The organism is Segatella copri, assembly GCF_949820605.1.
Taxonomy (GTDB): domain Bacteria; phylum Bacteroidota; class Bacteroidia; order Bacteroidales; family Bacteroidaceae; genus Prevotella.
The window spans coordinates 634387-692057 of record NZ_CATKVU010000006.1 but is presented as its reverse complement, the minus strand read 5'-3'; the positions used below and the strand labels follow the sequence as shown (position 1 = coordinate 692057).

The window sequence follows — 57671 nt, the reverse complement described above, 5'->3', positions numbered from 1 at the left end:
ACGATGGAACCAGTCGAGGTGCGCATTGTAATAGAGCGGCATCGACTTCAGGTTGCTTGGCCAGTGACCATCATACTTCAAGACTATCAGTCGCGAAGGAATGTTCAGGGTCTGCAAGGCTGTGAAATACTGCAAACTCTGGGTATACGGTACACGATAGTCCAGCTCGCCCGTCATCACGAGGGTTGGTGTTGAGAAGTTCTTGATGTATGAGGATGGTGACCACTTCTTGTAGAGATCGGAATTATAAGGCTGTCCCTCTAACTCAAAGTTAGGAAACCATACTTCCTCAGTACTGCCCCACATAGAGCGCAAGTCATATACGCCCATCATGGAAGCCAGACACTTGAATCGCTTGGTATGTCCCTGCAGCCAGTTCATCATGTAACCGCCATACGACCATCCCATCGCCCCGTCCTGGTAGAATCAACATATTCCAGGGTTGCCAACTTATCGGTAACCTTCATTACATCCTCGAATACCTTTCCGCCCCAGTCGCCAGAGATGGCACGGGTGAAAGCCTGACCATATCCCGTAGAACCGTGAGGATTAGGATAAGCCACCACATAACCGGCAGCAGGATAAACCTGCCAGTCGCCACGGAAGGAATTCATCCACTGCATCTGTGGTCCGCCATGCACATTGATGATAAGCGGATATTTCTTGCTGGCATCAAAGTTGTGTGGCTTCACGATGAATACCTGTACCTTGTCACCACCAGCACCCTCTACCCAGATGCTCTCAGATGGACGGATATCCACTTCATCCTCCAACTGCTGGTTGAGGAAGGTTATCTGCTGTTCCTTGCCGCTTGCTACAGGAGTTCCATTCCACTTTTTCATCTGCTGGCGATAGAGGGCCGATGGCTTACCAGTCGTACTATAGGTATAATATACCATACCCTTATTATCGAAATCAAACTCCGAGATGGCCTTGCCCGTCAATACCGGCAAGATGGTTTTTCTGGCTATATCGAGCTTGTAGAGCGGCTCAGCGCCCTGTACCTGACCGAGGAAGAAGATACTCTTGCTGTCGGGAGCCCATTTGTAATCATCTACCCAGTTGTCAAACTTCTCTGTCAGGATGGTAGACTTCTTTGCAGCCCGGTCGTAGATAGCAAGACGGAAGCGATCAGACTCATAACCAGGTACTTGCTGCAAGCGGTAAGCGATATACTTGCCGTCAGGCGAATAGGCTGGAGTACCATCCCAAGCCTTGTTCTCCTTCGTGATGCAGACCGGTTCTCCCCCATTCACAGATACCGTCCACAGGTCGGCATTGGTGCTAGCCTCCTGATGCTCATCATGATTGGATACGAAACAGATCTCCTTGCTGTCAGGAGAGAATTGATAGGTGATTCCACCCCCAACCACGAATATAAGCGAATAATTGCCCGGAGTCAGATCCTTGTAAGTCTTCGTCTGTGTATCGAAAAGGATAAGGTGATTGCATCTGCCATCATTATAGCTCGTCCAATGACGGTAGAGCAACTTGTCGGCAATATGCGCCTGTACAGGTCCCTGCTCTTTTTTCTCCATCCGGGCCTTGTTAGCCTTGGCATCAGCCCCCAGGTCGGGATATACTTCTGCGGTAAAGGCAATGTATCGCTCATCCGGAGAGATGACAGGACTACCGATACCCAACTCATAATCAGTTACCTGTTCCGTCTCGCAGGTAGTCAGATCCATGCGAAAGATCTGAGCCGTCCCTTTCTCATAATTAGTAAAGAAGATACTCTTTCCATCCTTGCTCCATACGGCAGAACAGCTCTTTCCATCCTCGGTAAGAGCCTTGGCGTGAGAGCCATCCGCATTCATGATATAGATGTCGGAGCCAGACTTCTGGTTCTTCAGGTCAGAAGAACTGGCGGTATAGCAAACCGTCTTACCATCAGGCGAAAGGCTTACTGAAGATACGCCCTTCACCCTGTACAAATCTTCGATGGTAAACGCCCTTTTCTGAGCGTTTGCCGAAAGCAGCGCCATCACGAGTGCTGCCGAAAACATCAATCTCTTGTTCATATAACCTATTAATATTTATATTTACGATGCAAAAATAGCAATTATTTTTGGATTTCCTGCAACCTTTTCACTACTTTTATCGTCTAAGCTATGAATAACATTGATAATAACATAAAAAAGAAAGGAAAAGATTATGATTTTAAGTACCACTCCAACCATAGAAGGCCATCCTATCCGTGAATACCGTGGCGTAGTGACCGGCGAAACCATCATCGGTACCAACTTTGTAAAGGATTTCTTTGCCAGTGTCCGTGATGTAATCGGCGGCAGAAGCGGTTCTTACGAAAGCACCCTCCGCGAGGCTAAGGATACAGCCCTCAGAGAGATGGCCGACCGTGCCGCATCCCTGGGCTGTAACGCCATCGTGGGCATCGACCTGGATTACGAAACCGTGGGCAACAGCGGTTCCATGCTGATGGTAACATGCAGCGGAACGGCGGTGATTATCTAAGTTCTGCGACTGTACAAAAGAACAAAACATGCTTGAATTGGGGCGGTAACTACCTAAAAAATCGAGTTACCGCCCCTGTTCAGATATTTTTTTATCTATATAGTGGGTGACATACACCTGATGAATGTCACCAACTTTCTTCTATTTCATTTATTCTATCACCCAATCCTCTATACTTCGCTGGTTTTCCGAGAAGTTAATACCCACTTTCACAACCTTTCGCCCATCATCGGCAAAAGCCTTGGCATAGTTCTTATCGCAGATTTGCGCCATGGCGATGTCGGCAGACTTCTTATATTTCAACTCAAAGATAAAGATACTCTTATCCGTCTTGAGCACAAGGTCTATTCTTCCATCCGAAGTGGTATGCTCCACCTTCACATCTTCGCCAAGCATGGTGAAGATGGTGAATATCACGGCTTGATAGTGACGCTCATTATTGTTGATAATCGTATATGGGAACTTATCATAGAATGCCTTCAAATGAGGCATAAAGGCTTCCATGTCATCATTGATGAGCACATTCTTTTTATAAGCATATACGATAGCATCAAGTTCGCCTACCTCTGAAGGGGTATAATATTGGCAAAGGCTTTCCGAAAAACCTTGTCTAACTTCTTGATTAGGAAAACTGAGGTAATACATACCTAACTGCTTGTCATATCCCTTAATCGCAAGATACCCACTTTGGAAAAGGACTGGCACAGGGTCAGTAATCGTCTCAGTAGGAACATCGAAGCGTTTTGCTCTAGCCCAGATATCATTCAAGTCCATCATATCCAAATTCTTCTGCTGCATCAGTTCTATCAGGAACGTAGGCGTACCAGATGTAAACCAATAGCTATTAAACTCCTTATCGTCCAAAGCATTGATAATGCTGTAAGGATTGAAGATATCCTCGCTATTGATACTGAAGTGGTAGCCATCATAATGCTGCTTGAGTTGCTGCAAGGTCTCCTCATATGTGAGTCCATTATGCTCAGCCATCTCCTCGATTCCCTCACGGAAATACTGAGCCAATTCACTCTTGGTAATACCACAACAGCTACTGTATTCATCCTTCAACGTGAGAATCTTGAGATTGTTCAACTCGCTAAAGATGCTGAGCTGACTAAACTTGGAAATACCTGTGATGAATACAAAGCGGATGTTTCCCTCTTGCTGCTTCAAGGGGCTGAAGAAATCTCTCATGATGTTGCGGATGGTCTTCTGTAAATCTTCGTCACTTACAGAATCATGCATAGGTGCGTCATATTCGTCGATGAGAACGACTGCTTGTTTACCTGTTTGAGCAGCTGCTGCAAGCAAGATGTTCTTAAGACGACCTCCAAAAGACTTCTCATCTATTGGATTAACTTTTAAACCATATTTTTTCTCTTCTACTTCTAGTATTCCGTTTAGAATTGAATATGTATTCTCCAAACTATAATACTTACCACAGCTCAAATCCAAGTGGATGACAGGATATGTCGTCCACTCCTTCTCCATCTGTTCGATGGCAAGGCCCTTAAACAGTTCTTTCTTACCCTCGAAATAAGCCTGGAGGGTAGATACAAACAAGGATTTTCCGAATCGACGTGGGCGACTCAGAAAATGAAACTTGGCATAATGAGCCAACTGATAGACGATAGCCGTCTTGTCAGCATAGAAGTAATTCCCCTTCACGATTTCGGAGAACGTTTGTATTCCCAAAGGATATCTCTTTGAAGCCATAATCTTACTCTTAATAATTAATGTACAAAGATACAGATAATATTTCAGAAAACAAGCATTTTTCTGATTATTAACAATATATCACTGCAAAAATAGAACCGCAATTCAACAAAACATGCTTGAAACGGGGCGGTAACAGCCTTAAAAATCGAGTTACCGCCTCTGTTCAAGCATATTTTTATCTAAAATCCTTTGCGGTATTCAATATCTTTGTAGCCAATTATCAGATCCTTAGGGCTAATTGTTATCATAAAATAAGACTTTACAGACTAGACTACCAGAGTCTATTTCAAGAAAATAGGGAACGTTATGAAATATCAACGCTCCCTATTTTTGTATATCAATACCCTGGGTTTTGAGTCAAATTTGGATTCATATCTATTCCATTTTGAGGAATAGGTAAAAGCAACTGATATTTTTCTAATCCGAGTTCTTTCATCGCCAAACCATTCCTTTTCAAGAAAGCAAAATAGTCTTGCAATTTAAGAGACTTCCTCAGTTGCTTAATTCCCTCAACTGAAACATTTGTTCCGGAAATACCATTTATATTACCCACTTCTGAAATATATTTTGAAGCCTTTGCATTGTTACCCAAGTGAATTTGGCATTCAGCATATAAAAGCTTGACATCTGTAGTAGTCATGATAGGTACTACCTCTTCAGGACTTCCATCTACATTTACCCTAGAGGCTCTTGACTCAATACCCAACAACTTCAAAGCCAATATTAAATCTTTGTTTTCAGATGTATATTTTGTTGGAACTTTTTCCATAGAGTATATATTTTTGTCAACAACTTGTTGGAGAAGATTACTAGCTGCAGCCCATTTTTGCTGATACATATATACTTTCGCCAAAAGAATACGAGCCACATCCTTCGATACAAACAAAGCATCATTGGCGTTGGTTGCAAAAGCTACACATTTCTTTTCATCCAAATTTCTTATTGCTTCTACCAGTTCTTCTTCCAGCATTTGTAGAATACTAGATTCGGATGTTCTTGGAACATAAGAATCTGCATAACCTTCAAAACCTGCATTAGGCATCACAACTACACCACCCCACCAAATCAACATTTGATAGTAGCACAAATCTCGATAAACATTCAGATAAGGAGAATATACTGCCCTATACATGGCATCTGCTCTATACAACCTTGCAATCATATTCAGCGCTTGGTATGAATCATTCCAACACTTACGGATATTCGGTTCACTGCTACTAATAGGAGCAACAAAACGAAAATCATTTATTATCTTTGTATAACGAAAATTCATCTGAGCCTCAAGGGTTACAGCATTTGCCAAACTCTTCATAAATTCAGAAATCCAACTGATACCAACACTTCCGAGGCGAGGTACTATGATTTCTGCATTAGGATTAGCTTGCTGAGTTAAGTTCAAGCGAGCCACTACATTACCCATACCATCATATAAAGGAATTGAAACAGCTTGTTCCTTCCTAAAAAAGGCAGCCTTTACAACCACCTTTAAGATATTATTATTCAATTCTTTAGTATAGTTGATACAAGGTTCATTTCCACTTCCTGTTTCATAAATTTCCATTCCAGAGACAGATACTGACGGATAATTTTCTATTTCAGAAAAACTTGGTCGCTCTAAGTAAACAGGTACAGTTGTATTTACCTTTACCTCATAGCTTCCACCTTCCATAGGTACATTGATATTATTTGTTTCCAAACTGACAGGATGATTTTCAGGCGCAATTTCATTTCCTGCGGTTCCATCTCCATCCCAATCGAAATAATAGATAAGATTCTTAACGGCAACCTCTTTACCCATCTCTTGATAGCGTTTCTTGATATTCTCTGCTATTTGAGGCAATTTACTTTCCAAAGAGAACATATCTTTACGAATTTGAAGCTTGGTAGTTTCTGAGAAATTACCATCCTCAGCAAACTCTTCTGAAAGTTGAGATAAATACTCAGTAATTTGTGCTTCAGAACGATTGTACAGAATTAAAGATGATACGGCAATAAGAGCTGCAGCTTCATCAGTACCAGAAGTAATCGAGAAATGATTAACATCAGTCTTGGCATACTTTTCGAGACCAAAAGTCTTGAGGACTTCTTCTTGTGCCTGATTGTTGGCTTCCTTAAACGACTTACCATCCTTAGCTACCAAATCCATAACTCTCTGATACTTAAGATGTGAAAGAATATTCAAATTCACATCAGCTGCATTTTGAAGATTAGCAACAGCATTTAAAGCCAAGGTTCCTTTAGAAAGTTCGCCAGTTACTTCATTAAAATAATATCCAGAAGCAGACAGTTTTACATAGGGAGACTTTAACAATTTAGATCTAAAAGTAAAAGTACCCTCATTATCTGTAATCGTAGAAGTAAAAGACTCACCAGTTTCATCTAGGTCAGCATCTAAAGGCTGCATTTGGATGGCTGTACCTCTAACAAAAGGACCTTTTTCTACCTTACCACCTACATTAAAGTTAGTAGGAGTGTAACCATCCAGGTCGTCATTACTAGAACAAGACTGTAGCATTGCCATCATTCCTATGGTAACAACCACAACGGCTTTCTTTAAAATTACTTTCATAATCTCATTATTTATTAGTTAAACTTTCATATACAAGAAGCGTGGTCTACATATACCACACCTAACTTTGGAGGTCCTGAGAAAACCCTGAGATACAGATATAGTAATAGTAGCCCACGCTATGCGTGAGAACCACTATGCTATCATTGTATCTCTTTTTGAAAATTTCTCAGGTTTCCAAAGTTACAAGATAAGCATAACGCCTCTTTATATTCTAATATGTCTTGGAGATGGCATACACCAAATCCGCTTCAAAATTACAAAACTTTCCCGACATAGCCACAAGTTTTGGGGGAAAATTTGCATATAAGCCTCACTTTTCTTTCCTTTTTTCTATTTTTAATCACTTTTCTTCTATCTCACCAGATATTTTGCGACCAAATCTCTAAGCATCGACTCCGGAAGATTCGACAATCCCGTCTCTTGAATCGTAGCATATTCGAGCTTGTTCTTTCCGATAATAAACTTACACTCTCGCCCATCTATGCTTGCATACAAATGGAAGTTGCCTTTGTAAGCCTGCTCTATGCGAACATCAGTACAACTTTTGCCATCTATCTCAAAAGAAGCAGAACTGTTGTCTTTATCCTCCAACCCCCATGATACGAGATGAGCATTTATCGCTGACTCTATGGAACTGATCCATCTATCATCGTTTTGTATGACGTATTCTCTGCGCTTTCTTCTCATCCTTTCTCATCAGATAAGGTGATGGAGGAAGTTCGGGAAGCACATCATTTATAGCATCAATCTGCCCCACCACCTTCAGCAAGAGAAGAAAAGTGGCAAGCGAAAGATTGCCCCCTGTACCATTCTCAAACTTGTGGATGGTGGTCAAGCCAAGCCCAGTAAGCTCGGCAACCTCTTTCTAGGTGAGAGCCGCTTACAAATGCCGCAGATTCGCCCATCCCTTCATCACTCGCACATAGATGTTTTTCTTGAAAAAAGTCTCAATGTATCATTATTTGCAAATATATCACTGATACATAATGAATTACAAAATGATACTTCCAAATATATTTACAAAGAAGTATCATAGAAGTATCATGAATTCCATAGAAGTATCATTAAATCACCATGATGCATCATAAAAAAACACGAAATTATAGTCAACTAAATATAGAAAAACTACAATTTGCTTGCTCAAAATAGTGCCCAAAAATCACCCCATGAAATGGGCATTCAATGCCCGCAGTACGGGCAATGAGTACCCAACACTTGGTCTATCGATACCCGTCACTTGATCTCTTAGTGCCCGTGTGACGGGCACTAAGAGACCAACCTATGTGCTTATTCCTAACTACAGTTGTCTGTGTTTTCCATCTTATTCCTAGTTAATATTGGCATACTTTATAAACTAGAAAGGTAGACACTAGCAATTTTATAAAACTGAAATACTAGACATTTCTTAGTTTTTGTGCCTGTATTTCTAGACATAAATCCTCAAAAAAGGCTTTTTTGCAAGCAACTTACCTGAATTTTATGATACTTCTATTGAATTTATGATACTTCTATGATACTTCTTTGTAAAATAAACAGAAAAGTCTCATTTTTATAAACCATTATATACCAATCACATACATCGGTTTTAGCCACAAATAATGAGACTTTGAGACTTTTTTTCGAGAAAAAAAACTTTTATGTGCACGAAAGAAAAGGAAAGAAGAAAGCAGTAATTATAAAAGAAAAAGCAGCAATAGCTACTACTCCATTGCTGCTTATTTTATTTTACTGAACAATCTTGAAGCGGATACGCAAAGAATGCGCATGCTCATCCCAATTGGTACCAAGCAATACGAACTTGCCAATCTGGGCTGTAGAACGGACATGCTTGCCGATACATGGACAAACATCATAATCACCGATACGAACCAGACGCAAGGTCTCGCTCGCATCATCCGGCAGACGGTCTAACTTGACGTTAGCCGGAATGTGGTCACGATCCACAAACTCGTAAGTAACAGGCATATCAAGCTCTATCAGACGATTCATTTCCGTCTCAATCGCCTTTTCCTCCTGACGGGTAGGCTTATGATCGACTAAGAAAGTCATCTTACTCTTCTTTCGCTCAATATGAGCATTCTTGCTGCGATCGCAGCCAAACATGCGAACCATCAGCTGATTGAGCAAATGCTCTGCCGTATGAGCAGGAGGGAACTCCTCCTTATGATGCTCATTCAATATGATATCACTTTCCTCCATCTTGACATTGAATTTATAGATTCTTACTCCGTTAGCATCCATTGATATCGGGAACACGCCATCCTTCTTCAATTCAACCTTCTTCTTGCCACCCGAGAACAGTTCTGTTACCAGCAACTCCTCTTCAGCAATATGGAAGAAATCGAAAGCATGACCAGGGATGCAAACCTGCAACTGACGCGCCTCCTGAGCAAAATTAAGTACGATGAGCATGGCTTCATCATCCTTCTTGCGAAGGAAGGCGAAATTGGTACGGGGATCGAAATTCTCAGAACCCGGATTCACATACATCAAATCGAAGGTCTCACCCTCGCGGATGGCTTTCTCTTCATTGGCGAAGCGAAGAAGCTGGCGATAAGTGGCTGCCAGATATTTCTGCTCCTGACTCAATGCCGAGCCAGATGAATCCTGATAGGCATGTGTCAGAGTTTCAGGACTCCAATAGTCGAATATCGTGGTACGACCATCCGTGCCGCTGAATCCTTCCTTATCCATTCCCTTCTCGCCGAATTCCTGACCGCTGTAAAGCATGAAAGGATTCTTCTGGAAGAAGAGACTCATGGCTGCAGCAGGAATCGCCTTCATGGCTGAGCCACAGAAGAAATCGCTGGCGATGCGCTGCTCATCATGATTCTCAAGGAAATAGAGCATGTGATCGCGGATATCATCCACTACCTGCCACTCGTGAGTGATACTGGCTGCCGGACGCTCACCACGAAGCACACCACGCAGGCAATCATACATTCCTACCTTGTCATAAAGATAATCGAAACCAGCCTTTACAAAGTTGCGGTACTGGTTAGGATCGTATACCTCACCGATAACCACGATGTGAGGATACTTCGCCTTCAATATTCCGGTAGCGTATGACCAGAATGCCGTTGGCACCATTTCTGCCATATCACAGCGGAAGCCATCTACGCCCTTGCTTGCCCAGAAGAGGAGTATATCTGTCATCTTGCCCCATGTGTTTGGCACTGGTTCATAATGATAGCTTCTGCCTCCTGCATCACAGTAATCTACACCGTAATTGAGTTTCACGGTCTCATACCAGTCGTTACAGCCAGGATGGTTATCAAACCGGTCGTTTCCTGTAGCTCTGGCTGGGCTCTCGGTATAAGGTTCATAAATCTTGGCATCTTTCGCAGAAAAAGCCTTGAACTCTGGTTTGGATTGACGGATTTCATTCAAATCCAAATCGCCCCATGCATAATAGAAATTATTCCTAGTAGAGAAGTGCATGTTCGGATCATCATCTTCTCCCAAATCTCGTACACCTGTTGGTTTGCAAATGGAATGATACTCTCGGGCTACATGGTTTGGGACGAAATCCATGATTACTTTCATACCAGCCTTGTGAGTACGCTCTATCAGCTGCTCCCACTCTTTCATTCTCATACTGACATTCACAGCCAAGTCTGGATCGATATCATAGTAGTCGGTAATAGCATATGGCGAACCTGCTTTTCCCTTCACTACCTCTGCATGCTGAGTAGGAATTCCATAAGAAGAGTAGTTTGTCTGAGTGGCATGACGAATCACACCCGTATACCAAATATGTGTAAATCCCATATCGTGGATGCGAGCCAGAACTTCATCTGAGAAATTATTCAACTTTCCGCAACCATTTTCTTCGATGGTACCATTTTCCTTACAGGTTGTATTCTGGTTTCCGAAGAGTCGTGGGAGAACCTGGTATATAATAACTTTTTCCTTCATTTAGCGGCTTTACTAAAAAAATGAAACGTTTTACCTTTCCAACAACGCCTTTGCTGAAAAGATAAAACGTTGAATAGTGTTATTGTTGATTAAGCAATACCATGAGCGGCAACATTCTTGTCGATGCGGCCAATCATACCCTGCAATGCCTTGCCAGGACCACACTCTGTGAAGTCATCAGCACCATCAGCAATCATAGCCTGTACAGATGAAGTCCAACGTACAGAGCTTGTAAGCTGTGCGATGAGGTTCTGCTGAATCTCAGCTGGATCAGTATGAGGCTTACCGTCTACATTCTGGTAAACCGGACACTTAGGAGCAGAGAATGTAGTCTTCTCGATAGCAGCCTGAAGTTCATCCTTAGCTGGCTGCATCAATGGAGAGTGGAAAGCACCACCAACCTTCAAAGGCAATGCACGCTTAGCACCAGCAGCCTTCAGCTTCTCGCAAGCTGCATTGATAGCATCCACGTTACCAGAGATAACGAGCTGACCAGGGCAGTTGTAGTTAGCAGCAACTACCACGTTGCCTTCTGTACTTACCTCAGCGCAGATTTCCTCAACCTTCTCATCTGGCAAACCGATGATGGCAGCCATGGTACCAGGGTTAGCCTCGCAAGCCTTCTGCATAGCGTTGGCACGGGCAGCAACGAGTTTCAAACCATCCTCGAAAGCCATAGCACCGGCAGCAACCAATGCAGAGAACTCACCGAGAGAGTGACCTGCAACCATAGCTGGCTTGAACTCCTCACCCAGGCAAAGAGCAGAGATAACAGAATGGAGGAATACAGCAGGCTGGGTAACCTTGGTTTCCTTCAACTGATCGTCGGTACCGGCGAACATGATATCAGTAATCTTGAAGCCGAGAATCTCGTCGGCCTTATCAAAAAGTTCTTTTGCCAATGCGTTGTTATCGTAGAGATCCTTACCCATACCTACGAACTGAGAACCCTGTCCAGGGAAAACAAATGCTTTCATTTTATCCTTATATTTTTTAGTTTATAAATAATATTCTGTAATAAATATGAATTCTCTGAATTCGACTGCAAAGGTACAATAAAATTCTGAGAATCAGCAGAGAATATTAAAAAATAAAGTTATATATTCTAAATTACTACAAGAATGGTAAAAACTTTCCATTCTGAATGCGGAACAGGCATAAAAAAATCCCTAATGCCTTTCGGCAAAAGGGATCTTTATATTAATTTGCTTTACAGTGCGAAAAATATCGTACTTCATACAAATTGATTGAGCTAGGATTATTCAGCTGCTGGAGCCTCTTCCTCAGCTGCAGCCTCAGCAGGTGCCTCAACTGGAGCCTCCTCAGCAGCAGGAGCTGCAACAGGAGCGTTCTCAGCAACAACATTAACAGGAACCTTAACCTCAACCTCCTTGTGGTAGTGTACAGTAGCCTCGTACTCACCAACCTTCTTAGCATCCTTCATAGTGATGATCTTGCGATCAACCTCGATGCCCTTCTTAGCGAGTTCCTCAGCAACAGTTGCAGCGTTAACTGAGCCATAGAGCTGACCAGTAGCGCTCACCTTAGCAGCGATAGTAAGAACAATGCCCTCGAGAGCCTCGCCCTTCTTAACAGCCTCAGCCTTGATAGCCTCAAGCTTGTGAGCCTGCTGCTTCAAATCTTCAGCCAACTGCTTTTTTGCAGATGGAGATGCGATAACAGCCTTACCTGTAGGGATAAGGAAGTTACGACCATAACCACTCTTTACATTTACGATATCGTTCTTATATCCAAGACCGATAATATCTTGCTTCAAAATAATTTCCATTCTTCTTTATCCTCCTTAAATTACTTCATCAAATCGGTTACGTAAGGAAGCAAAGCGATCTGGCGAGCACGCTTTACAGCCTGTGCTACACGGCGCTGATACTTCAAAGATGTACCTGTGATACGACGTGGAAGGATTTTACCCTGCTCGTTCAAGAACTTCTTCAAGAACTCTGGATCCTTGTAGTCGATGTACTTAATACCGCTCTTCTTGAAACGGCAATACTTCTTCTTCTTTGTGTCGATAGAAGGAGCAGTCAAATAACGGATTTCTGATTTCTGATCTGCCATGATTAAGCCTCCTCTTTTTTACCAAGCTTTGCACGACGCTTCTCTGCGTAAGCGGCAGCATACTTGTCAAGTTTAACAGTCATGTAACGAATTACTTTCTCGTCGCGGCGATAAGCTGTTTCGAGCTTAGCGATAACAGTTGGCTCAGCCTTGAATTCAACCAAGCTGTAGAAGCCTGATGTCTTCTTCTCGATGTTGTAAGCCAACTTCTTCAAACCCCAAGTCTCTTTGTTCAGAATCTCAGCACCATTATCGGTGAGTACCTTCTCGAACTTAGCGACCGTTTCCTTCATCTGTTCATCAGACAAAACGGGAGTCAAAATGAAAACGGTTTCGTATTGATTCATACTACTTTAAATGATTAAATATTAATATAAAAATTCTCATGCAAACCGGAAAATGTGTGCGAAAACACAGCCTTTTCACGAATTGCGGTGCAAAATTACGACTTTTTCTTGAATTAACCAAATATTTTTCGTACTTTTGCACAAAATAATTGTTAATAGTATAAAAACAACCTCTAAATTGTAAAGAATATGGCAAAAATGAATAAGAAACTGATTACTCTGCTCCATACCCTACCATCTATGGGCATGGCTTTCATCGTTTTAGGCGTCCTGCTGATGGTTGCCAGTTTTGCGTTTTCTATCAAGGGAAACAGCGTACTCTTCGCTGGCCTCTTTTTCATCCTGGCAGGAATAGCAGGATTTGTATATTCATTAAAAAAAGGATAAGCCGGTCACCGACTTATCCTTTTTATATCTTTGAGAATCTTTTCCCTGTTACTGAAATATTTAATCCTCGTTAGGAACAATGAGTTTGTATCCCTTACCATGGATATTGATGATTTCAATCTGAGGATCGTCCTTCAAATGCTTACGGAGTTTAGTGATATAAACATCCATTGAGCGTGCATTGAAGTAATTGTCATCAATCCAGATGGTCTTCAGAGCAAAATCACGCTGCAGAATTTCATTAGAGTGAGCACAGAGCAAAGCAAGAAGTTCATTCTCCTTGGTGGTAAGCTTGGTCTGCTTTTCACCAATGGTAAGAAGCTGCTTCTGGGTATCGAAGGTAAAGTCACCAATGTGATACATGGTAGACTCCTTGCTCTTCTTGCCACGTACGCGGCGGAGAATAGCCTCTACACGGAACACCAATTCCTCCATAGAGAATGGCTTGGTGATATAATCATCAGCACCAATCTTGAAACCTTCAAGGATATCTTCCTTCAATGTCTTGGCAGTAAGGAAGATGATTGGGAGGTCGGCATTGGTCTGACGAATTTCCTGTGCCAGGGTAAAGCCGTCCTTCTTTGGCATCATCACGTCGAGTACTGCAATATCAAACTTATTTTTATTGAATTCCTTATAACCTACCTCGCCATCAGGGCACAGAACTGTGGTAAATCCCTTTGCCTGCAAATATTCGCGAAGCAACATACCTAAATTTTCATCGTCCTCGCAAAGCAAGATTTTAATTTTCTCTTCCATATCTTTATTCTTTAAAATTATTAATATTCTTTTAATTCTTTATTCTGTTTCTTCAAGCCTTAACTGTGAATCACCGGCAACTTGATGGTAAAGGTTGTACCCTTTCCCAATTCGCTATCTACCTTAATTTCACCATCATGAAGATCTACTATCTTCTTGACATAAGCCAGTCCCAATCCGAATCCCTTCACATCATGGACATTGCCCGTATGTACGCGGTAGAACTTGTCGAATATCTTCTTCAGATTCTCCTTCTTCATACCCAGACCGGTATCTGTAATCGAGAGATACAGATGTTCTTCATCATTCCAGGTCTTCATCGTAATGTTAAGCGGCTCGTCCGGCTTGCGGTATTTCACAGCATTGTCCATCAGATTGAAGATGACATTCTGGAAATGCACCTCGTCAACATATAGTCCCGAATCGATGGCTTCGATATCGGTATAGACCTTACCACCTGTATGCTCAACGCGGAGCGAGAAGGAATTGGCAATATTCTCAACCATCTCGTTCAGATCGAGTTCTTTCTTCTTGAACACCGCCTTCTTGCGGTCGAACATACTCATCTGTAATACCTTTTCTACCAGAAAACGAAGACGCTTCGATTCATCGTTGATCACGTTACCCAGATGTTTCTGCATCTGTTCACTCTTTGCTACCGAGGTATCATTGAGCATCTGCGCTGCCAGACTGATACTGGCAATCGGCGTCTTCAGTTCGTGGGTCATGTTATTGATGAAATCATTCTTTATTTCAGTATACCTCTTTTGTCTAAAGATGACCACGATGGTAAAGATGAAGGTAATCAGCAGTACCAGCGTAAAAATGACACTAGGAATCATGAAGCGCACACTGGAGAAGATATAGCTGTTCATATCCGGGAAATGTACCCTTACTACGCCCATCTTCGACTGTGGGTCGTTGCGGAAGAGTACCTGTGAGTAGCTGTATTCCTCACCCTCGTCCGTATAGTCAGGACAGCGGTAAACCTCTCGCCCATCCTGGGTAGTCACGGTGAAATGATAAGGTATGTTGATACCATTATTCATCATCTCAGCCTTGAGGTCCTGATCGAGCTGCTTGAAGTTGATTCTCTCCTTCAGCGGCTTGTCTGATGCCGAATAAAGGATAGAATATACCACCTCATCCAGCAACGCTTTCTGATAGACATAGCGGTTCTTCACGATTTCCTGAAGCGACTTCTGTGTTTCTGTCAGCGAATTCTTATCGCTACGCAGTATCATCGCCTTCGGCATATTGCCAGGATGTGTAGCATTTGTCTTCAGCTCGAAAGTTGAATAAACTGCCGTTCCCTTGTTCTTATCTTTATTGGCCTTACGTTCTGTCTCGTTGACATTCTTTTCGAGATAGCGCAGAGTTTCATTAAGCTCCAAATTTCTTGAAGCTTGATACAGGGCTCTATTGACCGACTCGTCAAACTGTTCCTTCTTCATGTTTACCATCTCCTGGATGTAACTGAGCTGCAAGTAAAGCAGCGCAAGGAACGAAAAGCCCATGATAATGGCTATGATCCAAATCGTTTTCTTCTTCATGGGGGCAAAGATAAGAAATTTCTTAATCAGTTAACTTAAAATCGTTAATTAATTATTTACTCTTTCTAGTTTTTAACATTTTTCTGTATTTTTAGTTTCATATATAAAACTAAAATTTTCATTTTCCATAAAAAAAGAGAGGAAGCATACATATCACATGCACACTTCCCCATATTGGTCATATCAACATAAAATTTTAATTTATATAAGAGAGATTTTTCTCTAACCTAACAATTGCTATTCAGCATCCTTCTCCAATTCTGCCTCATGATCCGCAATCAGCTTACTCTGAATGTCGGAAGGAACCAACTCGTAGCTGGCAAACTTGGTAGTGAATGAAGCACGTCCACCCGTCAATGAACTCAGAGAGATGGAATAGCTGGCAAGTTCCTTCAGAGGTATCTTGGCACTCAACTTCTGGTAACCGGCCTCGCTGTCCATACCCATAATGAGAGCACGACGTCCCTGGAGATCACTCATCACATCACCCATGAAATCAGCAGGCACATAAACCTCAAGATCATAGATAGGCTCCAGAATCTTCGGACCAGCCTGTTTGAAGGCATCGCTGAACGCATGGCGGGCAGCAAGCATGAACGAAAGTTCATTACTATCTACTGGGTGCATCTTACCATCATAAACGATGACACGTACATCACGTGCATAACTGCCCGTCAACGGACCATGTTCCATACAGTCCATAACACCCTTCAGAATAGCTGGCATGAAGCGGGCATCAATGGCACCACCAACCACAGAGTTGAGGAATACCAGTTTACCACCCCATGGCAAACTAACCTCTTCACGGCTCTTGATATTCATCTTGAACTCCTGACCGTTGAAGGTAAATGACGTAGGATCAGGCATACCTTCTGCGTATGGTTCAACTATGAGATGCACCTCACCAAACTGACCAGAGCCACCACTCTGTTTCTTATGGCGGTAGTCAGCACGAGCCTTCTTGGTAATAGTCTCACGATAAGGTATACGTGGCTCTTCGAAAGTCACATTGAGTTTTTCGTTGTTTTCCAGACGCCACTTCAGCGTGCGGAGATGGAACTCACCCTGTCCTCTTACGATTACCTGGCGCAATTCCTTGCTCTGATCAACAATCCAAGTAGGGTCTTCCTGGCGCATCTTCAGGAGTGCAGCCATCAGTTTCTCTGTATCCTGAACATTGGCAGCCTTGATAGCACGTGAATACTTAGGGTTAGGATATTTAATGAAGTCGAAACGCCACTCAGCTCCCTTACCATTAAGGGTATTGCCTGTCTTCACGTCCTTCATCTTCACGGTACAGCCAATATCACCGGCATTCAACTGCTCTACAGGCACACGGTTGGCACCCGCACAGGCATAAATCTGTCCGATACGCTCCTTGGAGCCACGATCTGCATTAGTCAGGTCGTCACCATTTTTGATAGAGCCGCTCATCACCTTGAAGTAGCTTACCTCACCGATATGAGGTTCCATACCAGTCTTGAAGAAGTAAACACTCTCAGGACCATTGCTGTCTGGTGTAATTTCTTCACCACGTGTATTATGCAGTTTCGGCATCTCGCTTACGAAAGGAACCACATTGCCCAGGAACTCCATCAGGCGGTGAACGCCCATCGACTTACCTGCACAAACGCAGAACACAGGGAAGATGCTACGGGTAACTAATCCCTTGCGGATGCCCTCGCGAAGTTCATCTTCTGTCAGGCTCTCGCTCTCGAAGAACTTCTCCATCAGTCCCTCATCGTTCTCGGCTGCAGCCTCTACAAGAGCCGTATGAAGTTCCATGGCTTTCTCCATTTCCTCTTCTGGAATATCTTCAATAATAGGAGCACCGCCCTCAGGCTTCCAGGAATATTTTTTCATCAATAAGACGTCAATGAGAGCATTGAAGCCTGAGCCGGTCTCAATAGGATATTGTATCTGCACACACTTAGAACCGTAAATGTCCTTCATGGTGGCTATGATATTATCAAAGTCGCACTTGTCTGAGTCGAGCTGGTTTACCAGGAAGATGACAGGTTTACCCAACTTCTCTGTATAACGGAAGTTGTTCTGTGTACCTACTTCTGGACCATACTGACCATTAATAAGGATAACTGCCTGATCGGTAACATTGAGTGAAGTAATGGCGCCTCCCACGAAATCATCGCTACCTGGGCAATCTATAATGTTAAGCTTCTTGTTGTTCCACTCTACATGAAAAACTGTAGGGAACACAGAGTAGCCGTATTCCAACTCGACTGGGAAGTAGTCGCTCACCGTATTTTTCGCTTCTACAGAGCCTTTACGCTTGATAACGCCTGCTTCAAATAACATACTCTCGGCAAGTGTAGTCTTGCCGCTACCCGCACTGCCCAACAGCGCAATGTTTTTAATCTCATTTGTCTGATAAACTCTCATGACGCTTATAGATTTTTAAGGGTTATACTTAAATTTGCTAGTTGCAATCCACAGTCAAACCACCGGTTTTTCTGTTTCATGCTACTAAAGTACAAAAAAAATCGCACATTGCCAAAAGTTTTGGGCAAAAAACTTCTGTTTTTTAAAACATATTAGTACTTTTGCACTTTGTTTAGACATGTTTTTGTCTTTACACCTTATTATATATAGAAAAAGGAGTTCAGAAATATGGCAGGACTATACATACATATCCCCTTTTGTGAAAGCCGGTGCATCTACTGCGGTTTTTACAGTACCACCTCCCTCAAGTTAAGGGATGATTACACTGATGCTCTCTGCCGGGAGATGCAGATGCGCCCGGCAAAAGCCGCTCCCGGAAGCAATGAAACTATCGAAACCATCTATCTGGGCGGTGGAACCCCGAGTCAGCTCAACGGCTCCCAACTCAACCAGATTTTCTCTGCTATCAGAAAAAACTATACGCTGGCAGAGAATATGGAGATTACGATGGAATGCAATCCAGACGATGTAACCGGTGATTTCTGTGAGACGCTGAAGCAACTCCCCGTCAACAGAATCAGCATGGGAGCGCAGACCTTCAGCAATGAGCGCTTACACTTTCTGCATCGCCGTCATAATGCCGGAGAGGTAGAAGAAGCCGTCGACCGGCTCCGCAACATCGGCATCCGCAATATCAGTATCGACCTGATGTTCGGATTCCCCGAAGAATCTCTTTCCCAATGGATGAGCGATATCAGGCACGCCATACAGCTGGATGTGGAACACATATCTGCCTACAGTCTGATGTACGAAGAGGGAACGCCCCTCTACCATATGCTGAAACAGGGAAAGATTAGCGAAATAGATGAAGAAACCAGTCGCAAGATGTATGAAACCCTGATAGACCAGCTTACTGGAGCAGGCTACGAACATTATGAAATCAGCAATTTTGCCCGTCCGGGCTTCCGTTCACGTCACAACAGCAGTTACTGGCACGAGGTACCATATATCGGAATAGGAGCAGCCGCTCACTCTTACAATAGGAAGCAGCGCAGCTGGAATATCGAAAATATCCAGACTTATATTCGAAGTATCGGCGATGGCATTCTGCCTTCTGAGAGTGAACAGCTAGATATTTCCACCCGATACAACGATCTGATAACAACCGCCTTGCGAACAAGCGACGGAATAAACCTCATGAAGATGGAGCAGGAATTCGGAAAAGAACTGGCAGACAGACTGCTCCAGGAAGCCCAGTCGCATATCAGCCGTGGACTGATGAAAATAAAGAACGGCAGGCTCTCCCTCACTCGGGAAGGTCTTTACATATCGGATGATGTGATGAGTGATTTCATGATTATATAATGGTTTCAATAAACAAAAAAGCCTTGGAATCTAATTCCAAGGCTCTAATTTCTTTAAACCATTTTTCTTGTATACTTCATAATAAAAAGCTTTAATGCTCTTGACCACTTGTATGGTAGATTTCTTTTTCTGCAACATAGGCTTAACCAGCTGCATCACAGCAAAACAAACTACCACAATAAGCAATACTACTGCCCAAGAGAGAATCTCACTCTGAATATCCAAAATTGGCTGGAGGCCAATGCCCAAAGCCACAGGCAGGATAAAACAGACCCAATCTATCGGGCTGTCAAGCTTGGTTGATTCGATATATTCATCGCGTAGTGCTTTTGGAGCATTCAAGATTAATCTCTTCTGGTGCTTATTCCAGTAATCTTCAAATTCTTTTTCCATGCAATCCATTTACGGTTTTGTCTTAAAACTAGACGGTTAAAACTTCAATACTTATACTTTTCTTTATACTTTTCGGCTACAAAGATAAGAATAATTATTCATTTCTCCAAAATTACAACATACTACTTTGAATATTTAACGTATATTAGTTCTAATGGTCAAAACAAAAACTTCACTGCATCACTTGACAATAGCCTGCTTGTATATAGACTGAAAAAGGCAACACCCAACGACGGGCATTGCCTTTCTTGTATAATAACAAAGAGGAATTTTATCTCTCATTAAGTGGCTTATACTCCAGTTCGCCAAGAATATTCTTATATGCAGGACGGATAATACGACGGCCTTCGAAATTGAGTTCTTCAATACGATGGGCTGTCCAACCCACGATACGTGCCATGGCGAAAATAGGTGTATAGATTTCCTGTGGCAAACCAATCATTTCATAGATAAAGCCACTGTAGAAATCAAGATTTGCACACGCTGGCTTGCTGCCTCCACGGTGTTCCTGCAGACATTTGATACCTTCCTGCTCTATCAACTTCAGGAAATTATACTCGTCTTCTCTACCCTTTTCCTTGGCAAGTTCACCTGCCAGGCGCTTCAGTTCAACGGCACGTGGGTCACTCAAAGTATAGACTGCATGACCGATACCATAAATGAGACCTGTCTTGTCATAAGCCTCCTTGTTGAGCATTCGCTTAAGGTAAGTATCAAGTTCAGTTACATTACCCCAATCCTTGATAGCTTCTTTCAAGTGGTGGAACATATTGATAACCTTGATATTGGCACCACCATGCAAAGGACCCTTTAAACTACCGATACCAGCAGCAATGGAACTGTAAGTATCTGTACGGGTAGAAGATGTTACACGTACTGTAAAGGTTGAGTTGTTACCACCACCATGTTCTGCCTGGATAATCAGGAGAAGGTCGAGCATACGGGCATCCAATTCGGAATAGTTTTCATGCTTCATCATATAAAGAAAGTTCTCTGCAATAGAGAGATTCTCACGAGGATGACGAATATGTAGACTTCTACCCTGAACAGAGTGACGGTAGATGTTGTATGCATAAGCAATGATGGTTGGGAACTTGGCAATCAACTCAATACTCTGGCGCATCAGATTGTCACGGCTGATGTCATCCGGATTCGGATCGAAGGTGTACATTTCGAGCACACAACGGGCCAGGATGTTCATGATGTTGCTACCTTCCAGCTCGATAATATGGGTAATCGTACGATGATCAAGAGGCATATTATCGTTCAGAAGTTCCTTGAAAGCATCCAATTCCTCCTTATCAGGCAACTGGCCCGAGAGCAGCAGGAAGGCTACTTCCTCGAATCCGAAGCGCTTCTCTTTCAAGAGAGGAGTTACCAGGTCATCAAGTTCATAACCACGATAATAAAGTTTACCTTCTGTAGGGGTCAACTTACCTTCTGCATCGCGCTCATAACCCACTACATTACCGATATTAGTCAGTCCGACCAACACACCAGAGCCATCCTCATTACGAAGTCCACGCTTCACATTGAACTTCTTGAATGCATCCTTATCAATCTTGCATGAGTTTTTTACCTCATCGCTTAATTTATATATTAAATATTCTTTATTCATAACTGTTACTTTTTTAGCTGCATGGCTACTATTATTTCTTTGCAGCAAAGTTCAATGCAGAACCTGCCTTAAACCATGCAATCTGTGTATCATTATAAGTATGCTCAACCTCGAAACTATCCTCAGAACCATCCTTGTGCTTCAGGGTGACGGTGAGTTTAGAACCTGGAGCAAACTCCTTCAAACCTGTCAAAGAGATGCGGTCGTCCTCCTGCACCTTATTATAATCATCCTTGTTGCAGAATGTGAGGGCAAGCATACCCTGCTTCTTCAGGTTGGTTTCGTGGATGCGGGCGAAACTCTTGGCGAGAATCACCTTCACGTTGAGGAAACGAGGCTCCATAGCTGCATGCTCACGGGAAGAACCTTCACCATAATTATCCTCTGCCACCACGATGCTACTGATGCCTTTTGCCTTGTAAGCCTTGGCAGCGGTAGAAACCTCGACATAAGCACCATCCAACTGGTTCTTCACCTTATTGCTCTCACCGTTAAAGGCATTAACGGCACCCATTAAAAGGTTGTCGGAGATGTTCTGCAAATGTCCACGGAACTTCAGCCAAGGACCCGCCATAGAGATGTGGTCGGTGGTACATTTGCCCTCGGTTTTGATAAGAAGCGGCATATCTGTCAGGTCTTTTCCATCCCATGGAGCAAACGGAGCAAGTTTCTGGAGTCGGTTGCTGTCAGGCGCAATGACTACCTCTACATTGGCATTTTCTTCGCTTGGGGCAATGAATCCCTTATCCTCTACGGCAAAACCCTTAGGTGGGAAGGTGAAACCTGTAGGCGCATCGAGCATCACGCTGTTGCCATCCTTATCCAGCAAGGTATCTGTAGCCGGATTGAAGTCGAGACGGCCCGCAATGGTGAGAGCCACGGTGAGCTCTGGACTGCCGATGAAGGCAAACGTATTAGGGTTACCATCAGCACGGCGGCGGAAGTTTCGGTTGAAAGAGGTAACGATGGCATTCTTGCGCGTATTATCGTCGGTATGACGCTTCCACTGTCCGATGCAAGGACCGCAGGCATTGGTCATGATGAGGGCTCCAATCTTCTTGAAATCATCGAGGATGCCATCACGCTCGGCTGTATAGCGAATCTGCTCTGAACCCGGGTTGATGATAAGCTGTCCCTTCACCTCAATACCTTTCTCATAAGCCTGACGGGCAATGCTGGCAGCACGGGCCAAGTCCTGATAAGAAGAGTTGGTACAGCTACCTACCAATCCTACTTCTACTACCATCGGATAATCGTTGGCAGGACCTTTTGCCTTCATGTGAGAGATTGGTGTGGCTGCATCTGGAGTGAACGGACCGTTAAGATGAGGTTCAACCTTAGAAAGGTCGATTTCAACAATCTGGTCGTAGAAAGCAGACGGATCTGCCAACACCTCATCATCAGCACGGAGTTCGGCTGCATTCATCTGTGCGAGAGATGCAATTTCTTCACGGCCTGTCTTGCGGAGATACTCGCTGGCATTCTGGTCGAATGGGAAGATAGAGCATGTGGCACCCAATTCGGCTCCCATGTTACAGATGGTAGCCTTGCCGGTAGTAGAGATGCTGTTCAATCCCTCGCCGAAGTATTCGAGGATGGCATTGGTTCCGCCCTTTACGGTAAGGATGCCGAGGATTTCGAGAATCACATCCTTAGGAGTGGACCAGCCAGAGAGTTTACCTGTGAGATGCACACCAATGAGACGTGGCATCTTGAGTTCCCAAGGCTGACCGGTCAACACATCTACGGCATCAGCACCACCTACACCTACTGCCACCATGCCAAGACCGCCGGCATTAGGAGTATGAGAATCGGTACCCACCATCATACCTCCAGGAAATGCATAGTTTTCGAGCACTACCTGATGGATGATTCCGGCACCTGGTCCCCAAAAACCGATATGGTATTTCTGAGAAACAGACTTCAGGAAGTCGTAAACCTCCTTATTGGTCTTGCAAGCCTCAGGAAGATCTTGTGTTGCGCCCACATCGGCACGAATCAAGTGATCACAATGTACGGAAGCAGGTACGGCCACCTTGTCCTTACCCGCATTCATGAACTGCAAGAGCGCCATTTGCGCAGTCGCATCCTGCATCGCCACGCGATTAGGTCGGAAGTCAACATATTCCACACCTCTTTTATATGGTCGCAACTGTGTTGGGTCGAAAAGATGTGCAAAGAGCACCTTCTCGGCATAAGTAAGAGGTCGTTTCACCATAGCCTTAGCCTGGGCTACACTTTCCGAATACGAAGCGTAAAAGCTTCTCAGCATTTCAATGTCCAATATCATCTTGTTCACAATTTTAATTAATTATACACTCTTTCAAGCAATTCTATTTGCAAAAATACAACTTTTTCTACAGATAGTAGCATCTTTTATCGAAAATTTATCATTTTGATATGATTTTTCTGTTTTTTTGATAATTTTGTTGCATATTTATACATTAATCACTCTCTTTCTCCGGAAAAGCAGGATTATGATATGAAAAGACAAGAATGGCTACGGAAAGGCAGGAAAACAGAGAAAAAAGAAAGGAAAGTGAAGAAAAGAGGAGTTAAAATGAAAGAAAAAGCAAAATTTTTTGGTACTCTCCGCATTATTTATTATTTTTGCAGATGTTATGAGAATAGACATTATTACAGTATTACCAGAGATGCTGGAGGGATTCTTCAATGAGTCCATTCTGGCACGTGCGCAGAAGAAGGGTCTAGCGGAGATTCATCTGCACAACCTGCGTGACTACACATTAGATAAATGGAAGCGTGTGGACGACTATCCATACGGCGGAAGTGCCGGCATGGTGATGCAATGTGAACCAATAGACCGCTGCATTGCTGCGCTGAAGGCGGAGCGCGAGTATGATGACGTGATTTACGTTTCGCCAGATGGTGAAACTTTCAACCAGAAGATAGCCAACGAAATGTCGATGCAGGGTAACCTCATCATCCTCTGCGGTCACTACAAGGGTATTGACCAGCGTGTGCGCGACCATCTCATTACCCGAGAAATCAGTGTAGGTGATTATGTGCTAACGGGTGGCGAACTTGCTGCAGCCATCATCTCAGATGCCGTCATCCGACTGGTTCCGGGTGTTATCAGCGACGAACAGAGTGCACTTTCCGACTGTTTCCAGGACGACATTCTTGCCGCCCCTATCTACACCCGTCCTGCCGACTACAAGGGATGGAAGGTTCCGGAGATTCTGCTCAGTGGCAACGAAGCCAAGATTCGCCAGTGGGAATTCGACCAGGCCATGGAAAGAACCAAGCGCCTGCGCCCTGACCTGCTGAAATAAGAAGAAATCATTGCTGATTACTATCATACCCAGAACGGTGATTTTTAGGCACGGTGTAATCCGTTCCTAAAAACCACTATTCTACTCATTCTCAAGCCATATACTAAAACTCTACACCTTATTTATCAACTACACCTTATTAATATTATTCTTTTTCTACGCATTTTTCGCAGAAAGCCTCACCCAGCATGAAACCTTCTTCGTAGAGGCGTTCCAGTTTATCGGTATCCTTCTCTATTCTGCCAACTTCCAACGGACGGATTGGACGGATACAGGTAATCTTACCCGCAGCCTCCAGATCATCTACAAGCTGGATCTGTTCGTTATAAGCCCGATGACGGTGACTCAGAGCCACACGCAGGCGAGGATAGTTCTTATATAAATAAGGTATCTTACGGTCTTTGCCCATATCACGCCATCCTTTGTTGCGAGTCAGGACAACCACATTGTGTTGCCACCCCATGTCAATGGCGTGCTGTACCGGAATACTGTCCGCAATACCACCATCCAACATCGGAATGCCATCCACTTCCACAATCTTGCTCACATATGGCAAACTGCTGGAAGCACGCACAACATCCAGTGCACGCTGCCTGTCATGCTTCTCGGAAAGATACATAGCCTTGCCCGTAAGACAATTTGTAGTAACCATCTCGAAACCATCGGCATACTTAAAATAGGTATCAAAATCGAAGGGTAAGAGCTGGTTTGGAAACTTATCGTAGAGCAATTTGCGGTCGAAGATACACCCCTGGGTCACCAGATGGCGAATACCGATATACTGGTATCGGGCCAGATAATCGATGTTAGAGATACGGGCACGCCGAGGTTGGCGGCTCATATACGACATGCCATTACATGCCCCAGCCGATACAGCCACCGTATAAGGGAAATGAACATCATGCTTCATGAAGGCATCCAGTACCCCACTGGTGAAGACCCCTCGCATGCCTCCTCCCTCAAGAACCAAACCTGTTGTTTTTAAATTCAATTTCATAACACACTCTCTGCTTTTAAAATTCTGAAAATAATTATATTTTGCTCGCAGCATAGACAATTTTCTTACATTTTGTCTAGCAAAAAGCCGTTTTTATATTAATTATTTATAAATTTACGCGTTTTATTCAATTTTGCTTGCAAAGATACGTATTTTTTGGGAAATAATTGCTAACTTTGCAAGCAAAATAATGTAAAATACTAAAAATATGTTCAGCAAAGAGACTTACATCAGCCGCAGACAGGAGCTGAAGAAGCTTGTGAAAAGCGGCGTAATTATACTTTTCGGAAACAACAATTCACCATGTAATTTCCCTAATAACGGATATTACCCTTTCCGTCAGGACTCGACATTCCTCTATTATTTCGGATTGCAGCGCGACGGTCTGGTAGGTGTGATAGATATAGACAACGATATTGAAACCCTGATTGGCGACGACATCGACCTCGTAGACATCGTATGGTACGGAAGCGTTGACAATGTTCACGATCTTGCAGCGCAGGTAGGCGTTCACAACTCAGCACCTATGAAAACGCTCAAGACTATCTGCAACGACGCCATGTCAAAGAAGCGCAAGATTCATTTCCTGCCACCTTACCGCTACGACATCAAGCTGCAGGTATTCGACCTTCTGGGCATCCATCCTAACCAACAGAAAGAAGAGGCCAGCATGGACCTCATCAAGGCTGTTGTGAAGATGCGTTCAACTAAGACCCAGGAAGAAATCGAGGAATTGGAGCGTGCTGCTGTCATCGGATACAAGATGCATACCACAGCGATGAAGCTCGTACGTCCGGGTGTGACAGAAAAATATGTTGCAGGTCAGGTAAGCGGTATTGCCCACTCTTACGGAGCCATGGTCAGTTTCCCAACCATCTTCAGTCAGCACGGTGAAATTCAGCATGGTTATCCATCTATGAATGTACTGGAAGAAGGCAGACTGGCACTCTGTGATGCAGGTGCAGAAACTATGAACAACTACTGTTCAGACAACACCCGCACCATGCCGGTGAGCGGAAAGTTCAGCCAGCGCCAGTTGGAAATCTACTCTATTGTAGAAGAATGCCACGACCATGCACTGGATGTAGCCAAGCCAGGAGTAAAATGGGCAGACGTACACTTCTCTGTATGCCGCCTGCTCTTCAACCGCATGAAGGAGCTCGGACTTGCAAAGGGTGATACAGAAGAGGCTGTAAAGGCTGGAGCACACGCCATGTTCCTGCCTCATGGTTTGGGCCACATGATGGGAATGGATGTTCACGACATGGAGAACCTCGACCAGATTAACGTTGGTTTCGACGAAGAGGTACGCCCTAATCTGGAGCAATTCGGTACCAACTGCCTGCGTATGGGTCGCCGTCTGCAGGAAGGTTTCGTGATAACCGACGAGCCGGGAGTTTACTTCATCCCTTCCCTCATCGACGACTGGAAGGCATCCGGTCACTGTGCAGAATTCCTCAACTTCGACAAGATTGAGACCTATAAAGATTTCGGTGGTATCCGAATTGAGGACGATGTACTCATCACCAAAGATGGTTGCAGATTCCTGGGCAAAGACCGCATACCTTATCATCCAAAAGATGTTGAGGAGTTCATGGCAGCCAACAAGGAATAAAATTCCTGAAAGAGAAATCATTTCAGAAAAAGGAATCAGAGAGAAGATATAACAAGAACATTAATATAAAGAGAAAAGAATTCATGAAGAAAACTATGATTGTTGCAGCCTTGATGGCTTTGGTAGCCACAGGAGCAAATGCGAAGAAAGCTGCAGACTCTGCAGAAGTAGCAAAGAACAAACCTGTATTTACTGTAGTAAAGCAGAATCCTATCACTAGCATCAAGGACCAGAACCGCAGTGGTACGTGCTGGGCTTACTCTACCCTCAGCTACTTCGAGAGCGAAATCTTGAAGAAGACAGGCAAGACCTACGACCTCAGCGAAATGTTCGTAGCCAACAAGACTTATATGGACCGCGCCACAATGGCTGTAAGAATGCACGGCGACGTGAGCTTCTCTGAGGGTGGTAGCGCCTACGATGTACTCTATGCTTTGCAGCACTATGGTATTGTACCTGAGTCTGCCATGCCTGCACCAGGTTCATTGACAGGTGACTCTTTGGCTAACTTCGGTGAGTTCTTCAATGTAATGACTCCATACGTAGAGGCAGTAGCAAAGAGCACAGCTAAGAAGCTTTCTCCAGCCTGGAAGAGCGGTCTTCAGGGTATCATCGACTCTTACATCGGTAAGGCTCCTGAGAAGTTTACATACGAGGGCAAGCAGTATACTCCACAGAGCTTCTGCCAGAGCCTCGGTTTGAATCTTGATGATTATGTAACCATTACCAGCTACACCCACCACCCAATGTGGAGCAAGTTTGCTGTTGAGGTACAGGATAACTGGCGCTGGCCTTTGAGTTACAACGTTCCTATGGAAGACCTCTGCAAAATTATCGACAACGCTGTAAACAATGGTTATACAGTAGCATGGGGAGGTGACGTAACAGAAGACGGTTTCACTCGCAAGGGTCTCGGTATCGCTTACGACGTAAAGAAGGTTCGCTCTATGGCCGGTACAGATGCTGACCATTGGTTCAAGCTCTCTAAGGACGAGAAGAAGGAGAAGTTTGATTCTCTCGGCGTAAATGCTCCTGAGATTGTTCCTACACAGGCTATGCGTCAGGAAGCATTCGACAATTGGGAGACAACTGACGACCATGGTATGCACATCTACGGTATCGCTAAGGATCAGAACGGCAAGGAGTACTACATGGTTAAGAACTCTTGGGGCGAGTATGGTGACTACAAGGGAACCTGGTACATGACCAAGGCTTTCGTAGCTTACAAGACTATGGACTTCATGGTTAACAAGAACGCCCTTCCTAAGGACATCCGCAAGAAGCTCGGAATCTAGGAGAGTTTTAATAGTTAACAGCCTATAGGTTTTCTATGGACATTCTCCTAAACAAAAATATTCAAGGGGCAGCAAACCGATGAGTTTGCTGCCTTTTTTGTTGCCAAGAAAATCTCTTATTTACTTATTTTGGGTTGCCAACAAGTCTTATTTTTACTTATTTCTAGGTAATTTAGTAAAATTCCTCCCTAAACATTTCCTTTTGTCATTTTATTTTCGTAACTTTGGGGGCAGAAATAAAAAATAATTAAAATGCATTTTAAATGGAATTACGAATCACCAACACCTGAACAGCAAAAAGCAGCTGAAGAATTAGGCGCCAAGCTAAATATGAGCCCAGTTCTTGCCCATTTGCTCATCAAGCGCGAGATTACAACAGAGTCTGCAGCCAAACGGTTCTTCCGTCCACAACTCTCAGATCTCATCAATCCATTCCTGATGAAAGACATGGATATTGCCGTAGACCGCCTGAACGATGCTATGGGTAGAAAGGAACGTATCCTTGTTTACGGAGACTATGACGTAGACGGATGCACCGCCGTTGCCCTGGTGTACAAATTCTTGCAGCAATTCTATTCAAACATCGACTACTACATTCCCGACCGCTACGACGAAGGTTACGGAGTGAGTAAGAAAGGAATAGATTTTGCTCATCAGACTGGTGTAAAATTGATTATTATTCTAGACTGCGGAATCAAGGCTATTCAGGAGATAGAATATGCCAAGAGTCTGGGAATAGACTTCATCATCTGCGACCATCACGTTCCTGACGATGTGATGCCACCTGCTGTGGCCATACTCAATCCGAAGCGTCCTGACGATCCATTCCCATTCAAGCATCTCTGCGGATGCGGTGTAGGGTTCAAGTTTATGCAGGCTTTTGCCAAGAACAACAACATTCCGTTCTCCAGGCTCATTCCTCTGCTCGACTTCTGCGCCGTGAGTATTGCTGCCGACATTGTGCCGGTGGTAGATGAGAACAGAATACTCGCCTTCCATGGTCTTAAGTTGCTGAATACCAATCCAAGTATCGGTCTGAAATCCATCATTGACATCTGCGGACTGAACGGACGCGAGCTCTCTATGAGTGATATTGTGTTCAAGATTGGTCCCCGCATCAATGCTTCAGGCAGAATGGAGAACGGCAAGCTGAGCGTAGATCTGCTGGTAGAAAGAGACTATTCCTCAGCCCTGCGCATGGCCAGACACATCAATGAGTACAATGAGCAGCGCAAAGACATAGACAAGCAGATGACTGAAGAAGCCAACGGTATCGTATCGCGTCTGGAAAGCATGAAACACAACTCCAGCATCGTGCTCTATGATGAAGGCTGGAAAAAGGGAGTCATTGGCATTGTTGCTTCCCGACTCACCGAAATCTACTTCCGCCCTACCATTGTTCTGACCCGGGATGGTGATATGGCTACAGGTTCAGCACGTAGCGTAACGGGATTTGACATCTACTCAGCCATCAAGAGTTGCCGCGACCTCCTGCTCAATTTCGGTGGTCATACCTATGCTGCCGGACTTACCTTGAAATGGGATAAGGTTAGAGAGTTCAGAGACAGGTTCCAGCATTATGTAGAAGAGCATATTTCGCCTCAACAGACAGAACCGATGCTCAACATAGATGCTGAAATTGACTTTAAAGACATTACCAAGCATCTGCAGGCCGACTTGAAGCGCTTCTCTCCTTTCGGTCCATGTAACCAGAAACCTATTTTCTGCACCAACCGGGTATATGATTATGGTACCAGCAAGGTGGTGGGCAGAGAACAGGAACACATCAAGTTGGAACTGGTAGACTCAAAATCGAGCACGGTCTTAAACGGCATCGCTTTCGGTCAGAGTGCAGCTGCCCGCTACATTAAGAGTAAGCGAAGTTTCGACATAGCCTTCACCATAGAAGAGAATATTTTTAAGAAAAACCAAGTTCAACTTCAGATAGAAGACATCCGTCCAAACGAAGGATGAGGTACTTAGCCCTATGCATGGATTAGGCACTGATTACTCGGATTACACGGATTTGTAGAGCAAATCCGTCAGGACGCAAAAGCATCGAAATCTGCAAGGGCAAAAGTTTCAAAAAATGGCAGATAAATATCAAGAAATACTACGTACATATTGGGGGTATCCTGACTTTCGCGGCATACAACGAGACATCATTGAGAGTATAGCCCGAGGTGAGGATACCCTCGGTCTTATGCCTACAGGTGGCGGTAAATCCATCACCTTCCAGGTTCCAGCTCTTGCCCAAAAGGGCGTCTGCATTGTGGTAACTCCCCTCATTGCGCTGATGAAGGATCAGGTACAGCATCTCAAGGCCCGCAACATCCTGGCTGAAGCCATCTACACAGGATTGTCGCGCCAAGAGATTCTCCGAATATTGGAAAATTGTATTTTCGGTGAAATCAAGTTTCTGTATGTTTCACCAGAACGTCTTTCTTCAGAATTGTTCCAAACTAAACTGCGCCACATTCCGGTGAGTTTCATCACGGTAGATGAAGCTCACTGCATCAGCCAGTGGGGTTACGATTTCCGCCCGTCTTATCTCGAAATTGCAAAAATAAGAGATATGAAGCCCGGTGTACCAGTCCTTGCTCTTACGGCTACGGCCACTCCCGATGTAGTAGAAGATATCCAGAACCAGCTTCACTTCAAGAAGCAAAACGTATTTAAAATGAGTTTTGCCCGCAAGAATCTTGCCTATGTGGTGCGCACCACCAACGACAAGTTGACCGAAATGGTTCATATCCTGCAGTGTACCCAAGGCTCGGCAATCATTTATGCGAGAAGCCGAAAACGAACCAAGGAGATGGCAGAACTACTGAACAAACAAGGTATTTCTGCTACATTTTACCATGCCGGACTGGATTCCGACGTGAAGGATATCCGACAGAAAAACTGGCAAAATGACGAGATAAGGGTAATGGTAGCAACCAATGCTTTCGGCATGGGAATAGACAAGTCAGATGTGAGAATGGTAATTCATATAGATTGTCCAGACTCACTGGAAGCCTATTTTCAAGAGGCGGGACGAGGCGGAAGAGACGGCGAAAAGGCTTATGCTGTGCTGCTCTACAACCAGAGCGATGAAAACAAACTCATGAAACGCATAGACGAAACCTTCCCAGACAAAGAATTCATCAAAGACGTTTACGAGCATCTTGCTTACTTTTTTCAGGTGGCAGTTGGAAGCGGAATGGGACAGACTTTCATGTTCGAGATAGAGAAGTTCTGCTTCACCTACAAGTACTTCCCTACTCGCGTAGACTCGGCTCTGCGCATTCTGGAGCGCTCAGGCTATATCCACTACGAGGACAATCCTGACGGAAAAGCAAGAATCAGATTTAACATCAGCCGAAATGATCTCTATCTGCTAGAGAATGTTTCGGAGAAGGAAGAGTCTGTTATTACGGGGCTTCTGCGTAATTACGGCGGTCTGTTTACCGACTATGTTTACATTGATGAGTCGCTGATAGAGCGTGTAAGCGAACTAAACCGTCAGCAGGTATACATGATTCTGAAAAATCTGAGTGCCCGCCACATCATCGACTTCATTCCCCGCCGCAAGACACCTTATATCAGCTACACGCGTCCTAGGGAAGATGGTTTCAGAGTTATCATCCCTGAGGAGGTATGGGAAGTACGCAAGAAACAGTTTACTGCCCACATCAAGAGCATTATCAGTTATGCAAAGAATGACAGCATCTGCCGTTCGCGCCAGCTTCTGAGTTATTTTGGCGAAAAAACGAAAATGAAGGACGACTGCGGGATATGTGATGTCTGCATAGACCACAAAATACCCCAGAAGCAAACTATTATATCAGAAATTCTAGACTTGCTGAAAGACGGAAAGCCACATGACATTACAGAATTAAACCAACTGAAATATGATTCAGAAGATATGGCTGCAGTTCTTGAAGAAATGGTTGCAGAGAATATGTTTTATGTCGAGGGAGACAAAATCGTTCATGCCCCATAAATGAAATAGTAGAAAGGTGAATCATAAGTTATACTTTATGAGGCCGCTCCCAAATGAAATCACTAAAGCCCCTTATAAACAGAAAAAAGGGAACGACACCTCTCGGGCCATTCCCTTTTCAACATTATGTACGAGAAAAAAATTAGTTATTCTCAGGGCGAAGTTTACGAACTGTAACACCAGCCTGCCACATTTCCTTGTTGCGCATAGCCTCGAGTTCAGCGTTCAACTTCTCGCGGTAATCAGCCTGAGAGTTCTTGTCGATAGAAATCTGAGCCTCGTTACCTGTCTTTACAGAGTAGTACAACCACTCCATTACAGGCTTGATAGCCTCACGGAAACGAGGAGCCCAGTCAAGAGCACCACGCTGAGCTGTTGTTGAACAGTTAGCATACATCCAATCCATACCCTTAGCACCGAAGAGAGGGCCAAGGCTCTGTGTGAGCTCCTCAACAGTCTCGTTGAAAGCCTCAGATGGTGAGTGACCATTCTCGCGGAGCACGTCATACTGTGCCTCCAACAATCCCTCAATTGCACCCATCAATGAGCCACGCTCACCTGTGAGGTCAGAAGTAGCCTCACGCTGGAATGTTGTCTTGAACAAATAACCGGCACCGATACCGATACCGAAGGCAATAGTCTTATCCTCTGCCTTGCCAGATGCATCCTGGTATACAGCGTAAGAGCAGTTCAAACCACGCCCCTCACAGAACATAGTGCGGAGAGAAGTACCAGAACCCTTAGGAGCAACCATGATAACATCAATATCCTTTGGTGGAACAACGCCTGTACGGTCGCTCCAGTTGATAGCGAAACCATGTGAATAATACAAAGTCTTACCTGGTGTGAGGTATGGCTTAATCTTTGGCCAGCATGCAATCTGACCGGCATCAGAAAGCAACATACAGATGATAGTACCCTTTTCAGCAGCTTCCTCGATAGAGAACAGAGTCTTACCAGGAACCCAACCATCCTTCAGACACTTCTCGTAGGTCTTACCCTGACGCTGTCCGACGATGACGTTGAAACCATTATCGCGAAGGTTACAAGCCTGACCAGGACCCTGGATACCATAACCGATAACTGCGATTGTTTCGTTCTTCAATACTTCACGTGCTTTCTCCAATGAAAATTCATGACTGGTGACAACAGTTTCCATTACGCCACCGAAATTCATTTCTGCCATATTTTTTAATTTTTTGTGCGGCTTGCCGTTTGTGGAGCCGCGGGTTATACTTGTCCATACGGATGCGAGCTGAATTCTTATCCAAAGAGAGCCTGTTTGATCCGTCCACCCCCTATCCAAGAAGGCGGCTCTGGGTTTATTCTTATTTTCTGAGTGCAAAGATAAGCAAATAAAATGAAACTACCAAATTTTTCTTTCAATTTTTAATAAATTTAGCCTTACTTCTTACAACTTCCACCTCATTTGCGTCATTTTTGCTGGTTTTTGTTATCTTTATGCAGTATTCTTGCATTTTTTCTGCCTCACTTGTTTCTTCCAAATAGAAATGAAGTTGGTCTCCCTGGTGACTTTCTGCTACGTAAGCTATCTCAAATCTTTGCAAAAAGTGATTTTTGTAATAATCCAGATCAAAGAGGTCGAGGATATGTTCGATGTATTTTACCGAGTTGATGTGCCCGTTAACATCTACATCATGATAATAGGTGTCAATGGTTCTCACCAGCTTGGCATCCTTGCCCATTTTCACTCTCGAACTTGCCTGGATAGGACAAGGTTTGTCCGAATCAATATATTCTTTGATAAGCCCGTCGTGAATTTCAAAAATATCAACAGGCTGTCGGGTTTCCGTATCAATCATTGCCCACACGCTCTTGCCGTAACCGTAAACCTTGGCTTCTTCTGATGATGATGTCTTGCCGCAGATTTTGAAATCTCGGGATGTGAAATATTTCATGGCACTCTCGCACCAGGTTTCTATCACAAAGCGGTCGTAAGACTTCGGCATCTCTGCCATCTCAATGGCCAGTCGGCTGAGAACCCATGTCTTGTGTTGGGGCATGAGGTAGTTCATGCCGAACCCGCGGTCGTTGCTGTGAAAATCGGCAGCATTGAGCAGATGATTTCCGAGATGCCCCATAAAGAGGTGGCTGCTGAAATCGCAGTGGAAAGGCTCCGAAAGAAATTCGTAACGCCCTACCTTATCTAATATTTTCTGTTCCATAATATCTGTCTCGTCCTTTTATCTTGTTGTTTGTCTTGTTGTTTTAAACCGAAAAAGCCCCCTGCTCCGCTAGTTTGAAGCCAGAGGAACAAAGGGCATCAAAATATAAAAGAAATCTATTCTTCTGAATTCTGCTTGAGATAATCAGAGATGGGTTCGTCAAAACTTCTCGTAACAGCGATTCTGCCGCTTCGGGTATACTGAAGGAGGCAGTTGTAGCTGTTAAGCTGCTGGAAGAGGTCGGCGATGTCTTCGGTAAGTCCTGCCAGAAGCACGGTACTGTAGGTAGGATTCACCTCCATCATGCGGGCATCATGCTTGCGGATGGTGCGCGAAACCTCTGGATTTTCAAGCAATACCGGAGTGGAAATCTTGAAGAGAGCCACTTCATGGATGAAGATCTGGTCGTCGGTGTAGTAATCGCTCTTCACCACGTCAATCTTCTTCTCTATTGCCTTGTTGATTTTCTCAATCTGCTCTTCAACACTCCAAACCGTGATGGTATACTTGTGTATATTCTTGATACTGCTGGCCGAAACATTCAAGCTCTCAATGTTTACCTGTCTGCGAGTAAACACGGCAGTAATCTGATTCAGGATACCGGCAATGTTTTCTGAGTAAACAAGCAATGTATATAATTTCTTTTCGTTGTTATTCTCCATTTTTCCAAATTTTAAAAATAATCGGTTACTTTTCGGAGTCTTTCCTTTTCGGAGGATGCTCCCTCATGAAGGAATTTACACCTTATTATATATAGCCGAAAGCTTTTAATAATTCAACTCAAGTTGCATCTCATCTACACTCTTGCCCGGCAGCGTCATCGGAACGATGTCTTCATTCTCCTTGATGGCGCACTCCAACAGGTAAGGACCCTTGGTGCTGATCATCTTCTCCACCTTAGCCTGAAGGTCCTTGCGGTCTATTACCACATCGTATGGTATGCCGTAGGCCTTGGCAATCTCTGCATAATGAGGATTCATCATGTGGGTGAAAGAGTGACGGCCGCCGAACATCAGGTCTTGCCACTGGCGAACGTTGCCCAGATAGTTGTTGTTCAGCAGAATCATCTTTACCGGTGCCTGCTGCTCCATGATAGTGCCTAGTTCCTGGATGTTCATCTGGAAACCGCCGTCGCCGAAGAAACAGCAGATGATGCGGTCGGGAGCTCCGAAGGTGGCACCGATGGCTGCCGGAAGGCCGAAGCCCATGGTTCCGAAACCACCACTAGTTACGATGCTCAGCTTCTTGGTAAACTTAAAGTAGCGGCTACTGATCATCTGGTTCTGGCCTACGTCGTTTACAAGAACTGCTTCATTATGAGTAGCTTCCGTTACCACGTTGGTCACCTCGCCCATAAGCAGCGGTCCCTCTGTAGGATGGATATCTTTCTCTATTACCTTCTCCTGTTCCTGCTGGCGGTATTCCTCGAAGGAGTCTCTCCACTCGCGGTGAACATTCTTGTTCAGCAGGCGGGTAATGGCTGGCAGACTCTGCTTGCAGTCGCCCACAACAGCCACATCGGTCTTGATAACCTTATCAATCTCAGCCTTGTCAATGTCCAGGTGAATAATCTTGGCCTGAGGAGCATACTTAGAAGGCACGCCTGTGATACGGTCGCTGAAACGCATACCGATGGCGATGAGCACATCACACTCCTGGGTCTTCATGTTGGTAGCATAAGAACCATGCATGCCGAGCATACCCATGTTGAGCGGGTGGTTGCTAGGCAGGGCAGAAAGGCCGAGCAGGGTTCTGCCGGCAGGGATATCTGCCTTCTCGAGGAATTCGATGAGTTCATTATGTGCACCGCCAAGCTCTACTCCATGCCCCACGAGGGCGAATGGTTTCTTGGCATTGTTGATGAGTTCGGCAGCTTCAGCCACCGCCTTTTCATCTATCTTAGGATAAGGTTTATAAGATGTAACCTTCTCACATTTCACTGGTTCCCACTCGCATGTAGCCACCTGCGCATTCTTTGTAAAGTCGAGCACCACAGGTCCCGGACGTCCGCTGCGGGCGATGTAGAAAGCACGGCTCACAGCCCATGCCACATCCTCGGCACGGCGTATCTGGTAAGACCACTTGGAGATTGGCTGGGTAACACCCACGAGGTCTACCTCCTGGAAGGCATCGGTACCCAGGGCACCTACGCCTACCTGTCCGGCGATGACTACGATTGGTGTAGAATCCATCATGGCATCAGCGATGCCGGTCAATGTATTAGTAGCTCCAGGACCACTAGTGACAAGAGCGACGCCCACTTCGCCACTGACTCGGGCATAACCCTGTGCAGCGTGAGCAGCAGCCTGCTCGTGACGTACCAAAATGTGGTCAAACATCTTCTTTTCACCTCTCGTATAACCGTACAGTGCATCAAACACTGGCATGATGCTGCCGCCCGGATATCCGAAGATGGTTTTAACATCCTCGTTTTTCAGGGAGCGCATCAGTGCTTCGGCTCCTGTTATTACTTCTTTTGCCATTTATATGTTATTATTCTGAATAATTCAAAAATTTTTCTTTTCTCAAAGACTCTAAAACTGTCTTTTCAAAGACTCTCGAAGACTAGTCGATGATTCTCACACCGCCCTTATCTGCCGAACTTACGCTCTGGGCATAAGCGCGCAGTGCCTTGCTAACCACGCGGTTGCGCTTAAGCGGCTGCTGTGGGCGTGCTGCGAGTTCCTCGTCAGATAGCTTCACATTGATGGAGCGGCTAGGGATATCAATGACGATGATGTCTCCATCCTTAATCTTGCCGATGTTACCACCTGCTGCAGCCTCAGGACTGATGTGACCGATGCTCAAGCCTGATGTACCGCCTGAGAAGCGGCCGTCGGTAATGAGAGCACATTCCTTGCCCAGGTGACGGCTCTTGATGTAAGAGGTTGGGTAGAGCATCTCCTGCATACCAGGGCCACCCTTCGGACCCTCGTGGGTGATGACTACGCAGTCGCCTGAGTTAACCTTTCCGCCGAGGATGCCTTCGCATGCATCTTCCTGAGAATCAAAGCATACGGCTGGACCCTCAAAATGCCAGAGCACTGGGTCTACGCCGGCTGTCTTTACTACACAACCGTTCTGGGCGATGTTGCCGAAGAGCACAGCCAGTCCGCCATCCTTGGTGTAAGCATGCTCGAGGTCGCGGATACAACCCTCGGTGCGGTCGGTGTCAAGACTCTCCCACTGAGCATCCTGGCTACCCATCTGGGTAGAGAACTTTCTGCCCGGTGCTGAATGGTAGATTCTGTCAGCCTCGGCATCAATCTCTGTGCCGGTAATGTCATATTTCTTCATCTGCTCATCGAGTGTTTTGCCGTCAACACGCTTTACGGTGCCGTTGATCAGACCGCCCTTGTTCAGCTCGTTCAGGATACCGAGGATACCACCTGCGCGGTTGCACTCCTGTACACTGTATTTCTGGGTGTTAGGGCTCAACTTGCAGAGGCAAGGCACCTTGCGGCTCAATTGGTCGATGTCTTCCATCTTGAAGTCTGCGCCAGCTTCCTGAGCTACTGCCAGCAAGTGAAGCACGGTGTTGGTGCTTCCGCCCATGGCGATGTCCAGGGTCATGGCGTTGAGGAATGCGTCGCGGGTAGCTATATTGCGTGGCAATACGCTCTCGTCGCCGTCCTCATAATATGCATAAGCGTTCTTAACTATCTGGCGTGCTGCATCTTTAAAAAGTTGGATGCGGTTTTTGTGGGTAGCAAGAATGGTTCCGTTGCCTGGCAAACTCAGACCGATGGCCTCAGTGAGTGAGTTCATTGAGTTGGCGGTAAACATACCTGAGCAGCTACCGCAACCTGGGCAGGCGCACTGCTCAATCTGCGTCATCTCCTCGTCAGAAACGCTTGTATCAGCACCCTTAATCATAGCTGTAATCAAGTCGGCGTTCTCACCCTTCCAGCGTCCGGCTTCCATAGGTCCACCTGAGCAGAACACGGTAGGAATGTTCAGTCGCATAGATGCCATGAGCATACCTGGTGTTACCTTGTCGCAGTTTGAGATGCAGATCATGGCGTCGGCCTTGTGAGCATTGACCATGTATTCTACAGAGTCGGCAATGATGTCACGGCTTGGGAGGGAATAGAGCATTCCGTCGTGTCCCATTGCGATACCGTCGTCAACGGCGATGGTATTGAATTCGGCTGCGTAGCACCCCATAGCTTCGATTTCCTTCTTGACGATCTGACCGATTTCATGAAGATGGGTATGACCTGGCACAAACTGAGTAAAGCTGTTCACGATAGCAATGATTGGTTTACCAAACTGCTCGTGTTTCATACCTGCAGCTACCCAGAGTGCTCGGGCACCTGCCATTCTTCTGCCTTCAGTGCAGACGCTACTTCTTAATGGATGTTTCATATCTTTTTTCTTTTATTTCCTTGCTTAAAAGGACTCTTTCGAGCCCATTTGTTATAATTTGCCTGCAAAGATACAGAGAATTTATGTAATAGCCAACTAATTTCGTATAAAATTTCAGAAAACTTCGTTTTTTTGTTAGAAAAACAAATAAAATGCTTACAATTTATCACAATAGATACTCATTTCTGCTGATTTTGTGCAAAAAAAAAAACAAGAAAGAGCTTATTAACCACACTGAACTCTTATCTTATTAAGATTACCTGACGAAAAAGTATAAAGCGAGGCGGCCAGACATGTAAGAAAGGTAAGAAGAAAAAAAATCCTCCTAAACCGAAGTTTAGGAGGATCTGGTCACAAGACCAAATATCTGAAACTACTTATTTCTTTATTCAGCTGCATTGTTATCATTGAATGTAGCAACACGGTTGAACTCAACCTGCTTGAAGAGCTTGTCAGTAGCACCCATACCCTTAGCCTGAAGACGATTTGCGCTAATCTTGTAAGTCTTAACGAGAATGTTCTTTACAGCATTGGCACGAGCCTCAGAAAGTTTCTGGTTAAGTTCCTTAGAACCCTCTGGAGATGCATAACCCTTAATTTCAACCTTAGCATCTGGATGATTCTTCATATACTGAGCAATCATCTCGATGTTTGGCATCTGGCTACGCTCTACTTTTGACTTACCTACAGTAAACAATACTGTTGGCTGCAAATTGGTAGCAGTAGCTGGCTTTACATACTTAGGAGCCTTCTGGCACTCATTGAGCGCATTCTGGAGATCATTGATCTGCTTGTCCTTAGCTGCGAGTTCAGAATCCTTGCTATTCAAGTCGTTGCGGAGGTTGTTGATCTGACCATTCAAACCATCAATCTCGTTCTGGTCGCGTGGAGTTACGATAGTGAAGTTGTGAGAGTTGTTAGAACCCTTGAACTTGTAGTTAACACCCACCTTAACCTGGAAAGCAGACTTGTTAACATCAAACTGGCAACCATTGCAAGCACTCTTGTTGTCGTGAAGGAACCAATTCATAGATGGCTCTACATATACCTGCCAAGCCTTGTTTGCGCCAAGGTTGAATGCGAAGTCAACACCTGCGTTAGCTGTGAGGGCATTGAGGTTGCCATTATGAAGATTGAAAGAGTGGTAACCGCCGATGCCTGCCAATGGGATGATTTCGAATTTACGTGGCTCACCCTTGTAACCCAAGAAGAGGTTTGTTGCATTGATTGTACCGATGAACTTACCGCTTGCACCACGAACCAAAGTCTTATGTGTATAAGGCAGGTTGCGGTTACGAGCATAGAGGTCAGCCTCTACAGCAGCACCCCAAACTGGAGTAAACCACTTTCCGAGACGTACACCTACTGAAGGATTTACGTTCTTGAACCATGCATTGTGAGTAGTCTTTGTAGCAGCTCCAACGTTTACACCAAGATACCAATTGTCAAAGAACTTGCTCTCCTGTGTAGTCTGAGCAGATGCAGACACTGCCATTACGGCAGCAGCAAACATTAATACTAACTTTTTCATTTTCTCTCTAAAATTTGATTGTATATAAATTACTTAAAACTTCATTTTCAACATGCAAAATAATAAAAAAAATTATTAACTACCAAATTTTTGGCCATATTTTATGCTGTAAAACATAAAAAATGGAGAAAAAGAACATTTTAATATCCTATTTCTCCATTCTATTTTACTCAAAATGAATAATCTGAGCCATTATTGGTTCTATCCGTTTCTATCAGAAAACATCTTCTGAAGAAAGCTAAAGTTCGAAAACCTGAGCGCTTCTGCCTGTGATGGTTACCTGCTTGTTGCCCAAGCCAGAAACCGAGAGTTTCAGCGTGCGAGGCAAGGCATTTACCACTTTAAGCCAGGTTTTGCCCGATTTAGAATCCTTCACCACACTGGTACCCACATATTTCTTCAGCGCATCCGGCAGACTGAGCACGGATGAGATGTAAAGGTCACCGGCAGACTGACCGAACATCTTCTGCATCTTGTAGCTCTCGCTCGCGCGTACATTATTATTATCAAAGTAAATCATGTCCGGCTGCCAGTTGCTGTATCCGTCCTTACACAAGAGAGGAGCATAGGATGTCATTTCTACCACATCGCCGTTGCGCTCCACATTGCAGAGGTGAATGCCCTCAGCCAGCGCATTGTCTACCGCATTGGCACCGCGAGATGCATATTCGCCCAGATAAACCTTAGGAGCATTGCGGTCGTAATGGTCGTAATAATCCTGATGGTTCAGGAACCAGCCCGGCTGCTCATAATAATGCTCGTCTACGGCATCTATCCAGCGCTTGTTTTCGCGAGCAATCTTCCAACCCTCAATATAATCGGAAGACGGAAAGTGGAACGGACCTACAGTACCCACCACCTCTATCTGAGGATACTTCTGCTTCACTGCCTTGCAGATCATCAGGTAGCGCTGCTCGAAATCGGTAGAGATGAGGTCTTCATTGCCGATGCCTATCATCTTGAGGTTGAACGGAGCCGGATGCCCCGCATCGGCTCTCATCTTAGCCCACTTAGAGGTGGCAGGATCGCCATTCGCCCACTCTACCAAGTCCAGCACGTCCTGAATATACTGCGGCATCTCGCTCATCGGGATTCCTCCCTGCTGACCAGCCACTCCGCGCTCATCTGCCACAGAGTTCTGACAAGGAACACCTGCCGCCAATACAGGCAGCGGCTCGGCTCCCATATCCTCGCACCACTGGAAATACTCATAGAAACCCAGCTGGCGGGTCTGATGGTATCCCCAGATGTTGTAGGCTGGCTTGCGATCTTTCTGCGGACCCACGCTCTCCTTCCAGTGGTAAATGTTCTTGAGCCCCTGACCGTGGAGCATGCAGCCGCCCGGGAAGCGCACAAAGCGAGGCTTCAGGTCGGCAATGGACTCGGCAAGGTCTTTACGCAGTCCATGACCCTTGTAAGTATCTTGTGGTTTGAGACTTACCAAGTCTACCGCCACTTTCTGCTCGCCCTTAGGTAAGATGGCGAACCGGATGTTCTTGCCCAGCTTGCCCTCCTTGGTGGTGGCTTCACTGGCGAGTTCGCCCTCATATTTATCGGTCACGATGAGCTGCGCCTTATATTCCTTCCAGCCTGCGCCCTGCACCTTGATCTTGGTCTGGCATACCGGCAATCCTTCCTGGTTTACGAGCGCTAGGGTGAGGTCTTTCTTCTTGGCATCGATGCAGCGGGCGTGCAGGTTCACCTCGTAGATGGCCGGCTGATGCTTACCCTCCTTGCCCTCAACAGCAGCGCCGCGACGTATGGCGATGCCGTCCCAACCTATATTATAAATAGGTGTAGCGCCCAGAACGGCGTAATGGGGATTGTTCTGGCTCATCCCGTTTTCGGTGGCGATGCCCTCTTTCTTTACCCCCACCCATGCCGTGGTGGCATTCCACTGGTGGCGGTGGTCTTCCTTGTTATACTCAAAGTCGCCGTTCTGCAACATTTCTGCAGAGAGTCCTCCGTCGGCAGCGCGGCTGATGTCTTCGAAGAAGATACCCATCAGCTTATTGGAGATACGGTGGGATTTCTGTGGATTGATGCTGAGGTTGGCAGAGATTTCCGAATCTTTCGGCAGATCGATGTGGTTGTCCTTGGCATAAGCTGCGAGGTCAGCATCGGTCTTCGGCATCGGCTGGGCGTTGAGTTTTGCCTCTTCAGAAAGGGCGTGGAACCAGGAGCGAATGTAGTTGAGATGTACTGCCGGCACCTCGAAATCGCAGCCCTGGAAGAGTTTTCCGCCTATGGTTGCGGTGTCGCGCTGCCAGAGTATCTCATCGGCAGAAGCCTCCAGCGTATCTTCCTTGAAGGTACGGAAATCGTTGCTTGCCTGTACGTATCGCTTGCCCTTGGATGTCTTGAGATAGATGTCGAAGTTGCCGTCATCCATCTGATAGGCAGCCACATTCTTCACGCCCTTTTCGCGGATGATGGGATAATCCTGCGGGCGCCAGGTGATGAGGTCTTCTGAATAGGCTACGGCAAACTGCGGTGCATGCTGGTTCACGCTCCAGAGTGCGCGCCATGTGCCGTCGTTAGCTTTTACCACGAAGGGGTTATACATCTTCTTTTCAGCTCCCCACGGACCGTAGTCGCTGGCGCAGAGCTGTCCTACATCCACCCAACGCTCATCGTCGGTGAAATAAGCCAGATGCAACCCCTGGTTGGGTGCTGGCGAATAGATGAATATCTGACAGATGGAGTCCTTGCCCTGTATGGTGTATGCAGGGGCATCTTTGTCTACTTGCTTCTGCATCTGCTGTCTGCTGACAGCCTGACTGGCACTGGCAGCTGCCACGAGCAGCGCCGACGTAAATACGTACTTTAGTTTTATCATGTTTCTATATTTTTAGATTAATATTATTTGTGTCTGTTTTACACTCTTTCTCTCGGCTTGATAAAAAGGCAGAGTGCATCACTGCACCCTGCCCCCACAAATTAGAGAGTTATAAAAAATCAAGTATGCAGTGACTTAAGCACTGCTTCTTTCTGAAATAATTATCTTCTTTCTAGCTGTAATATTCCTTCTTGCCGGCAGCCAGCGTATTCTTCATCAGCGAGCAGATGGTCATCGGACCAACGCCTCCCGGAACAGGAGTGATGAAGGAACACTTCTCTGCCACCTCGTCGAATTTCACATCACCATTCAGGCGGAAACCGCTTTTCTTCGTAGCATCAGGCACGCGGGTGGTACCCACATCAATGACTACGGCTCCCGGCTTCACCATATCGGCAGTCACGAAATCAGGACGACCGATGGCTGCGATGATGATATCTGCCTCCTGACACTCCTTCTTCAAATTCTTGGAATGAGAGTGGCATACGGTGACGGTAGCATCGCCATACTGCTTCTGCATCATCAGCTGAGCCATTGGCTTGCCTACGATGTTGCTTCTGCCCAAAATGACGCATTTCTTGCCGCTTGTCTCAATATTGTAATGCTGCAGCAGGGTGAGGATACCGAGCGGAGTGGCAGAGATGAAACAAGGCATGCCGAGCGCCATTCTGCCCACGTTTACCGGGTGGAATCCGTCTACATCCTTGCGGTAATCTATTGCCATGGTTACCTTCTGCTCATCGATGTGCTTAGGCAGAGGAAGCTGAACGATAAATCCGTCAACATCATCATCCAGGTTCAGCTTGTCTACACACTGCAGGAGCTCTTCTTCGGTAACATCCTCCTCATAACGGATGAGGGTCGACTTGAATCCACACTTCTCGCAGGCCAGCACCTTGTTCTTCACATAGGTTTCACTGCCCCCGTCGTGCCCTACGAGCACAGCTACCAGGTGTGGCTGCTTGCCTCCGTCGGCAACAATCTGTGCCACCTCCTGGGCTATCTGTTCCTTGATGGCGGCTGCCGTCGTCTTTCCGTCGATTAACGTCATTTTTCCTTTAGTTTATAATTTATAATTTATAGTTTACAGGGCATTCTTGCTTTATGGGCATTCTTGTCTATCGCAAGTTTGCTATACGGCAAAGCCGCTATAAACTATTAACTATCAACTGATTTACATTCCCGGCATCTTAGGCATGCCTGGCATACCCTTCATGCGGCCCATCATCTGCGCCATCTTGTTGCCGGTCATCATCTGCATCATCTTTCGGGTCTGGTCAAACTGCTTGATGAGTTTGTTCACCTCCTGGATGTTGGTGCCCGAGCCCTTAGCAATTCGCTGGCGGCGTGATGTGTTGAGGATGGCTGGATTGGTGCGCTCCTTAGGAGTCATACTCTGGATGATGGCCTCTACGCCCTTGAATGCATCCTCTGGGATGTCTACGTCGCGGATAGCCTTACCAACACCCGGAATCATCGCTGCCAGATCCTTGATGTTACCCATCTTCTTAATCTGCTGGATCTGGTTGTAGAAATCGTTGAAGTCAAACTGGTTCTTTCTGATTTTCTTCTCCAGTTTCTTGGCCTCTTCCAGGTCGAACTGCTCCTGTGCGCGCTCTACGAGAGATACCACGTCACCCATGCCAAGGATTCGGTCTGCCATACGAGCTGGGTGGAACACGTCAATGGCGTCCATCTTCTCGCCGGTACCTATAAACTTGATTGGCTTGGTTACCACGGTACGGATACTGAGGGCAGCACCACCACGGGTATCACCATCGAGCTTGGTGAGAACAACGCCGTTGAAGTCGAGACGATCATTAAATTCCTTGGCTGTGTTTACGGCATCCTGACCGGTCATGGAGTCAACCACGAAGAGGGTTTCGTCTGGACGGAGATGATTCTTGAGATTGCTGATCTCGTTCATCATCTGCTCATCAATGGCGAGACGTCCGGCTGTATCGACGATTACCACATCGTTGCCGTTGGTCTTAGCCTGCTGGATAGCATGGTCGGCGATACTGAGCACATCCTTGTTCTCTGGCTCGCTGTATACCGGAACACCCACCTGCTCACCCACTACATGGAGCTGCTGGATAGCTGCCGGACGGTAAACGTCGCAGGCCACGAGCAATGGCTTCTTGCCTTTCTTGGTCTTGAGCATATTGGCAAGCTTTCCGCTGAAGGTAGTCTTACCCGAACCCTGCAGACCGCTCATGAGGATGACGGCCGGATGACTTTCGAGCTTCAATGGGGCTTCTTCGCCGCCCATAAGTTCTTCCAGTTCATCGTGCACCAACTTGATCATCAACTGTCCCGGCTTTACAGCAGTAAGTACATTCATGCCGAGTGCTTTCTCCTTCACCTTGTTGGTGAATTCCTTAGCCACTTTATAGTTTACGTCGGCGTCGAGGAGTGCACGGCGCACATCCTTCATGGTTTCCGCCACGTTGATTTCTGTAATTTTTCCCTCGCCCTTCAAGATTTTGAACGAGCGTTCCAGTCTATCACTTAAATTTTCAAACATTTTTCTTTCTTTATATTTTTGGCTACAAAGATACGACTTTTTTCGAGAAAGCCAACTTGTTTATGCTTTTTTTTATCCCGTCGGCTAAAATAGCTGTCGCTCTGCCTTTCCCGAGTTCATTTCTTCAGTTTTCTCTTGTGCTTATTTTTCAGGATTCTCCTTCTTTTTCGATTTTGATTCAGCATCAGAAGTTGCTTTTTTCTCTTCTGTAGCCATTTCAGAAGAAGGATCTTTCTTAAAAGCCGAGACATCATACGGATTAGTCAATTCATACTTTTTCCCCGTTGCTTTTTCATAAGCAGCTACCACAGGATCCTTATGTTCCATTTTTTCAAATACCTTTTTAGCCTGTTGCAGATGCTTCTTATCACGTTTTCCCTGTTTATCCATCCATCCGAAAGCATCAAACCCGATGCCAGCAGATGAAGTTGGCAAAGAGTTTATCTTCTCCTGAATATCCCCTTCCATGTTTTTGATGCCTTCCTGATTCTTGCCCCAAACTGTCACTTCTCCTAATTGTTTGGCATCCGGCAAGAGAAACAGAGTATCCGGCAGTTCCTTGTACCGGATAGTTGCCTTCATAAAACCTGGTTTCGATACAGTTGCTGAATCAAACAGATAGCGCATCGTCCAATAGCCCCGATAATCTGTTCTTGCCCAATGATTATTATTGGTATGAATAAGTGCTTCACGAATAGGCACATGATTTTCTGCCGATGCGATGACACACGTTTTCTGCGCATAGGCTACCTGCCCTAACATGGCAAGCAATACTGTTAAAATCAATATGATACGCTTCATGCTTTTTCTCTGATTTATATCTTTTCTTTGTACCAGACAAATTACTTCTTATTAATATGAATCTGATACAAAAGTAATGATTAAATCTGATATTTCATTAAATTCCCAAAGAAGTTTAAGTTCATTTAAAGAGTAATGTAAAAAAATTAAGCGTCTATAACAGTTGGCCTATTTATATAGCATCATTCAAAGATATATAGTATCATTCAAAGGAAAGATATGGTGTTTTCAATACTAAGAAATATTTTTATAAGTAAAAGCATATAGTTTTTAGAGTTCTTGCATATAGTATTTTTAGTCAAAACACATAGTTTCCCAGATATTACCACTAGGCTCAGCAGCTCTGCCGAGCCTAGTCAGCAGGTCTGCCGACTGCAGTCAGCACATCTGCCGAGCCTAGTGACAAATCCCAGTAAAAGCAGTTCCGTTACTGCAGAAATAATTCACTTAATTCTATTGAATTCATTTGATTATTCTACTATTCCACGTAGCTCGATTCTCTTAGCCTCTTCAAGAAGCTTGATAGCATCTACATACTGAGCGATGCCCTGAGCCACCTCCTTGGCAGCCTTCATTGCCAGGACTACAGTCTGCGGACGGTGTACCACATCACCTCCGGCAAACACACCGCGACGGGTGGTCATACCGAACGGACGTTCAACAACTTTTACATATCCCTTCTCATCCACCTCGATTCCGGCAGTGGTAGAAACGATACGGTTGGCTGGTCTTGAACCGATGGCGAGATAGATTCTGTCGAATTTTGCTACCCTTTCACCCTCAGGAGTGTTCAGCACACAACTTCCCAGACGGCCGTTTTTGCCCTTCAGAAAGGCCTCGACGGTAGTTTTCCACTCAAATTTCACGCCTTCCTTCACAGCATCTTCATATTCGCTCTTGATGGCAGGCATCTCTTCCTGGGTCTTGCGGTACAGCACAGTTACATCGGCACCAAGACGGATAGCAGTACGGGCAGCATCCATGGCCACGTTTCCGCCGCCAATGACACCCACCTTCTCGCCGTCGCGCAGCGGAACCATGTCGCGGGTCAAAGCGCCTTCGTTATAGGCATTCACGTTATGCAGAAAGTATGTACTCTGGCTCACACCGTGGAGCTTTGAGCCCGGTGTAGAGTCCATGTTCTGAGGCACGCTGGTACCTGTGCCCATAAAGATAGCGTCGTAGCCTGCACGGAACAGACTGTCGATGGTTACATTGTTCTCGCCCACCATGCAGTTGGTTATAAACTGCACGCCGAGGGCAGCAATCTTAGCCACCTCATCGCGCACTACCGACTTAGGCAAGCGATACTCAGGAATACCGTACATCAACACGCCCCCCGGCTCAGCCTGGCCCTCGAAAATGGTAACGTTGAAGCCCTGACGCGCCAGATCGCCGGCTACGGTCAAACCCGCTGGACCCGAACCGATGACAGCCACACGGCCACGTGTTTTCTGTGGCAACATCTCGCGCGAGAGGTTCATCTTGGTATCAAAATCGGCAATAAACTGCTCCAGTTTGCCGATCTGTACCGGTTTTCCTTTCTTTCCGAGCACGCAGTTGCCCTGACACTGTTTCTCATGAGGACACACACGGCCGCAGATGGCCGGCAGGTTGCTCTTGGCATTGATGATACTCATCGCCGCACCCATGTTACCCATAGAGAGTTCGTGTACGAAATCAGGTATGTCGTTGCCTATCGGGCATCCCTTCTTGCACTGCGGAATCTTACAGTGTAGGCAGCGTTTAGCCTCCTCAATGGCCTCGCGGGTAGAAAAGCCCTCGTTCACTACCTGGAAGGCAGCAGCATCTGTCTGCTGTTCTGTTGTATCAGCCTGCTTAGCATCCTCATTCTGCTTAGCTGCTGTTTCTGTTGTATTCTGCTCAGGGACCTGCGCCTCAGCAGCATTCTTCATATTCTTTGTTTCTTTCTGTTCGCTCATAATAGAACTGCTCTCTTTTTACTGATTCTACAATCTATCCTTTGATTTGTGGGTGCAAAGGTACAAATAATATTTCAGAAATCGCCCCTATCTCCTTACATATTTTCATTTTGCCCCCTTTTTTCCTTATTATCCACCTGCTGGCGCCTTACCGGGGACGCACACCTGCCTAATCACTAATCATTAATCACTAATCGGGGTGGTCATTAAGGTCATTGGTCATTAAGGTCATTAAGGTCATTAAGCTTTTCCGCTTCCGGCAGCACATAAAAAAAGACCCTACATTCACATGCAAGGCCTTTAAACAACTTAAAAGGTTCTGCATTCACATGCAAAACACCAACAACTGGAGGGGGAAATAATATAAGGGCTTCCCCTCAAATCAACAATTATTTTTCTTTAATCTCAATATCTTCCTTCACATGATTACGTATCTTGGTGAGGAAGAGTTTCATACGCTTCGCATCCTTGTGGTCGATGATGTCGATGAGCTCAGCAAGTTCCTCTCTGATCAGTGCCACCTGGCCCGATGTGTATGGGTTGAAGAGGATTTCCTGCAGCAGGTAATCATCTTCGTTGAGCACGCCCTTGGCTATCTGCATGTGGCGCTTGAAGGTGGTGCCCGGAGCATCCTGGTGCTTCATCACTGCCGCAAAGGCAAAGGTGCTCACGAAAGGAATACTCAGCGAGTAGGCCACCGTCTGGTCGTGCTCATCAAATGTATACTCATGCAGACTCAACCCCAACTTCTGGTAGAGGTCCTTGAAGAATATCTTGCCCATGTAGTCACCCTCCTTGATGATGACTGCATTCTCCTCTGAAAGCTGGTTCAGATTGGCAAAGGTCGGGCCAAACATAGGGTGCGTACTCACGAAGCGGAAACCGCTCTTCTCGTAAAACTCCTGCAGTCCGGTCTTTACCGAAGCTATGTCGCTGATAATGCAGTCGTGAGAGAGATGTGGCAACACCTCTTCGAAGGCTGGCAGCGTATATTTCACCGTCACCGCATTGATAACCAGTTCGGGACGGAACATCTCAATCTCTTCCATCTTGGTGAAGCGATAACAGTTGTAGGTGAAGCGCAGTCGCTTGGCATCTTTCTCGTAAACCGCCACCTCGTGGTCGAAACTGAGCAGGTCGATGAAGAAACTTCCCATCTTACCTGCTCCCATAATTAATATTCTCATATTTTTTCAAGTGAAGAGTGAAGAGTGAAGAGTGAAGAACGAAGAATTCTACAGCATCGTTTGTTTAAACGAAAAACTACAGCAAAGAACCCTAGCCTTCAAAGCATTTGAATTCTTCACTCTTCGTTCTTCACTCTTCACTTAATTTACTTCTGGTTTAGGATTTCCAACTGCTGGCGGACACTCTCCTCATGGATGTGCTCGAAAATCTGAGCGGCAAACTCAGGGCTCATGCCGCAGAGGGCTGCCTGGGCACCACGCTTGTCGAGAATCTCGTTGTAACGGCTGGTCTGAACGATGGTCATGTTATGCTCCTTCTTGTAGGTACCAATCTCGCGGCAAACGCGCATACGCTTAGCCAGGAGATCCATCAGCTGGTTGTCGCACTCGTCAATCTGACCGCGCAGCTGGTGCAGACCCTCTGTAGAATAATGCTCATCGCGCACTACGAGGAGGCTGAGGATGTAATCCAGCACCTCTGGGGTAACCTGCTGCTTTGCATCGCTCCATGCATCGTCTGGGCTGCAGTGGCTCTCAACGATGAGGCCGTCGAAACCTAAGTCCATTGCCTGCTGGCAGAGAGGGGCGATAAGGTCGCGTCGGCCACCGATGTGGCTAGGGTCGCAGATGATTGGCAACTGTGGTATGCGGCGGTGCAACTCGATAGGAATCTGCCACATAGGAAGGTTGCGGTAAATCTTTTTGTCGAAGCTGGAGAATCCGCGGTGGATGGCACCGAGTTTCTTGATGCCTGCCTGGTTGATGCGCTGCAGGGCACCGATCCAAAGCTCGAGGTCTGGGTTTACCGGGTTCTTAACAAGCACAGGCACGTCTACGCCCTGAAGACTGTCGGCAAGTGCCTGCATGGCGAATGGGTTGGCAGATGTACGTGCGCCTACCCACAGAATGTCGATTCCATATTTCAGTGCGAGCTCTACATGCTCTGGGGTAGCCACCTCAGTAGCTGTCAGCATGCCTGTTTCTTCCTTCACCTGCTTCATCCAAGGCAAGGCTGTTTCACCGTTACCCTCGAAGCCTCCCGGTTTGGTGCGTGGCTTCCACACACCTGCGCGGAACATGTGGCAACCTTTGGCAGCCAACTGCTTAGCGGTAGTCATAACCTGCTCTTCTGTCTCTGCCGAGCAAGGGCCGGCAATGACGCAAGGGCGTTCCTGATCACTAGGAAAATTCAATGGTTCTAATTCTAATTCCATAGTCGTATATTTTTATTTTTTTACTTTTTTTCTTTGGGGACCAGCGATGGAATCGCTGAGAACGGGGGCGGAAAGAGGAAAAGCTCTTTTTACCTTTCAAAGGCCTTTTGCCTTTCAAAAACCTTCTTGATTCTTTCCAGAGCCTCTTTCATCTTCTCATCCTTGGCACAGAGGCTGATACGGATGTAACGCTTGCCGTTGGTTCCGAAGATGAAGCCAGGGGTGATAAAGACGCGTGCCTCATGCAGCACCTTCTCTGTCAGGTCTTCTACATCGGCATATTTCTCAGGTATCTTGCCCCAAAGGAACATGCCCACCTGGTTAGGGTCAAACTGGCAGTCGAGCACCTTCATGATCTCCTCGGCAATGTCGCGGCGGCGGCGGTAGTTCTGGATGTTGTTCTCGCGATGCCACTCCTCCGTGTTGTTAAGCATCGCCTCGGCAGCTGCCAGCTGTATGCCTCGGAAGCTTCCGTTGTCAATGTTACTCTTCACCTTCAGAATCCATGAGATGAAAGTCTTGTTGCTCGAAATCATCGCCACACGCCAGCCTGGCATGTTGTGGCTCTTGCTCAGGGAATTGAACTCGATGCAGCAGTCCTTAGCTCCCGGCACCTGCATGATGCTCATAGGGTGCTCGTTGAGGATGAGCGAATATGGGTTGTCGTTCACCACCACGATGTTGTGCTTCTGGGCGAATGCCACCAGCTTTTCGTAGGTTTCGCGCTTTGCCACACCACCTGTAGGCATGTTAGGATAGTTGGTCCACATCAGTTTTACGTGGCTCAGGTCCATCTTCTCCAGGGCGTCGAAATCGGGCTGCCATCCGTTATCCTCTCTCAGGTCGTAATAGATAATCTTGGTGCCCAGAATCTTGTTGATGGCGGTGTAGGTAGGGTATCCAGGGTTCGGGATAAGCACCTCATCGCCAGGGTTGCAGAAGGCGAGCGTTACGTGCAGGATGCCTTCCTTGCTACCTATGAGGGGCTGGATTTCGGTAGCCCAGTCGAGGTCTACATCATACCAGCGCTTATAGAAACCAGCCATTGCTTTGCGCAACTCTGGTATGCCCACCGTAGGCTGATATCCGTGTGCGTTTGGATTGTTGGCTACCTCGCAGAGCTTGTCAATGGTCTGCTTAGAAGGCGGCATGTCTGGACTTCCGATGGCCAGACTGATAATGTCTTTGCCCTCGGCATTAAGCTTAGCCACTTCCTTCAGCTTTCGGCTGAAGTAGTATTCCTGTATTTCCGTTACTCTATTGGCTGGTTGTATCATAATTTTCAATGAATAATTTATAATTAATAATGTATAAATGGGCTTTCACCCTCCGAACTGGCGAATTCTTCACTCTTCGTTCTTCACTCTTCACTTAATTTACTCCTTCTCCTCATATTCTCCCAACACCTTAATTTTCTTCACGAGCGGCGTAATGGCATCGATGCTCTGGCGGTATCGGGTCAAGTTGTCGAAGGTGATGTCTACGTAGAAGAGGTATTCCCACTCATGTCCGATATTTGGCAGCGACTGGATCTTGGTGAGATTGATGTCGTAGAAACTCAGGATGGTGAGCACCTTGGAGAGCGATCCCTTATCGTGAGCCAGACTGAAGACGATGCTCGCCTTGTTGGCCTTTTCGATGGGACGGAGCAGGGCTGCCTTCTGCGGATTGCAGACCACGAGAAACCGGGTGTAGTTGTGCGGATTGTCGTGGATGTCTTCCTGCAGCACCTTCATGCCGTACATGTGGGCGGCGTAAGAAGAGCAGATGGCTGCCCATCCCCTTACCTTGTGCTGGGCGATGTAGGCTGCCGAGCCTGCGGTATCTTCTGCCTCCACCGCCTTGAGGTCGGGATGGTTGGCTAGGAACTTGCCGCACTGCATGAGGGCTACCGGATGGGAGTGAACCTCCTGCAGGGTGCTCCAGTCGTCTTCTGGCAGACAGCAGATGCTGTGCTCTATATGGAGCTTGTGTTCGCCTACCACGGTGGTTCCGCTCTGCCGGAGCAGTTCGTAATTGTGGAGCAGGCTGCCCGCGATGGTGTTTTCAATGGCGCAGATGCCTACTACAGTAGGGTCGCGCTTGATGTTTTCGAACACCTCTTCGAAGGTAGCACAACAGATGATTTCAATCTGTTCGCCCTCGAAATACTGGTGGGCGGTAATGTCGTGGAAAGATCCCAGCTCTCCTTGAATTGCTATTCTCTTCATGTTCTTTTATCTTGTCTAATGTTACGAAAAACGGTCCTACTCAATAAGAGCGGGACCGTTTCGATGATTTCAAGAATCTAATATCCTAAGTTGAAATTTACACGCAACTTCCCGCTTTACAATTATTTGCAAAGTAAAAGTAATAGCTAAAAAAGAATGCGTTAAACTTCTTCATTGTCTTTACATTTTATATGTTACTCACTTTTGTTCTTTCCGAGCCCGTTTCTCCTTTATTATATAAGGAGCTTATCTGTGCTCAGATTTTCCCGAGTTTTTTCCTACACATCTTCATTATATAAGGAGCAGGGAGTGCTCGGATTTCGAGTCTCGACTTGCAAAAATCTCAACTCGACTGCAAAAGTAATATTTTTCTTTGATATTGCCAAACAATTTGATATATTTTTCTTCATTTTCCTTATATTTTATGTTAAAAAACATGTTTTCACCCGTTTTTTATCATCAGAATGCGGGAAAATGCAGAAAATTGTACTCAAAAGCTAGGCGCTAGGGAGAGACGCAAAATACCGGAATCCGTGAGGCAAGCCCCTTCCTTTATCTGCAATGTTCTCTGCCTTCAGCCTTGAATTCTCCTGTCAGCTCCCCTACTTTCTCCGGGTTCAGCTCCAGGTAGCGCTTCATGTCCTTTCCGGCACCATCCTTGTCGCCCATCTGCATCAGCAGATTGCCGCGCTTCAGGAGATTCGCGCTCAGAGAGGCTTTTACAGACGAGTGTTCCGCAGAATCCTTCTGTTCTGCCAATTCTTTCTCCTGCTCTACAATCTGCTGCGTCAGCGTAGCAAGCAACAGAACAGGGTTTATCTGATTCAAATCCATAACCTTATATTTTTACGAAAAGTTATTCTGTTGTATATCACGGAGTTAACCCACTTGACACCCTAAAACAGGGTGTCAAGGTATGAGCCACACCTTATTATAATTAAGGTGTCATTTACTTGATGGCCCCGATAATCTCAGTCACACTCTTGCATCCGTGAGCATCAAGCCACTCGTTGATTCCATCCTTCACCTTCTTCGTAACCGCAGGATCAATGAAGTTGGCTGTACCAATCTCAATGGCCGTAGCACCGCACATCAGGAACTCAATGGCATCCTTGGCAGAAGAAATGCCGCCCAGACCAACAACCGGAATGTTTACGGCATGAGCCACATCCCAAACCATGCGCAGGGCAACAGGCTTAACGCAAGGACCACTCAAACCACCCGTGCGGATGCTCAAGAGAGGCTGGCGCTTCTCAATGTCCACCGCCATACCCATCAGCGTGTTGATGAGCGAAACAGAATCGGCACCCTCAGCCTCCACGGCACGGGCGATGTCGGCAATGCTGGTAACATTAGGCGAAAGCTTCACGATGAGGGTCTTCTTATAAACCTTTCTCACCGCCTTCACCACGCTGGCTGCACCCTCGCAGGTTACACCGAAGGCCATGCCGCCATCCTTCACGTTAGGACAGGAGATGTTCAGCTCTATGGCAGGAATCTTATCCAGCTCGTTGATGCGCGCCGCACACTCGGCATAACTCTCAGGCGAATGTCCGCTCACGTTGACAATCATATTGGTATCAATATCCTTGATCTGAGGATAAATGTGAGCGCAGAAATACTCCACACCCTTGTTCTGCAAACCTACGCAGTTGAGCATGCCCTGAGGCGTTTCAGCCATACGCGGATAGTCGTTTCCCTCGCGCGGTTCCAGGGTAGTGCCCTTCACGATAATACCGCCAATCTCCTCCAGAGGAACGAAATCAGCAAACTCCAATCCGTAGCCAAAAGTACCCGATGCAGTCATCACAGGGTTCTTCAACTCCAAATCCTTTATCTTTACACTTAAATCAGCCATAATCTTCTGTTTTACTTAAAAATGTTTTTACAAACAAAGACAAGAGAATTCTCCGTTCTTCACTCTTCGTTCTTCGTTTCCAACGAAATCTTCACTCTTCACTTAGATTTCCCAAGTAAGTTTCTTGATATTGATGACAGGTCCATCCTTGCAGACGCACTGGTTACCCTCGGTAGTTTTCTCTACGCAGCAGAGGCAAGCGCCCACACCGCACGCCATCTTGTTCTCAAGAGAAACCTCACACTCCACGCCAGCCTTCTTGGCAAAGCGAGCCACACTCACCATCATCGGCTTAGGTCCGCAGGTAGAAATCATATCAAACTTCTCGTTCTCCAAAACAGAGTGGTTGGTAACGAAACCTACCTCGCCAGCCGAGCCATCCTCGGTAGTGATGCATACTTTTCCGATCTTGGCAAACTCATCCAGTTCGAGCAGATCTGTAGCCTTGCGTGCACCCAGCAGGAAGGTAACTTCAGCCCCGAAATCCTTGATGAGTTTTCCGAAATAGAGGAGCGGAGCCACACCTACGCCACCACCTACGAGCAGATATTTCTGGCTCTTCCCGGTAGGCATGGTGAAGCCGTTGCCGAGAGGCAGCATACAGTTGAGCACATCGCCCGCCTTGAGCTGTCCGAGCTGACGGGTACCATCGCCCACCATTGCTACGAGCAACCAGAGCTGATTATTTTCACGATCCACGAAATTGATAGAGATAGGACGGCGAAGCATGGTAGTAGGCGAATGGTCTACTCTTACTTCTACGAATTGGCCAGGCAAGATTTCAGGCAAAGGTTTCTCATCGGTAAGCTTAATCAAAACGTGCTTATCGCTAAGCGCCTCTACAGAAACCACCTTCAGGTCGAGAACATATTTTTTCATCTTATTGCTAATTTTTAATATGCTTATTATACAATGTACGTATATTATAATAGGTACGCGTAGCTTCCAGTTACGCCCACTTACGTTTTCTACGATGCAAAGGTACATCAAAAATCCGAATTTACGAAAAGAAAAGAAATATTTTTTCTTTATCGCCGCTCCTATGTGTTTGTTTTAGGGTTCTCCAATCCCTACTTTATTTCTTAGGAACGAAGGTTTCCCAGGTCTGATCATCGTAGAAAATACGGATTTCAGTAATCTTTCTTTGCGGTTTGTCTACATATTTTACCGCCGCTTGGGCGATATTTTTAGGTGTACGATTTACACTTTGCATTTGAGGCTGGTCAAAGAGCGAAGGAGAAGTAGGGGAGGCCGCGGCTCCTTCGGCTCCAAAATCGAGCATAGGCTCGGCAGAGGCGGCTCCAGAAGGCTGACTGCCCTGCTTCATCCCCTCAGCACCACCGGCTGCTCCATCCGTAATGCCCTGATGCATGTCTGCAGCACCCTCTTCACTGACACCCTGGGAAGCCTGGTTCTGATACATAGGAGGAGTACCGTAGAGTACCCAATAAACGTTTACCTGAGGAAAACTCTTATGGATGCCATCCACAATGCTGAGCGATGGATTGGTCTTCCCATTGAAAATATTGCTCAGCGTAGCGGTCGAGATTCCGATCATCTGAGCGAAGTTTTGCTGAGTGAGGTGCTGGTCCTCCATCAGCTGTCTGATTCTATCTTTCATGCTCTAAAATTTTTAGCGTTCATTTTTCTACTGATACGATGTTTTATTTCCGAACAAGCCACTTTTGGGCCCTTTTTCGGTTGATTTTACAAAGATAAAGCAAAAATTTAGAATAACCAAATATTTCTGAATAAATTTAGATTTTTAAACTTTAGGTTTCTGTTTATAAATTTGAATTCTACTCACTCCAGTGTTCGGTTTTTAGGTTTAGCTTTATAAATGTAAACCCATCAATCAAAATATATGACGAACCTTTTCTTTATAGATTTAGGATAAATCACTGGTTATTCATACAATAAACCGACTAAATAAAGGCATATAGAGCGGTTTATGCAATGTTTACCACATACCTATGTAAAAATCTATGGTTTATAAAATAACTAAAATACATAACTAACTGAGTTTCCGCTATTTACAAATTCAAAATGCAGCATGAATATTTATTCATTCATAACCATAAATGCCCTGTTTTATCTTTATTTTTATAAATATAAAACATAAATTCGTGTATTTAGTTTTCTTGCATTTATGTTTATAAATCGAAATCACACATTTTGATTTATGAATTTAAAAACGTAAACTTAGGGAATATAAACCTTAACAAATGCTAACGACCGAT

Annotated in this window: 42 protein-coding genes and 2 pseudogenes (1 of these 44 running past the window's edge); 8 read left to right on the top strand and 36 right to left on the bottom strand. The window is 45.5% G+C overall.

Features of this window, described 5'->3' with window-relative positions:
* A pseudogene (locus tag RCO84_RS03855) lies at positions 1-1538 on the bottom strand (S9 family peptidase) (it extends 66 nt beyond the left edge of the window).
* A 616-nt stretch (positions 1539-2154) separates the two neighbouring features.
* Between RCO84_RS03855 and RCO84_RS03850 the strand changes: the two are divergent.
* Complete coding sequence (locus tag RCO84_RS03850) at positions 2155-2472, top strand: heavy metal-binding domain-containing protein (RefSeq protein ID WP_006847412.1); 318 nt, start codon at positions 2155-2157, stop codon at positions 2470-2472.
* 150 nt (positions 2473-2622) lie between these two features.
* Here RCO84_RS03850 and RCO84_RS03845 read toward each other — a convergent pair whose 3' ends face one another.
* From RCO84_RS03845 to rpsF, 9 genes and pseudogenes are all read right to left on the bottom strand, one after another.
* Positions 2623-4185, bottom strand: coding sequence for an ATP-binding protein (locus RCO84_RS03845; protein ID WP_317583982.1), 1563 nt, complete (start codon positions 4183-4185; stop codon positions 2623-2625).
* Between the two features lie 340 nt (positions 4186-4525).
* Positions 4526-6757 (bottom strand): RagB/SusD family nutrient uptake outer membrane protein, encoded by a 2232-nt coding sequence (locus RCO84_RS03840; protein WP_317583980.1) that lies wholly within the window; start codon positions 6755-6757, stop codon positions 4526-4528.
* 354 nt (positions 6758-7111) lie between these two features.
* Complete coding sequence (locus RCO84_RS03835) at positions 7112-7447, bottom strand: hypothetical protein (protein ID WP_317583978.1); 336 nt, start codon at positions 7445-7447, stop codon at positions 7112-7114.
* A pseudogene (locus tag RCO84_RS16920) lies at positions 7407-7625 on the bottom strand (helix-turn-helix domain-containing protein); the annotation flags it as partial. The gene RCO84_RS03835 and the pseudogene RCO84_RS16920, both read right to left, overlap by 41 nt.
* 860 nt (positions 7626-8485) lie before the next feature.
* Positions 8486-10678: an alpha-amylase family glycosyl hydrolase gene (locus tag RCO84_RS03830; protein ID WP_317583976.1), complete on the bottom strand. Its 2193-nt coding sequence runs from the start codon at positions 10676-10678 to the stop codon at positions 8486-8488.
* A gap of 89 nt (positions 10679-10767) precedes the next feature.
* Positions 10768-11655, bottom strand: a complete 888-nt coding sequence (fabD, locus tag RCO84_RS03825; protein WP_022121906.1) for an ACP S-malonyltransferase — start codon at positions 11653-11655, stop codon at positions 10768-10770.
* A 281-nt stretch (positions 11656-11936) separates the two neighbouring features.
* Positions 11937-12467, bottom strand: coding sequence for a 50S ribosomal protein L9 (gene rplI / locus RCO84_RS03820; protein WP_006847400.1), 531 nt, complete (start codon positions 12465-12467; stop codon positions 11937-11939).
* 20 nt (positions 12468-12487) lie between these two features.
* Complete coding sequence (gene rpsR, locus RCO84_RS03815; protein ID WP_006847399.1) at positions 12488-12757, bottom strand: 30S ribosomal protein S18; 270 nt, start codon at positions 12755-12757, stop codon at positions 12488-12490.
* A 2-nt stretch (positions 12758-12759) separates the two neighbouring features.
* The gene (rpsF, locus tag RCO84_RS03810; protein ID WP_144152289.1) at positions 12760-13104 is read right to left on the bottom strand and encodes a 30S ribosomal protein S6; all 345 of its coding nucleotides are present in this window, start codon (positions 13102-13104) and stop codon (positions 12760-12762) included.
* Positions 13105-13293: 189 nt separating this feature from the next.
* Between rpsF and RCO84_RS03805 the strand changes: the two genes are divergently transcribed.
* Entirely contained in the window at positions 13294-13491 is a 198-nt protein-coding gene (locus RCO84_RS03805; RefSeq protein ID WP_217314305.1) for a hypothetical protein, read from the top strand.
* Between the two features lie 60 nt (positions 13492-13551).
* Here RCO84_RS03805 and rprY read toward each other — a convergent pair whose 3' ends face one another.
* The 3 genes from rprY to RCO84_RS03790 form a co-directional block, all read right to left on the bottom strand.
* Positions 13552-14250 (bottom strand): response regulator transcription factor RprY, encoded by a 699-nt coding sequence (rprY, locus tag RCO84_RS03800; RefSeq protein ID WP_006847396.1) that lies wholly within the window; start codon positions 14248-14250, stop codon positions 13552-13554.
* Between the two features lie 59 nt (positions 14251-14309).
* Complete coding sequence (locus RCO84_RS03795; protein ID WP_144152287.1) at positions 14310-15803, bottom strand: sensor histidine kinase; 1494 nt, start codon at positions 15801-15803, stop codon at positions 14310-14312.
* Positions 15804-16040: 237 nt separating this feature from the next.
* Positions 16041-18203: an elongation factor G gene (locus RCO84_RS03790; RefSeq protein WP_006847394.1), complete on the bottom strand. Its 2163-nt coding sequence runs from the start codon at positions 18201-18203 to the stop codon at positions 16041-16043.
* 228 nt (positions 18204-18431) lie between these two features.
* Here RCO84_RS03790 and hemW point away from each other — a divergent pair, with 228 nt between their 5' ends.
* Positions 18432-19568, top strand: a complete 1137-nt coding sequence (hemW, locus tag RCO84_RS03785; RefSeq protein ID WP_317583973.1) for a radical SAM family heme chaperone HemW — start codon at positions 18432-18434, stop codon at positions 19566-19568.
* 30 nt (positions 19569-19598) lie between these two features.
* Here the strand turns inward: hemW and RCO84_RS03780 are convergent, their stop codons facing one another.
* The 3 genes from RCO84_RS03780 to RCO84_RS03770 all read right to left on the bottom strand — a co-directional run bounded on the left by RCO84_RS03780 (position 19599) and on the right by RCO84_RS03770 (position 23869).
* The gene (locus RCO84_RS03780; RefSeq protein WP_022121911.1) at positions 19599-19961 is read right to left on the bottom strand and encodes a hypothetical protein; all 363 of its coding nucleotides are present in this window, start codon (positions 19959-19961) and stop codon (positions 19599-19601) included.
* Positions 19962-20232: 271 nt separating this feature from the next.
* Complete coding sequence (locus RCO84_RS03775) at positions 20233-21579, bottom strand: citrate/2-methylcitrate synthase (protein WP_117692257.1); 1347 nt, start codon at positions 21577-21579, stop codon at positions 20233-20235.
* A 31-nt stretch (positions 21580-21610) separates the two neighbouring features.
* Positions 21611-23869, bottom strand: a complete 2259-nt coding sequence (locus RCO84_RS03770) for an aconitate hydratase (RefSeq protein ID WP_317585496.1) — start codon at positions 23867-23869, stop codon at positions 21611-21613.
* 331 nt (positions 23870-24200) lie between these two features.
* Between RCO84_RS03770 and trmD the strand changes: the two genes are divergently transcribed.
* Positions 24201-24875 (top strand): tRNA (guanosine(37)-N1)-methyltransferase TrmD, encoded by a 675-nt coding sequence (trmD, locus tag RCO84_RS03765; protein ID WP_006847387.1) that lies wholly within the window; start codon positions 24201-24203, stop codon positions 24873-24875.
* Between the two features lie 145 nt (positions 24876-25020).
* Here the strand turns inward: trmD and RCO84_RS03760 are convergent, their stop codons facing one another.
* The gene (locus tag RCO84_RS03760) at positions 25021-25872 is read right to left on the bottom strand and encodes a patatin-like phospholipase family protein (RefSeq protein WP_144152283.1); all 852 of its coding nucleotides are present in this window, start codon (positions 25870-25872) and stop codon (positions 25021-25023) included.
* Between the two features lie 208 nt (positions 25873-26080).
* Here RCO84_RS03760 and RCO84_RS03755 point away from each other — a divergent pair, with 208 nt between their 5' ends.
* The 4 genes from RCO84_RS03755 to RCO84_RS03740 all read left to right on the top strand — a co-directional run bounded on the left by RCO84_RS03755 (position 26081) and on the right by RCO84_RS03740 (position 32767).
* The gene (locus RCO84_RS03755) at positions 26081-27487 is read left to right on the top strand and encodes an aminopeptidase P family protein (protein ID WP_317583970.1); all 1407 of its coding nucleotides are present in this window, start codon (positions 26081-26083) and stop codon (positions 27485-27487) included.
* Between the two features lie 83 nt (positions 27488-27570).
* Positions 27571-28782, top strand: a complete 1212-nt coding sequence (locus tag RCO84_RS03750; protein WP_287862069.1) for a C1 family peptidase — start codon at positions 27571-27573, stop codon at positions 28780-28782.
* 252 nt (positions 28783-29034) lie between these two features.
* The gene (gene recJ / locus RCO84_RS03745) at positions 29035-30756 is read left to right on the top strand and encodes a single-stranded-DNA-specific exonuclease RecJ (protein WP_006847382.1); all 1722 of its coding nucleotides are present in this window, start codon (positions 29035-29037) and stop codon (positions 30754-30756) included.
* A 115-nt stretch (positions 30757-30871) separates the two neighbouring features.
* Positions 30872-32767 carry a RecQ family ATP-dependent DNA helicase gene (locus RCO84_RS03740; RefSeq protein WP_144152274.1) on the top strand — a complete coding sequence of 632 codons (1896 nt, stop codon included), beginning with the start codon at positions 30872-30874 and terminating at the stop codon, positions 32765-32767.
* A gap of 142 nt (positions 32768-32909) precedes the next feature.
* Here RCO84_RS03740 and ilvC read toward each other — a convergent pair whose 3' ends face one another.
* From ilvC to RCO84_RS03645, 19 genes are all read right to left on the bottom strand, one after another.
* On the bottom strand, positions 32910-33953 hold the full coding sequence (gene ilvC / locus RCO84_RS03735; protein WP_144152272.1) for a ketol-acid reductoisomerase: 1044 nt from the start codon (positions 33951-33953) through the stop codon (positions 32910-32912).
* A 196-nt stretch (positions 33954-34149) separates the two neighbouring features.
* Entirely contained in the window at positions 34150-34953 is an 804-nt protein-coding gene (locus tag RCO84_RS03730) for an acyl-[acyl-carrier-protein] thioesterase (protein WP_144152270.1), read from the bottom strand.
* Positions 34954-35069: 116 nt separating this feature from the next.
* Entirely contained in the window at positions 35070-35615 is a 546-nt protein-coding gene (gene ilvN / locus RCO84_RS03725) for an acetolactate synthase small subunit (RefSeq protein WP_287797506.1), read from the bottom strand.
* A gap of 105 nt (positions 35616-35720) precedes the next feature.
* On the bottom strand, positions 35721-37436 hold the full coding sequence (gene ilvB / locus RCO84_RS03720) for a biosynthetic-type acetolactate synthase large subunit (protein WP_317583966.1): 1716 nt from the start codon (positions 37434-37436) through the stop codon (positions 35721-35723).
* Positions 37437-37518: 82 nt separating this feature from the next.
* Positions 37519-39321 (bottom strand): dihydroxy-acid dehydratase, encoded by a 1803-nt coding sequence (gene ilvD / locus RCO84_RS03715; protein WP_317583964.1) that lies wholly within the window; start codon positions 39319-39321, stop codon positions 37519-37521.
* A 385-nt stretch (positions 39322-39706) separates the two neighbouring features.
* Positions 39707-40852, bottom strand: coding sequence for an OmpA family protein (locus RCO84_RS03710; RefSeq protein ID WP_287797502.1), 1146 nt, complete (start codon positions 40850-40852; stop codon positions 39707-39709).
* A gap of 238 nt (positions 40853-41090) precedes the next feature.
* The gene (locus RCO84_RS03705; RefSeq protein ID WP_317583961.1) at positions 41091-43691 is read right to left on the bottom strand and encodes an alpha-L-arabinofuranosidase C-terminal domain-containing protein; all 2601 of its coding nucleotides are present in this window, start codon (positions 43689-43691) and stop codon (positions 41091-41093) included.
* 172 nt (positions 43692-43863) lie between these two features.
* A complete protein-coding gene (gene folD, locus RCO84_RS03700) occupies positions 43864-44742 on the bottom strand; it encodes a bifunctional methylenetetrahydrofolate dehydrogenase/methenyltetrahydrofolate cyclohydrolase FolD (protein ID WP_317576930.1) in 879 nt (292 codons plus the stop codon).
* Between the two features lie 123 nt (positions 44743-44865).
* Complete coding sequence (gene ffh, locus RCO84_RS03695; RefSeq protein WP_287837111.1) at positions 44866-46218, bottom strand: signal recognition particle protein; 1353 nt, start codon at positions 46216-46218, stop codon at positions 44866-44868.
* Between the two features lie 141 nt (positions 46219-46359).
* Positions 46360-47019, bottom strand: a complete 660-nt coding sequence (locus tag RCO84_RS03690) for a hypothetical protein (protein ID WP_317583958.1) — start codon at positions 47017-47019, stop codon at positions 46360-46362.
* Positions 47020-47489: 470 nt separating this feature from the next.
* Entirely contained in the window at positions 47490-48962 is a 1473-nt protein-coding gene (locus RCO84_RS03685) for an NAD(P)-dependent oxidoreductase (protein ID WP_317583956.1), read from the bottom strand.
* 389 nt (positions 48963-49351) lie between these two features.
* Positions 49352-50149, bottom strand: a complete 798-nt coding sequence (locus tag RCO84_RS03680) for a prephenate dehydrogenase/arogenate dehydrogenase family protein (RefSeq protein WP_287859270.1) — start codon at positions 50147-50149, stop codon at positions 49352-49354.
* 146 nt (positions 50150-50295) lie between these two features.
* Entirely contained in the window at positions 50296-51363 is a 1068-nt protein-coding gene (locus RCO84_RS03675) for a bifunctional 3-deoxy-7-phosphoheptulonate synthase/chorismate mutase type II (RefSeq protein ID WP_117728074.1), read from the bottom strand.
* An 89-nt stretch (positions 51364-51452) separates the two neighbouring features.
* The gene (locus RCO84_RS03670; RefSeq protein WP_287863016.1) at positions 51453-52640 is read right to left on the bottom strand and encodes a pyridoxal phosphate-dependent aminotransferase; all 1188 of its coding nucleotides are present in this window, start codon (positions 52638-52640) and stop codon (positions 51453-51455) included.
* 99 nt (positions 52641-52739) lie between these two features.
* On the bottom strand, positions 52740-53573 hold the full coding sequence (locus tag RCO84_RS03665; protein ID WP_264900521.1) for a prephenate dehydratase: 834 nt from the start codon (positions 53571-53573) through the stop codon (positions 52740-52742).
* 552 nt (positions 53574-54125) lie between these two features.
* The gene (locus tag RCO84_RS03660; protein WP_006847364.1) at positions 54126-54407 is read right to left on the bottom strand and encodes a hypothetical protein; all 282 of its coding nucleotides are present in this window, start codon (positions 54405-54407) and stop codon (positions 54126-54128) included.
* A gap of 115 nt (positions 54408-54522) precedes the next feature.
* On the bottom strand, positions 54523-55431 hold the full coding sequence (locus RCO84_RS03655; RefSeq protein ID WP_317583954.1) for a dihydroorotate dehydrogenase: 909 nt from the start codon (positions 55429-55431) through the stop codon (positions 54523-54525).
* 102 nt (positions 55432-55533) lie between these two features.
* Positions 55534-56310, bottom strand: coding sequence for an iron-sulfur cluster-binding protein (locus tag RCO84_RS03650; RefSeq protein WP_153081213.1), 777 nt, complete (start codon positions 56308-56310; stop codon positions 55534-55536).
* A 196-nt stretch (positions 56311-56506) separates the two neighbouring features.
* A complete protein-coding gene (locus tag RCO84_RS03645) occupies positions 56507-57052 on the bottom strand; it encodes a helix-turn-helix transcriptional regulator (RefSeq protein ID WP_317583952.1) in 546 nt (181 codons plus the stop codon).
* Positions 57053-57671: the final 619 nt, after the last annotated feature.

Coding starts and splice junctions, on each gene's coding strand:
- RCO84_RS03850 (WP_006847412.1), top strand. CDS start 2,155: ATGATTTTAAGTACCACTCCAACCATAGAAGGCCATCCTATCCGTGAA.
- RCO84_RS03845 (WP_317583982.1), bottom strand. CDS start 4,185: ATGGCTTCAAAGAGATATCCTTTGGGAATACAAACGTTCTCCGAAATC.
- RCO84_RS03840 (WP_317583980.1), bottom strand. CDS start 6,757: ATGAAAGTAATTTTAAAGAAAGCCGTTGTGGTTGTTACCATAGGAATG.
- RCO84_RS03835 (WP_317583978.1), bottom strand. CDS start 7,447: ATGAGAAGAAAGCGCAGAGAATACGTCATACAAAACGATGATAGATGG.
- RCO84_RS03830 (WP_317583976.1), bottom strand. CDS start 10,678: ATGAAGGAAAAAGTTATTATATACCAGGTTCTCCCACGACTCTTCGGA.
- fabD (WP_022121906.1), bottom strand. CDS start 11,655: ATGAAAGCATTTGTTTTCCCTGGACAGGGTTCTCAGTTCGTAGGTATG.
- rplI (WP_006847400.1), bottom strand. CDS start 12,467: ATGGAAATTATTTTGAAGCAAGATATTATCGGTCTTGGATATAAGAAC.
- rpsR (WP_006847399.1), bottom strand. CDS start 12,757: ATGGCAGATCAGAAATCAGAAATCCGTTATTTGACTGCTCCTTCTATC.
- rpsF (WP_144152289.1), bottom strand. CDS start 13,104: ATGAATCAATACGAAACCGTTTTCATTTTGACTCCCGTTTTGTCTGAT.
- RCO84_RS03805 (WP_217314305.1), top strand. CDS start 13,294: ATGGCAAAAATGAATAAGAAACTGATTACTCTGCTCCATACCCTACCA.
- rprY (WP_006847396.1), bottom strand. CDS start 14,250: ATGGAAGAGAAAATTAAAATCTTGCTTTGCGAGGACGATGAAAATTTA.
- RCO84_RS03795 (WP_144152287.1), bottom strand. CDS start 15,803: ATGAAGAAGAAAACGATTTGGATCATAGCCATTATCATGGGCTTTTCG.
- RCO84_RS03790 (WP_006847394.1), bottom strand. CDS start 18,203: ATGAGAGTTTATCAGACAAATGAGATTAAAAACATTGCGCTGTTGGGC.
- hemW (WP_317583973.1), top strand. CDS start 18,432: ATGGCAGGACTATACATACATATCCCCTTTTGTGAAAGCCGGTGCATC.
- RCO84_RS03780 (WP_022121911.1), bottom strand. CDS start 19,961: ATGGAAAAAGAATTTGAAGATTACTGGAATAAGCACCAGAAGAGATTA.
- RCO84_RS03775 (WP_117692257.1), bottom strand. CDS start 21,579: ATGAATAAAGAATATTTAATATATAAATTAAGCGATGAGGTAAAAAAC.
- RCO84_RS03770 (WP_317585496.1), bottom strand. CDS start 23,869: ATGATATTGGACATTGAAATGCTGAGAAGCTTTTACGCTTCGTATTCG.
- trmD (WP_006847387.1), top strand. CDS start 24,201: ATGAGAATAGACATTATTACAGTATTACCAGAGATGCTGGAGGGATTC.
- RCO84_RS03760 (WP_144152283.1), bottom strand. CDS start 25,872: ATGAAATTGAATTTAAAAACAACAGGTTTGGTTCTTGAGGGAGGAGGC.
- RCO84_RS03755 (WP_317583970.1), top strand. CDS start 26,081: ATGTTCAGCAAAGAGACTTACATCAGCCGCAGACAGGAGCTGAAGAAG.
- RCO84_RS03750 (WP_287862069.1), top strand. CDS start 27,571: ATGAAGAAAACTATGATTGTTGCAGCCTTGATGGCTTTGGTAGCCACA.
- recJ (WP_006847382.1), top strand. CDS start 29,035: ATGCATTTTAAATGGAATTACGAATCACCAACACCTGAACAGCAAAAA.
- RCO84_RS03740 (WP_144152274.1), top strand. CDS start 30,872: ATGGCAGATAAATATCAAGAAATACTACGTACATATTGGGGGTATCCT.
- ilvC (WP_144152272.1), bottom strand. CDS start 33,953: ATGGCAGAAATGAATTTCGGTGGCGTAATGGAAACTGTTGTCACCAGT.
- RCO84_RS03730 (WP_144152270.1), bottom strand. CDS start 34,953: ATGGAACAGAAAATATTAGATAAGGTAGGGCGTTACGAATTTCTTTCG.
- ilvN (WP_287797506.1), bottom strand. CDS start 35,615: ATGGAGAATAACAACGAAAAGAAATTATATACATTGCTTGTTTACTCA.
- ilvB (WP_317583966.1), bottom strand. CDS start 37,436: ATGGCAAAAGAAGTAATAACAGGAGCCGAAGCACTGATGCGCTCCCTG.
- ilvD (WP_317583964.1), bottom strand. CDS start 39,321: ATGAAACATCCATTAAGAAGTAGCGTCTGCACTGAAGGCAGAAGAATG.
- RCO84_RS03710 (WP_287797502.1), bottom strand. CDS start 40,852: ATGAAAAAGTTAGTATTAATGTTTGCTGCTGCCGTAATGGCAGTGTCT.
- RCO84_RS03705 (WP_317583961.1), bottom strand. CDS start 43,691: ATGATAAAACTAAAGTACGTATTTACGTCGGCGCTGCTCGTGGCAGCT.
- folD (WP_317576930.1), bottom strand. CDS start 44,742: ATGACGTTAATCGACGGAAAGACGACGGCAGCCGCCATCAAGGAACAG.
- ffh (WP_287837111.1), bottom strand. CDS start 46,218: ATGTTTGAAAATTTAAGTGATAGACTGGAACGCTCGTTCAAAATCTTG.
- RCO84_RS03690 (WP_317583958.1), bottom strand. CDS start 47,019: ATGAAGCGTATCATATTGATTTTAACAGTATTGCTTGCCATGTTAGGG.
- RCO84_RS03685 (WP_317583956.1), bottom strand. CDS start 48,962: ATGAGCGAACAGAAAGAAACAAAGAATATGAAGAATGCTGCTGAGGCG.
- RCO84_RS03680 (WP_287859270.1), bottom strand. CDS start 50,149: ATGAGAATATTAATTATGGGAGCAGGTAAGATGGGAAGTTTCTTCATC.
- RCO84_RS03675 (WP_117728074.1), bottom strand. CDS start 51,363: ATGGAATTAGAATTAGAACCATTGAATTTTCCTAGTGATCAGGAACGC.
- RCO84_RS03670 (WP_287863016.1), bottom strand. CDS start 52,640: ATGATACAACCAGCCAATAGAGTAACGGAAATACAGGAATACTACTTC.
- RCO84_RS03665 (WP_264900521.1), bottom strand. CDS start 53,573: ATGAAGAGAATAGCAATTCAAGGAGAGCTGGGATCTTTCCACGACATT.
- RCO84_RS03660 (WP_006847364.1), bottom strand. CDS start 54,407: ATGGATTTGAATCAGATAAACCCTGTTCTGTTGCTTGCTACGCTGACG.
- RCO84_RS03655 (WP_317583954.1), bottom strand. CDS start 55,431: ATGGCTGATTTAAGTGTAAAGATAAAGGATTTGGAGTTGAAGAACCCT.
- RCO84_RS03650 (WP_153081213.1), bottom strand. CDS start 56,310: ATGAAAAAATATGTTCTCGACCTGAAGGTGGTTTCTGTAGAGGCGCTT.
- RCO84_RS03645 (WP_317583952.1), bottom strand. CDS start 57,052: ATGAAAGATAGAATCAGACAGCTGATGGAGGACCAGCACCTCACTCAG.